Origin of the sequence: Achromobacter anxifer (assembly GCF_903652925.1) — a bacterium.
GTDB lineage: Bacteria > Pseudomonadota > Gammaproteobacteria > Burkholderiales > Burkholderiaceae_B > Achromobacter > Achromobacter anxifer.
The window spans coordinates 398,409-453,705 of record NZ_CAHLAR010000003.1 but is presented as its reverse complement, the minus strand read 5'-3'; the positions used below and the strand labels follow the sequence as shown (position 1 = coordinate 453,705).

The 55,297-nt window shown below is 68.3% G+C and carries 54 protein-coding genes and 1 riboswitch (2 of these 55 only partly in view); of the genes, 19 read left to right on the top strand and 35 right to left on the bottom strand.

The annotated features are described in order from the left end of the window. The 3 genes from HWY37_RS11320 to HWY37_RS11310 all read left to right on the top strand — a co-directional run. Window positions 1-704 carry the 3' portion of a FecR domain-containing protein gene (locus HWY37_RS11320; protein WP_176088649.1) on the top strand. Its footprint begins 280 nt before the window's first position, so 704 of the gene's 984 nt are visible here — the last part of the coding sequence; the start codon falls outside the window, past its left edge; it ends in the stop codon at window positions 702-704. 156 nt (window positions 705-860) lie between these two features. Continuing rightward, window positions 861-3,209: a TonB-dependent siderophore receptor gene (locus tag HWY37_RS11315; RefSeq protein WP_246302261.1), complete on the top strand. Its 2,349-nt coding sequence runs from the start codon at window positions 861-863 to the stop codon at window positions 3,207-3,209. A 125-nt stretch (window positions 3,210-3,334) separates the two neighbouring features. Next, window positions 3,335-3,778, top strand: a complete 444-nt coding sequence (locus tag HWY37_RS11310) for a CopD family copper resistance protein (RefSeq protein ID WP_175209185.1) — start codon at window positions 3,335-3,337, stop codon at window positions 3,776-3,778. Between the two features lie 54 nt (window positions 3,779-3,832). Here HWY37_RS11310 and HWY37_RS11305 read toward each other — a convergent pair whose 3' ends face one another. Next, window positions 3,833-4,282 carry a DUF6389 family protein gene (locus HWY37_RS11305; RefSeq protein WP_176088648.1) on the bottom strand — a complete coding sequence of 150 codons (450 nt, stop codon included), beginning with the start codon at window positions 4,280-4,282 and terminating at the stop codon, window positions 3,833-3,835. Between the two features lie 11 nt (window positions 4,283-4,293). Beyond that, complete coding sequence (locus HWY37_RS11300) at window positions 4,294-5,199, bottom strand: LysR family transcriptional regulator (protein WP_175209183.1); 906 nt, start codon at window positions 5,197-5,199, stop codon at window positions 4,294-4,296. 133 nt (window positions 5,200-5,332) lie between these two features. Here HWY37_RS11300 and HWY37_RS11295 point away from each other — a divergent pair, with 133 nt between their 5' ends. From HWY37_RS11295 to mntP, 3 genes are all read left to right on the top strand, one after another. After that, window positions 5,333-6,916, top strand: a complete 1,584-nt coding sequence (locus HWY37_RS11295; RefSeq protein ID WP_176088647.1) for a sulfatase family protein — start codon at window positions 5,333-5,335, stop codon at window positions 6,914-6,916. 51 nt (window positions 6,917-6,967) lie between these two features. Further along, a complete protein-coding gene (locus HWY37_RS11290) occupies window positions 6,968-7,936 on the top strand; it encodes a Bug family tripartite tricarboxylate transporter substrate binding protein (protein WP_176088646.1) in 969 nt (322 codons plus the stop codon). A 37-nt stretch (window positions 7,937-7,973) separates the two neighbouring features. Further along, a riboswitch (yybP-ykoY riboswitch) is annotated at window positions 7,974-8,162 on the top strand. Between the two features lie 6 nt (window positions 8,163-8,168). Next, window positions 8,169-8,738: a manganese efflux pump MntP gene (gene mntP / locus HWY37_RS11285; RefSeq protein WP_176088645.1), complete on the top strand. Its 570-nt coding sequence runs from the start codon at window positions 8,169-8,171 to the stop codon at window positions 8,736-8,738. An 11-nt stretch (window positions 8,739-8,749) separates the two neighbouring features. Here mntP and HWY37_RS11280 read toward each other — a convergent pair whose 3' ends face one another. After that, window positions 8,750-9,412 carry an SH3 domain-containing protein gene (locus HWY37_RS11280; protein ID WP_176088644.1) on the bottom strand — a complete coding sequence of 221 codons (663 nt, stop codon included), beginning with the start codon at window positions 9,410-9,412 and terminating at the stop codon, window positions 8,750-8,752. Between the two features lie 122 nt (window positions 9,413-9,534). Then, window positions 9,535-10,395 carry a DMT family transporter gene (locus tag HWY37_RS11275; protein WP_176088643.1) on the bottom strand — a complete coding sequence of 287 codons (861 nt, stop codon included), beginning with the start codon at window positions 10,393-10,395 and terminating at the stop codon, window positions 9,535-9,537. A 118-nt stretch (window positions 10,396-10,513) separates the two neighbouring features. On the opposite strand from HWY37_RS11275, the gene HWY37_RS11270 reads away from it, so the two are divergent. Beyond that, the gene (locus HWY37_RS11270) at window positions 10,514-11,899 is read left to right on the top strand and encodes an aminotransferase-like domain-containing protein (protein ID WP_176088642.1); all 1,386 of its coding nucleotides are present in this window, start codon (window positions 10,514-10,516) and stop codon (window positions 11,897-11,899) included. A gap of 96 nt (window positions 11,900-11,995) precedes the next feature. On the opposite strand, the gene HWY37_RS11265 is transcribed toward HWY37_RS11270, so the two are convergent. Both HWY37_RS11265 and HWY37_RS11260 read right to left on the bottom strand, forming a co-directional pair. After that, window positions 11,996-12,319, bottom strand: a complete 324-nt coding sequence (locus HWY37_RS11265) for a fimbrial protein (protein WP_175209176.1) — start codon at window positions 12,317-12,319, stop codon at window positions 11,996-11,998. Window positions 12,320-12,792: 473 nt separating this feature from the next. Then, window positions 12,793-13,173 (bottom strand): hypothetical protein, encoded by a 381-nt coding sequence (locus HWY37_RS11260; protein ID WP_175209175.1) that lies wholly within the window; start codon window positions 13,171-13,173, stop codon window positions 12,793-12,795. Between the two features lie 277 nt (window positions 13,174-13,450). On the opposite strand from HWY37_RS11260, the gene HWY37_RS11255 reads away from it, so the two are divergent. Further along, window positions 13,451-14,506, top strand: coding sequence for a hypothetical protein (locus HWY37_RS11255; protein ID WP_175209174.1), 1,056 nt, complete (start codon window positions 13,451-13,453; stop codon window positions 14,504-14,506). A 7-nt stretch (window positions 14,507-14,513) separates the two neighbouring features. Here HWY37_RS11255 and HWY37_RS11250 read toward each other — a convergent pair whose 3' ends face one another. The 9 genes from HWY37_RS11250 to HWY37_RS11210 form a co-directional block, all read right to left on the bottom strand. Further along, window positions 14,514-15,218 carry an ABC transporter ATP-binding protein gene (locus HWY37_RS11250; protein WP_088138874.1) on the bottom strand — a complete coding sequence of 235 codons (705 nt, stop codon included), beginning with the start codon at window positions 15,216-15,218 and terminating at the stop codon, window positions 14,514-14,516. Continuing rightward, window positions 15,218-15,934 carry an ABC transporter ATP-binding protein gene (locus HWY37_RS11245; protein WP_175209173.1) on the bottom strand — a complete coding sequence of 239 codons (717 nt, stop codon included), beginning with the start codon at window positions 15,932-15,934 and terminating at the stop codon, window positions 15,218-15,220. Before HWY37_RS11245 ends, HWY37_RS11250 begins: the two co-directional genes overlap by 1 nt. Beyond that, window positions 15,931-16,944, bottom strand: coding sequence for a branched-chain amino acid ABC transporter permease (locus HWY37_RS11240; RefSeq protein WP_175209172.1), 1,014 nt, complete (start codon window positions 16,942-16,944; stop codon window positions 15,931-15,933). The genes HWY37_RS11245 and HWY37_RS11240 overlap by 4 nt, the downstream gene beginning before the upstream one ends. Then, window positions 16,944-17,825, bottom strand: coding sequence for a branched-chain amino acid ABC transporter permease (locus tag HWY37_RS11235; RefSeq protein ID WP_176088641.1), 882 nt, complete (start codon window positions 17,823-17,825; stop codon window positions 16,944-16,946). The genes HWY37_RS11240 and HWY37_RS11235 overlap by 1 nt, the downstream gene beginning before the upstream one ends. Window positions 17,826-17,891: 66 nt before the next feature. Beyond that, window positions 17,892-19,151, bottom strand: coding sequence for an ABC transporter substrate-binding protein (locus HWY37_RS11230; RefSeq protein ID WP_176088640.1), 1,260 nt, complete (start codon window positions 19,149-19,151; stop codon window positions 17,892-17,894). A gap of 49 nt (window positions 19,152-19,200) precedes the next feature. Beyond that, on the bottom strand, window positions 19,201-20,430 hold the full coding sequence (locus HWY37_RS11225; protein ID WP_176088639.1) for a serine hydrolase domain-containing protein: 1,230 nt from the start codon (window positions 20,428-20,430) through the stop codon (window positions 19,201-19,203). 2 nt (window positions 20,431-20,432) lie between these two features. Beyond that, window positions 20,433-21,362 (bottom strand): phytanoyl-CoA dioxygenase family protein, encoded by a 930-nt coding sequence (locus HWY37_RS11220; protein ID WP_176088638.1) that lies wholly within the window; start codon window positions 21,360-21,362, stop codon window positions 20,433-20,435. A 35-nt stretch (window positions 21,363-21,397) separates the two neighbouring features. After that, window positions 21,398-22,942 (bottom strand): class I adenylate-forming enzyme family protein, encoded by a 1,545-nt coding sequence (locus HWY37_RS11215; RefSeq protein ID WP_176088637.1) that lies wholly within the window; start codon window positions 22,940-22,942, stop codon window positions 21,398-21,400. Further along, entirely contained in the window at window positions 22,939-23,787 is an 849-nt protein-coding gene (locus HWY37_RS11210; protein WP_175209166.1) for a phytanoyl-CoA dioxygenase family protein, read from the bottom strand. The genes HWY37_RS11215 and HWY37_RS11210 overlap by 4 nt, the downstream gene beginning before the upstream one ends. A 166-nt stretch (window positions 23,788-23,953) precedes the next feature. Between HWY37_RS11210 and HWY37_RS11205 the strand changes: the two genes are divergently transcribed. After that, window positions 23,954-24,919, top strand: a complete 966-nt coding sequence (locus HWY37_RS11205) for an AraC-like ligand-binding domain-containing protein (protein WP_175209165.1) — start codon at window positions 23,954-23,956, stop codon at window positions 24,917-24,919. A gap of 6 nt (window positions 24,920-24,925) precedes the next feature. On the opposite strand, the gene HWY37_RS11200 is transcribed toward HWY37_RS11205, so the two are convergent. From HWY37_RS11200 to HWY37_RS11180, 5 genes are all read right to left on the bottom strand, one after another. Beyond that, window positions 24,926-25,249 (bottom strand): DUF4148 domain-containing protein, encoded by a 324-nt coding sequence (locus HWY37_RS11200; protein WP_176088636.1) that lies wholly within the window; start codon window positions 25,247-25,249, stop codon window positions 24,926-24,928. Between the two features lie 159 nt (window positions 25,250-25,408). Further along, on the bottom strand, window positions 25,409-26,125 hold the full coding sequence (locus HWY37_RS11195; RefSeq protein ID WP_176088635.1) for a helix-turn-helix transcriptional regulator: 717 nt from the start codon (window positions 26,123-26,125) through the stop codon (window positions 25,409-25,411). A gap of 122 nt (window positions 26,126-26,247) precedes the next feature. Then, entirely contained in the window at window positions 26,248-27,444 is a 1,197-nt protein-coding gene (locus HWY37_RS11190) for an ABC transporter substrate-binding protein (protein WP_246302260.1), read from the bottom strand. Next, window positions 27,434-28,894 (bottom strand): sensor histidine kinase, encoded by a 1,461-nt coding sequence (locus HWY37_RS11185; RefSeq protein ID WP_246302259.1) that lies wholly within the window; start codon window positions 28,892-28,894, stop codon window positions 27,434-27,436. Before HWY37_RS11185 ends, HWY37_RS11190 begins: the two co-directional genes overlap by 11 nt. Next, a complete protein-coding gene (locus tag HWY37_RS11180; protein WP_175209161.1) occupies window positions 28,851-29,558 on the bottom strand; it encodes a response regulator transcription factor in 708 nt (235 codons plus the stop codon). Before HWY37_RS11180 ends, HWY37_RS11185 begins: the two co-directional genes overlap by 44 nt. 189 nt (window positions 29,559-29,747) lie before the next feature. Between HWY37_RS11180 and HWY37_RS11175 the strand changes: the two genes are divergently transcribed. Further along, window positions 29,748-31,088, top strand: coding sequence for a CitMHS family transporter (locus HWY37_RS11175; RefSeq protein WP_175209160.1), 1,341 nt, complete (start codon window positions 29,748-29,750; stop codon window positions 31,086-31,088). Between the two features lie 39 nt (window positions 31,089-31,127). Continuing rightward, window positions 31,128-31,868 carry an SDR family oxidoreductase gene (locus HWY37_RS11170; RefSeq protein WP_175209159.1) on the top strand — a complete coding sequence of 247 codons (741 nt, stop codon included), beginning with the start codon at window positions 31,128-31,130 and terminating at the stop codon, window positions 31,866-31,868. A gap of 27 nt (window positions 31,869-31,895) precedes the next feature. Here HWY37_RS11170 and HWY37_RS11165 read toward each other — a convergent pair whose 3' ends face one another. The 3 genes from HWY37_RS11165 to HWY37_RS11155 form a co-directional block, all read right to left on the bottom strand. After that, window positions 31,896-32,177 carry a helix-turn-helix domain-containing protein gene (locus HWY37_RS11165; RefSeq protein ID WP_246302258.1) on the bottom strand — a complete coding sequence of 94 codons (282 nt, stop codon included), beginning with the start codon at window positions 32,175-32,177 and terminating at the stop codon, window positions 31,896-31,898. Window positions 32,178-32,326: 149 nt separating this feature from the next. Next, the gene (locus tag HWY37_RS11160) at window positions 32,327-33,292 is read right to left on the bottom strand and encodes a tripartite tricarboxylate transporter substrate-binding protein (RefSeq protein ID WP_176088634.1); all 966 of its coding nucleotides are present in this window, start codon (window positions 33,290-33,292) and stop codon (window positions 32,327-32,329) included. A 41-nt stretch (window positions 33,293-33,333) separates the two neighbouring features. Then, window positions 33,334-34,665, bottom strand: a complete 1,332-nt coding sequence (locus tag HWY37_RS11155) for an arylsulfatase (RefSeq protein WP_176088633.1) — start codon at window positions 34,663-34,665, stop codon at window positions 33,334-33,336. 94 nt (window positions 34,666-34,759) lie between these two features. On the opposite strand from HWY37_RS11155, the gene HWY37_RS11150 reads away from it, so the two are divergent. Further along, window positions 34,760-35,653, top strand: a complete 894-nt coding sequence (locus tag HWY37_RS11150) for a LysR family transcriptional regulator (protein ID WP_246302257.1) — start codon at window positions 34,760-34,762, stop codon at window positions 35,651-35,653. Here HWY37_RS11150 and HWY37_RS11145 read toward each other — a convergent pair. The 8 genes from HWY37_RS11145 to HWY37_RS11110 all read right to left on the bottom strand — a co-directional run bounded on the left by HWY37_RS11145 (window position 35,650) and on the right by HWY37_RS11110 (window position 44,995). After that, a complete protein-coding gene (locus HWY37_RS11145) occupies window positions 35,650-36,360 on the bottom strand; it encodes an SDR family NAD(P)-dependent oxidoreductase (RefSeq protein WP_175209155.1) in 711 nt (236 codons plus the stop codon). The genes HWY37_RS11150 and HWY37_RS11145 overlap by 4 nt on opposite strands. A gap of 30 nt (window positions 36,361-36,390) precedes the next feature. Next, complete coding sequence (locus tag HWY37_RS11140; protein ID WP_175209154.1) at window positions 36,391-37,431, bottom strand: histone deacetylase family protein; 1,041 nt, start codon at window positions 37,429-37,431, stop codon at window positions 36,391-36,393. Window positions 37,432-37,492: 61 nt separating this feature from the next. After that, window positions 37,493-39,091 (bottom strand): ABC transporter ATP-binding protein, encoded by a 1,599-nt coding sequence (locus HWY37_RS11135; RefSeq protein WP_175209153.1) that lies wholly within the window; start codon window positions 39,089-39,091, stop codon window positions 37,493-37,495. Window positions 39,092-39,093: 2 nt separating this feature from the next. Next, complete coding sequence (locus HWY37_RS11130) at window positions 39,094-39,933, bottom strand: ABC transporter permease (protein WP_175209152.1); 840 nt, start codon at window positions 39,931-39,933, stop codon at window positions 39,094-39,096. Further along, window positions 39,930-40,907 (bottom strand): ABC transporter permease, encoded by a 978-nt coding sequence (locus HWY37_RS11125; protein WP_175209151.1) that lies wholly within the window; start codon window positions 40,905-40,907, stop codon window positions 39,930-39,932. Before HWY37_RS11125 ends, HWY37_RS11130 begins: the two co-directional genes overlap by 4 nt. Window positions 40,908-40,920: 13 nt before the next feature. Next, window positions 40,921-42,516, bottom strand: coding sequence for an ABC transporter substrate-binding protein (locus tag HWY37_RS11120; protein WP_175209150.1), 1,596 nt, complete (start codon window positions 42,514-42,516; stop codon window positions 40,921-40,923). A 53-nt stretch (window positions 42,517-42,569) separates the two neighbouring features. Then, the gene (locus HWY37_RS11115) at window positions 42,570-43,862 is read right to left on the bottom strand and encodes an aspartate aminotransferase family protein (RefSeq protein WP_176088632.1); all 1,293 of its coding nucleotides are present in this window, start codon (window positions 43,860-43,862) and stop codon (window positions 42,570-42,572) included. Window positions 43,863-43,879: 17 nt separating this feature from the next. Continuing rightward, the gene (locus HWY37_RS11110; RefSeq protein WP_175207906.1) at window positions 43,880-44,995 is read right to left on the bottom strand and encodes a phosphotransferase; all 1,116 of its coding nucleotides are present in this window, start codon (window positions 44,993-44,995) and stop codon (window positions 43,880-43,882) included. A 314-nt stretch (window positions 44,996-45,309) separates the two neighbouring features. On the opposite strand from HWY37_RS11110, the gene HWY37_RS11105 reads away from it, so the two are divergent. After that, window positions 45,310-46,029 (top strand): GntR family transcriptional regulator, encoded by a 720-nt coding sequence (locus HWY37_RS11105; RefSeq protein ID WP_175207907.1) that lies wholly within the window; start codon window positions 45,310-45,312, stop codon window positions 46,027-46,029. Window positions 46,030-46,052: 23 nt separating this feature from the next. On the opposite strand, the gene HWY37_RS11100 is transcribed toward HWY37_RS11105, so the two are convergent. The 4 genes from HWY37_RS11100 to HWY37_RS11085 are packed head-to-tail and all read right to left on the bottom strand — an operon-like array spanning window position 46,053 to window position 49,632. Continuing rightward, the gene (locus HWY37_RS11100; RefSeq protein WP_176088631.1) at window positions 46,053-46,847 is read right to left on the bottom strand and encodes an ABC transporter permease; all 795 of its coding nucleotides are present in this window, start codon (window positions 46,845-46,847) and stop codon (window positions 46,053-46,055) included. After that, window positions 46,835-47,644, bottom strand: a complete 810-nt coding sequence (locus HWY37_RS11095; protein ID WP_175207909.1) for an ABC transporter permease — start codon at window positions 47,642-47,644, stop codon at window positions 46,835-46,837. Before HWY37_RS11095 ends, HWY37_RS11100 begins: the two co-directional genes overlap by 13 nt. After that, a complete protein-coding gene (locus tag HWY37_RS11090; RefSeq protein ID WP_176088630.1) occupies window positions 47,637-48,560 on the bottom strand; it encodes an NAD(P)-dependent oxidoreductase in 924 nt (307 codons plus the stop codon). The genes HWY37_RS11095 and HWY37_RS11090 overlap by 8 nt, the downstream gene beginning before the upstream one ends. A 19-nt stretch (window positions 48,561-48,579) precedes the next feature. Then, window positions 48,580-49,632, bottom strand: a complete 1,053-nt coding sequence (locus tag HWY37_RS11085) for a LacI family DNA-binding transcriptional regulator (RefSeq protein WP_175207911.1) — start codon at window positions 49,630-49,632, stop codon at window positions 48,580-48,582. Window positions 49,633-49,853: 221 nt separating this feature from the next. On the opposite strand from HWY37_RS11085, the gene HWY37_RS11080 reads away from it, so the two are divergent. The 6 genes in view from HWY37_RS11080 to HWY37_RS11055 are tightly spaced (at most 28 nt apart) and all read left to right on the top strand, a layout consistent with a single transcriptional unit that may run on beyond the window. Continuing rightward, the gene (locus tag HWY37_RS11080; protein WP_175207912.1) at window positions 49,854-50,906 is read left to right on the top strand and encodes an ABC transporter substrate-binding protein; all 1,053 of its coding nucleotides are present in this window, start codon (window positions 49,854-49,856) and stop codon (window positions 50,904-50,906) included. Window positions 50,907-50,934: 28 nt separating this feature from the next. Next, window positions 50,935-52,248: a sulfopropanediol 3-dehydrogenase gene (gene hpsN / locus HWY37_RS11075; RefSeq protein WP_176088629.1), complete on the top strand. Its 1,314-nt coding sequence runs from the start codon at window positions 50,935-50,937 to the stop codon at window positions 52,246-52,248. A gap of 7 nt (window positions 52,249-52,255) precedes the next feature. Then, a complete protein-coding gene (locus tag HWY37_RS11070; RefSeq protein WP_175207914.1) occupies window positions 52,256-53,029 on the top strand; it encodes an SDR family NAD(P)-dependent oxidoreductase in 774 nt (257 codons plus the stop codon). A gap of 24 nt (window positions 53,030-53,053) precedes the next feature. Continuing rightward, window positions 53,054-54,043 carry an alcohol dehydrogenase catalytic domain-containing protein gene (locus HWY37_RS11065; RefSeq protein WP_176088628.1) on the top strand — a complete coding sequence of 330 codons (990 nt, stop codon included), beginning with the start codon at window positions 53,054-53,056 and terminating at the stop codon, window positions 54,041-54,043. A 1-nt stretch (window position 54,044) separates the two neighbouring features. Beyond that, window positions 54,045-54,935 carry an ABC transporter permease gene (locus HWY37_RS11060; protein WP_246302256.1) on the top strand — a complete coding sequence of 297 codons (891 nt, stop codon included), beginning with the start codon at window positions 54,045-54,047 and terminating at the stop codon, window positions 54,933-54,935. Further along, window positions 54,923-55,297, top strand: the 5' end (the start) of a protein-coding gene (locus HWY37_RS11055) for an ABC transporter permease (protein WP_176088627.1). 444 nt of this gene lie beyond the right edge of the window; the window shows 375 of its 819 coding nt (coding positions 1-375); its start codon is at window positions 54,923-54,925; its stop codon lies off the right edge, out of view. Before HWY37_RS11060 ends, HWY37_RS11055 begins: the two co-directional genes overlap by 13 nt.

The following is a 55,297-nucleotide window of genomic DNA, read 5'->3' as shown; positions in this document are numbered from 1 at the left end:
GGGGGGCCATCGGCTATGCGCAGGTCGACGAAGCCTGGCGCGGCTGGGTGGCACAGTACCGGACGTCGGTCGGCGCGCGACGCGAGGTGATGCTGGCGGACCACAGCCGCGTGGTGCTCAACGCCGCCACGGCCATGGACGTCCTGTTCGATGCCCAGCAGCGGCTGATAGCCCTGCATGGCGGCGAAATCCTGATCGAAACCGCTCCGGACACGGAGCAGGCTTCGCGGCCCTTCATCGTGCGTACCCGCGAAGGCAGCATTACGGCGTTGGGCACGCGCTTCGTGGTCCGGCGCGACGACGGCGTATCGGCGGTACAGGTGCTGGAAGGCGCCGTGCGCGTGGCACTGCGGGGCGCGCCAGCGGACGCGGCACGCATCGTGCCGGCGGGCATGGGTTTGCGATTTACGGGCGGCCACATCGACAGCGCCGAAGCTCTGGCAGGGGATCCCTCCGCTTGGCAGCGCGGCATGCTGCAGGTGGACAGCATGCCTTTGAACGAATTCCTGCGCGAGCTTCAGCGCTACCGCGCCGGCTGGGTCGATTGCGCGGCTGAAGTGGCACACCTGCCCATCTCCGGCGCTTTCCCGCTGGCCGAGCCCGACCGCATTCTGGCGACCGTGGCTGACACGCTGCAGCTCAGCCTGCGCTATCGCACCCGCTACTGGGTGTCGATCGTGCCGCGCAACGGAACGAAGTTGTAACGGCGACTAGTACTTTCCGCGTCTTATCTGGCTACGAGGATAAGACCAATATCTGGAGTGCATGTCATGCCTCGTCAGTTTTCCCCGTTGCGCCCTGGCGTCTCCCTTCCTGCCTTGTGCGCGGCAAGCGCATTCGCGCTGCCGCTGGCGGGGGTGATGGCACCCGCCCATGCGCAGGCGCCCGCCGGACAGGTAAGCGTGGCCATCGCGCCCGGGCCGCTCAGCGCGGCGCTTTCGGCCTATGCCGCCCAGGCCGGAGTCCTGCTGTCGTTCGACCCCGCGCTGACGCGTGACCTGCAATCGCCCGGACTGCGCGGCAGCTTTGGCTTCGAGGAAGGGTTGCGCCATCTGTTGGCCGGCAGCGGCCTGGAACCGGCGCGGCGCGCCGACGGCGGCTATACCCTGCGCAGATTGCCGCAGGGCGAAGTCACGGCCCTGCCTGCCGTGACCGTCACCGGCGCTGGCGACGAAGGCCCCTCCGAAGGCACCGGCTCCTACACCGTGCCGGCTACCAGCGCCGCGACCCGCATGCCGCTGTCGCTGCGCGAAACCCCTCAATCAATCAGTGTAGTCACCCGTCAGCAGATGGACGACCAGAACCTGAACACGCTCGATGAGGTACTGCGCCAGACGCCCGGCATCGCCGTGGACCGGTTGGACGAGCGCGTGCAGTTCACCTCGCGCGGCTTTGCGCTGAACACCATGCTCGATGGCGTTCCCACGCTCTCGTTCAAAACGCCGTCCGCCGAAGCGGGCATGATCAACACCGCCATCTACGACCGGGTGGAAGTCGTGCGTGGCGCTGCCGGCCTGCTCAATGGCGTGGGCGAGCCTGGCGGTTCGGTGAACCTGGTGCGCAAGCGCCCCACGTCGGAGTTCGCGGGGCATGTCACCGCTGGTGCGGGGCGCTGGAATAGCTACAACGCCGAAGCGGACCTGGGCGGCCCGCTGAACAGCGCCGGCACGCTGCGCGGCAGGATCGTCGCAGCCCGCACTGCGGGCGACAGCTTCATCGACTACAAGAAGCGATCCGACGATGTCTTCTACGGCATTCTCGAAGCCGACATCCGGCCCGGCACCACCGTCAGCGTCGGCTACGAACACCAGAAGACCGCCATCGACGGCGCCAACTTCGGCCAGGCGCCGCTGTTCTATAGCGACGGCGCGCGCACGAACTTTCCCAGGTCCTTCAATCCCGTGACGCCCTGGAGCCAATGGGATATGTATACGGACCGGATTTTTGCGACGCTGGACCACCGCTTCGACGGCGGCTGGCACGTCAAGCTGGACGCCAGCCGCTTGAAGAACGAAAGAAAAGCCGCCTGGGGCTACATCCTTGCGTATCAACCCATCGATCCGTCCGGAGCCTCCACCATCGAGCTGCGCGATAACCCGGCGAGCTCCACCAACAAGTCCTTCGACATCTACGCCGAAGGGCCGTTCCAGGCCTTCGGCCAGGAACATCGCGCTGTCCTGGGACTGAGCTACAACCGCTATGTCAGCGAACTCAACCTGAACTCCGCGAACCCCGCCGGCTGGGATCGCCGGTCGGTGAATCTCTATGACCTGCGGGGCGTGCCGCGGCCCGCCATGCCCTACACGTTCTACAACACGTACCTTGACGCGAAGGAAACCGCCATCTACGGTTCGGCGCGCCTGAAGGTGGCCGACCCCGTGTCGCTGGTGCTTGGCGCCCGGACCACCTGGTACGAGGAAAACTCGTCGGCGTACAACGGCCCCGCCAATGCCTGGACCCACAATCCCACCGCAAGGGAAAACGGCGTCTTCACGCCCTATGCCGGCGTGGTCGTGGACCTGAACAGGGACTTTTCGGCCTATGCCAGCTATACCCGGATCTTCATTCCCACGACCTCGCGCGATGCCAGCAACATGGTGCTGCCGCCGCAGACCGGCCAGAACTACGAGATCGGGCTGAAGGGCGAACACCTGGACGGCAGGCTGAATTCGAGCTTTGCGATATTCCGCACCCAGGAGGAAAACGTGGCGGTCGAAGACCCGTCGAGTCCGCCGTTGCCGGACGGAACCACGCCTTATCGCGCGGTCAAGGGCGCGCGCAGCAAGGGTTTCGAGCTCAGCCTGGCCGGCGAGGTGGCGCCTGGCCTGCAGTTGATGGGGGGGTACACCTACTTTGCCAAGCGCGATGCCGAAGGCGCATTGCTGCTGGCGAGCACGCCTCAACGGCTGTTCCGGCTTGCCGCAAGCTACAGACTGCCGGGAGAGTGGAACAAGCTTACGATCGGTGGCAGCGTCAGCTACCAGAGCAGCATCTACTATGACGAAGCGAGTGGCCTGGGCCGTGCCAGCCAGGGCGGCGTCACGTTGTTCGGCCTGATGGCGCGCTATGACTTCAACCGGAACGTGTCCGCTTCCATCAATGTGGAAAACCTGACCGACAAGTACTACTACAGCGGCCTGGGGGGCTACAACGGCTACAACTACGGCACGCCCCGGAACGTCTGGATGAAGGTGAGCTACAAGTTCTGACGGGACAAGCACGGCGGCGATGCACCGGGCTTGCGCCAGGAACGGGCGGGCTTGATGTTTGTCATGCCCGCGCCATCTCTGCGGATGGGACAATCCATCATTGATGGCCATTCCTGTTCGCAGCCATGAATACCTATCCCTTGCTGCTCATCCTGCACCTGCTCGCGGCCTTCCTGTTCGTCGGCACCGTCAGTTTCGAGGTGCTGTTCCTGGAGCCTGTGCACAAGCGCCTGCCGCCGGACGTGCGCCACGCGCTGGGCAGCCAGCTGGCGCCGCGCGTGCGGTCCGTGCTGCCTTGGGCCGTGGTGGTGCTGTACCTGGCCGGCCTGGGGCTGGCCTGGCAACACCGGGGCGCGCTGGCGCATCCGTTCGAATCTTCCTTCGGCATCCTGCTGGCGCTGAAGATCGCGTTGACCCTGAGCGTGCTGGTCCACGTCGCCACCGCCTTGACCCTGGCGCGGCGCAAGCGCCTGACCGGGGCTTTGAGCCGCCGCATGCATGTCAGCGTGTTCTGCCACATGATGCTGATCGTGGTGCTGGCCAAGGCGATGTTCTACCTGACCTGGTAAGCGCGATCGGATGAAGTTCCATCCGGCAGGACCGCAAGGCGGCGGTGCCGCGCGCTAGGACTGCGCAGGCAAGGCCAGCGGTTCGCGCGTGCCGTAGCCTTCTTCGCCATACACAAGCCCGGGCAGCGGAGAGCCGCCGCAGGCTGCCCATAGTTCTTCCACCCACGACATGGCGGTGTCGACGATGACGTCCTGTACGTCGAAGCCGGCTCCGTCCGAGGCGAACAGCGGAACTTCGGGTTCGATGCCGTGTTCCGTGTGGCGGACGTCGAACAGATAGCGATGGCCTTCGATGGCCTTGTTGAGCACGAACAGATCCGGGCCGTCCAGGCTCGCGACCACGGAGAGCGTGCCTTCGCCGTCCTGGTCGGGGAACACCACGAAGTGGATTTCGCGCGCCTTGGGGGGCAGGGCGGCGATCAGGGCCGTGAGCGTGGCGCGGGCCGCGGCGCCGTGGGCGCGCAGGATGCGCAGAAGTTCGGTTTCGTATTCGGATCGGGTCAAGGAAATCTCCGTTATCTGGCCAGCCGTAAGCATTCCATGAAATACGCCGCATGTTCCGATGCCAGCGCCGTGTCGCGCCACACCATGCCCGTGATCCCGCGGCTGCGCATGGGCAGGGGCAGCACCTTGATCATGTGCTGCCGGGCAAAATGCCGCGCCAGCCCCTCCGAGATCGGCAGTATCAGATCCGAGCCGTCCAGCAGCGCCAGGTTGACCAGCACCGACGACGACTCCACCTGTTGCCACGGCGCGGGCTGGTCGGCCAGCGCCAGTTCGTAGTCGATGCGTATCCGCATGGGCGTCGAAGCGCCGGGCGTGATCCAGGGGTAGGCCTGCACGTCCTGCCACGTCACCTTGCGCTTGTTCGCCAGCGGATGCGCCGTGCCCACGGCCAGGCAGATGGGTTCGTCGTACAGCTCTTCGTAGTGCAGGTTGCGCGGCAGCGAGTGCTGCTCCAGGCGTCCGACCAGCACGTCGAAAGAGCCTTCCTGTACCAGCGGCAGCAGATAGTCCAGCGTGTTCTCGGCCAGGCGCAGCAGCACGCGTGGATAGCGTTCGCGGAAGCGCTGGATGCTGGGCGGCAGCAGCACCGGCGCGATGTTGGGCGTGACGCCCACGGCCAGCGTGCCGGTGGCGCCGCGCGCCAGCTGCGCCATGGTGTCCTGGGCCCGGCCCAGCTTGCCCAGGATTTCGCGCGCATGCCTGCGCAGTTCCAGTCCGTAAAGCGTGGGTTCGATGCCGCGCGCGTGGCGGTCGAACAGGGTCAGGCCGATGTCCGCTTCCAGGTCCTTCAGCCACTTCGACAGCGCAGGCTGCGTGATGTTGAGTTCGGACGCGACCTGGCTCAGGTTGCGGGTGTCGCACAGGCGCACCAGGATGGCCAGGTGGCGCAGGCGGATGCGGTGGGTCCAGTCCATGCGGGCGTCCTTAAGGCATAAATACGCGGTTATGGATCGGTAATATTAATTCATTATCAATTTATGTCTCATCTCCACATAATGGCCGGACAACAGAGCCATGCCGGCGCAAAGCCGGCGGCGAGGAGACACGATGCAGCCGAATTTCCTGCTATTCATCACGGATCAGCAGCGCGCGGATCATCTGGGCAGCTATGGCAACGCCATGCTGCGCACGCCGGAGCTAGACGCGCTGGCGGGGCAGGGGTGGTCGGCCGACCGCTTTTATGTCGCGTCGCCGATCTGCATGCCTAACCGGGCCACCCTGATGACTGGCCGCATGCCCTCGGTGCACGGCGCGCGCCACAACGGCATTCCGCTGTCGCAGCGCGCCACCACCTTTGTCGACCGGCTGCGCGGCGCGGGCTACGCCACCGCGCTGATCGGCAAGTCGCATCTGCAGAACATGACCGGCAAGCCCGCCGTCTGGCCGCCGGCCGGCGATCCCGCGCAGGGCGAGGCCTGGACCGCCGAACCCGGCAACTACGACCAGGAATGGGGGCCGCTGTGGCGCACGGATCCGAACCATGACCTGGAAACCCCTTTCTATGGCTTCGAGCGCGTGGCGCTGGCGGTGGATCATGGCGACCAGGTCTGGGGCCATTACGAGCGCTGGCTGGCGCGGGAGCATCCCGAAGTGCGACGGCTGTGGGGCCCCGAGCACGCCTTGCCTGCGCCCGGCTATGTGTTGACGCAGCATCACCAGGCCTGGCGCACGCGGGTGCCCGAGGAATGCTCCACCACCGCCTACATCGGCGACCAGACCATCGCGCAACTGCGCGAGAACGCCGCCAGCGGCAAGCCCTTCTTCATCCAGTGCTCGTTCCCCGACCCGCACCATCCGTTCACGCCTCACGGCAAGTATTGGGACATGTACCGTCCCGAGGATGTGACGCTGCCGGAGTCCTTCCATGCCTGCGCCGCGCCGGGCCGTCAATTGCCGCCGCACGTGGCCTGGCTGCACCAGCAGCGCGACCAGGGCAAGGCCGTCAAGCACACGCCCGCCATCTTCGCTTGCACCGAGCGCGAGGCGCGCGAAGCGATTGCGCTGAACTACGGCTCCATCAGCCATATCGACGCCACCATCGGCCGCGTCATGCAGGCGCTGCGCGAGACCGGCCTGGACGAAAACACCGTCGTCATCTTCACCAGCGACCATGGCGATTACTTCGGCGACCATCAGCTGCTGCTCAAGGGCCCGGTCCATTATCAGAGCCTGATCCGCACGCCGTTCATCTGGCGCGATCCGCAGGCGGCGCCCGCCGCCGCGCGCAGCCAGGCGCTGTGCTCCACCGCCGACATCGCCGCCACCGTGCTGGCGCGCGCCGGCCTGCCGGCCTACAACGGCATGCAGGGCGCGTCCCTGCTGCCGCTCATGTCCGGCGCAGCCGATGGCGTGCGCGACGCCGTGCTGATCGAGGAAGAAGGCCAGCGCACCATGTTCGGCTTTGCCGGCCGCACCCGCATGCGCACCCTGCAGACGCCGCGTCACCGGCTCAGCGTCTATGCCGACGCTGCCTGGGGCGAACTCTATGACTTGCGCGAAGACCCACACGAACTGCGTAACCTGTGGGACGACTCCGCCGCGGCCGCGCTGCGTGGCGAACTGCTGCTGGAACTGTCGCGCAGCATGATCCGCCACGCCGAGACCAGCCCGCACCCCACCGCCATTGCCTGATGTTCCGCCACGACGCCGGCCCCCGCGGCCGGCGCCACCCAGGAGAAAAGCATGATCAAGTCCTTGCTGTTCTGTACGGCGCTGCTTGCGGCCGGAACCTCGGTTGCCGTGGCGTCCGACTATCCGTCGCGTCCTGTCCGCCTCATCGTCAACTTCCCGCCCGCGGGGCCGCTGGATCTTGAGGCCCGGGCTATCGCCCAGCACGCGGGCAAGATCCTCGGCCAGACCATCGTGGTGGAAAACCGCTCCGGCGCATCCGGCAACATCGGCGCCCAGTCGGTGGCCCAGGCCGCGCCCGACGGCTACACGCTGCTGATGACGCTCGACACGCTGATGACCGTCAACCCCTACATCTTCAAGGGGCTGGACAAGGACGTTACCCAGCGGCTGGAGCCGCTCAGCCTGGCCGGTTCCTTCGGCCTGGCCCTGGCCGTGCGGCCCGAATTGGGCGTCGGCACGCTGGACGAATTCCTGCGCTATGCCAAGACCCACCGCATCACCTACGCGTCCGCCGGCTACGGCAGTCCCGGCAACCTCGCCTTTGAAAAGCTGCGCCTTGCCGCCACGATAGACGCCGCGCACGTTCCGTATCGCGGCAACGCGCCGGCGGTCAACGCGCTGCTGGGCGACCAGATCCAGGCCGCGTTCCTGGCCACGCCCGGTGTGCTGCCGCACGTGCGGGCAGGCAAGCTGAAGGCGCTGGCGGTATCCGGCAAGGATCGCGACCCCGATCTGCCCGAGGTTCCCACCGCGGCGCAATCGGGCGTGGCGGGCTTGAAGGGCTATGACGTCTCGTTTGCTTTTCTGGTGATGGCGCCCAAGGGCACGCCGCCTGCGATCGCAAAGGTCTGGGAAGACACGCTGGCCAAGGTGTACGCCATGCCCGAATTCCAGCAGAGCATGGCGTTGCTGGGCATGCACGGACCTTTTGCGGGCAAGGCGCAGGCGCAGGAATGGGTGGACAGGGAGGCGAAGGGCTGGAAGGAAGTGATAGCGAAGGCGGGGATACGGGGGGAGTAGCGCTGTAACACAGCGGTCAGCAGGGTCTGCTAGACTGCCTTTTCTCTTTGGGGAGTAGCCTCCTGCCAGCCCGGCCCGATTCGGCCCGATCCTGCAGGGCTTGCGTCAACATTCTTGGCTCTTCAGCCATGGCGCAAGCGGCATTCAAGCTTGGCGAGACCACGGATATTTCGCGCGACGCTGGGCGGCGCGGAAGTCCGTGCCGTTCTCGCCCAGTGGGATCTCTCCTCGAATGAATGCCATCGCCATCATCGTTCTTGCGTTCGCCATGTCGACGGACGCCTTCGCCGCGGCCATCAGCAAAGGCGCCGCGCTGTACAAACCACGGATTTCTGAAGCCCTGCGCACGGGGCTGATCTTCGGCGTGATCGAAGCCATTACGCCAGTCATCGGTTGGGCGCTGGGCTCCGTCGCGGCCAAGTACGTGGTCGCCTGGGACCACTGGATCGCGTTCACGATGCTCTGTGTGCTCGGCTTGCTGATGATACGCAACGGCTTCAAGGAAGAAGACGAAGACGCTGCACCCGTGACCCGCCATTCATTCTGGCTGCTGGCCGCCACGGGCCTCGCCACCAGCATCGACGCCATGGCGGTGGGCGTGGGTCTGGCCTTCGTCGACGTGAACATCGTGGTGGCGGCCATCGCCATCGGACTGGCTACCACCTTGATGGTGACCATAGGGGTGATGCTGGGGCGGGTGCTGGGCAGCGTCGCGGGCAAGCGGGCGGAGGTCCTGGGCGGACTGGCGCTGATCGGTATCGGCGCGGCGATACTCTACGAGCACCTGAGCGCCACCGCCTGAAAAAAAGAAGGCTACTGATCGACCGATTTCATGTCGCAGCTGGTTTCCTGGCTGGAGCACAGCCCCCGGAACCAGGCGCGCCCGGTCGATCGTTCGTCCTTGGCGAGTTCGGCCAGCTGTTCGTCCGGCAGGCGCTTGCGCTCCACCGTGTAGTCGAGCAGCACCCAGTCCTGGTGGCAGGCCAGTATGCCGTTGATCGTGCCCATTTCGGTCAGCCAGTTGCTGCCCAGGTCGAGCAGCCGCTTGCTCTTGGGGTCGGGCTTCAGATAGCCGCGCCCGGACTGTATGCCTATCCGGGCGTCGCCTGACCTGATCCAGCCTTCGCCCTTATGGAACTTGCGCGGAGCGCGGCTTTCGTCCTCGGCTTCGTTGTAGTCGTCGCTGGCATTGGCGATCTTCAGCCATCCGTTCTGGGCCGCGATCACGTCAAAGGTGATGCTGTAGGCGTACTCGGGCTCTCCGGCGGCTTCCACTGTCGGCAGCTTGCCGACGATCCTGGCGTTCGCCGACGGCGCATCGCGCACCTCGATCGCGGGCTTGCTCAAGTAGTTGGTCCATGCCCCGAAATTGCAGGTCGTCGGCCCCTCGGGAATCGCGGCCTGGGAGCCCGCGGCGACGGCAGCCGCGGCCGGCAGGAGAACGAGCGAGAGCGCGGTGAGTAAAGCTTTCTTCACGAGGGGAGCTCCTAAAGCCGATCAGGAAACGGTTCCCGATGTCACGATGCTTAGGGGCAGAGGCTATCAGAAGTAGGCGCAGTCGCGTAACAGCTCGACCCTGCCAAAGGCCGTGGCGTTCATCAGGCGTACCGCTTCGCGCCCGTCACGCAAATCACCGCCGCCAGCGTCACGACCAGCATGGTCCAGCTGACGTTTTCGTGCAGCAGCAGCGCAGCCAGCCCCAGTCCCATGAAGGGTTGGAACAGCTGCAGCTGGCCGACCGCGGCGATGCCGCCTTGCGCAAGGCCGCGGTACCAGAACACGAAGCCGATGAGCATGCTGAAGAGCGACACGTAGGCGAAGCCGATCCAGGCGGGCGCGGTGACATGCGCGAACGAGGCGGGCAGCGTCAGCAGCGCGACGGGCAGCATGACGGGCAAGGACAGCACCAGCGACCAGCTGATGACCTGCCAGCCGCCCAGCTTGCGGGACAGCTTGGCGCCTTCGGCATAGCCCAGGCCGCAGACGACGATGGCGGCGAGCATGAGCAGGTCGCCGGCGGGCGAGGCCTCCAGGCCGCCCCAGGCGGCATAGCCCGCGACGCAGGCCGCGCCGACGATGGAGAACATCCAGAACGGCGCGCGAGGGCGTTCGCCGCCGCGCAATACCGCGAAGATGGCGGTGCTAAGCGGCAGCAGGCCCACGAAGACGATGGAATGGGCCGAGGTGACGTACTGCAGGGCCAGGGCCGTCAGCAAGGGGAATCCGACGACCACGCCCAACGCGGTCAGCGCCAGCGAGGGGAGATCGGACAGGGCGGGCCGGCGTTGGCGCAGCAGCACCAGGAGCGCCAGGCCCAGCAGGCCGGCGATGGCCGCTCGCGCGCAGGTCAGGAAGATCGGATCCAGCTCCGCCACGGCAACCCGGGTTGCGGGCAGGGAACCCGCGAAGATTGCGACGCCGATAAAACCATTCACCCAGCCGCTAGTGGCCTTTTCCATCTGAAGCTCCTTGATAGCAGGCTTCAGTACAGCACGGCGGCCGTTCCGAGTCCACGCACAATCCAGTACAATTTATAGAAACTGTTATGGAATAAAAACAAGTACAGCGGAGCACTCTATGGCGCGCGGCGGCACCCTCATCAACAAAGTCATGGCGGAGATCCAGGGCCGGATCGCCTCGCGCGCAGCCTTGCCGGGCTCGCGCCTGCCCTCGGTCAGGCTGCAGGCTAAGGCGCTGGAAGTGTCCGTGTCGACGGTGGTGGAGGCCTACGAGCGCCTGGCGGCCGAAGGCGTGCTGGTGTCGCGGCCCGGCTCGGGCTTTTATGTCGCCGGCCATGCGGCGCCGCTGGCGCTGACCGAGATGGGACCGAAGCTGGACCGCGAGGTTGATCCGCTGTGGGTATCGCGCCAGTCGCTGGCGGCGGATGCCGACACCTTGCGGCCTGGTTGCGGATGGCTGCCGATCGACTGGATGTACGAGGAAGGGCTGCGGCGCGCCATGCGCGGCATGGCCAGGGCCGATTGCGGCGAATTGACCGAGTACGGAACGCCTCTGGGGCATGCGCCTTTGCGGCAACTGCTGGCGCGGCGAATGGCGGGCCTGGGGATAGAGGCCGGACCCGAGCAGATCATGCTGACCGATTCGGGGACCCAGTCCATCGACCTGATCCTGCGCTTCCTGCTGGAACCCGGGGACACGGTGCTGGTGGACGATCCCTGCTACTTCAACTTTCACGCGCTGTTGAAGGCCCATCGCGTCAAGGCCGTGGGAATTCCGTACTCGCCCAACGGGCCGGACGTGAAGGCCTTCGAAGCGGCCTTGCGCGAGCATGCTCCGCGTCTCTACATCACCAATTCCGGGATCCACAATCCCACGGGGGCGACGCTCTCGCCCCTGGTTGCGCACCGCCTGCTGAAGCTGGCGGACGATTCCGAGCTGGTGATCGTCGAGGACGACATCTTCGCGGATTTCGAGCACACGCCCGCGCCGCGCCTGGCGGCGTTCGATGGGTTGTCGCGGGTCATACACATCGGCAGTTTCTCGAAGACCGTGTCGGCATCGGTGCGCTGCGGCTACATCGCCTTGCGCGCCGAGTGGATCGACAGCCTGATCGACCTGAAGATTGCCACCACCTTCGGCAGCAGCCGCCTGGCCGCGGAGATCATTTTCAAAACACTGACCGGCAGCGGCTACCGCCGCCACATGGAGTCGACCCGGCTGCGCCTGGCGGAGTTGATGGACAAGACTGCCGCCAAGCTTCAGAAACTGGGCGTCAAGCCCTGGCTGATGCCGCGCGCGGGAATGTTCCTGTGGTGCCGCCTGCCCGAAGGCAAGAATGCCGCCACGGTGGCGCGGCTATGCCTTCAGGAGGGCGTGATCGTGGCGCCCGGCGACGCGTTCAGCCAATCGCTGACGGCGGGGGATTTTCTTCGCTTCAACGTCGCGCAGTCCAAGGACGAGCGGATCTACACGGTGCTGGCAAAAGCGTTGAACGCGGCTTGAGCTGCAGGGCAGCTTCCGCTTCGGGCTGCTTGCCGAGCGTTCACATGCACGCGGAGCCCGGGCAGACCAGGACATCCGCGCGCACGGCGGCAGCGGCTACAGGTAGGCCATGGTCACCACATAACCCAGGGTGTCTTTCTGTCCAGGCTGCCCCGCCTTGAGGGTGATGGGTTGCACCTTGACATTGACTCGGCTGGCGCTCACGCGGTATCGGTCGGCGGGCTTGCCGGCGGCGCGTGCGCGTTCGGCGTCGCACTCCACGCGGACGGCTACTTTCCTGGATTGGACCTGGGGCGTGCATGACGCCGCCTCGACGATGGCTCCCTGGAAGTAGATGGTTCCATCCGCGGCATGAGCTGCGGGAAGGACGCTGGAAGCGCACAGCATGAGCAGGGAAAGGCGGTATTGGAGCTTGGACATGACAGCGACTCCTTGCGACTAGGAACGGAGGGATAGCTAGGTCTGTCTACACTTCATTAACGGCATCCTGCGGCAAAAATTAACCGCGGCGAGCCGTCGGGCCGTGTTCGTCCTTGGTGAGTCCGGGTCTCGCTTGCAGCCGCGACGCAGACGCATCAGCTCGCACGGCAATAGGCCGTCCACGCTGAAAATCAGCAGACGTACTGCGTCTTATGGATGAAGGAGCGGCTCGCTAGGCGAACTGGGGGAGGAGTATGGGCGGCATCGTGGGCTCCTTTGAGCGCGCGGCGGAGGACGCGCGGGGGCGGTTGGGGACCAGGATCGAGCTTCGGCCAATACGTATATATGAATTCTATTGTTGCAGGTCGCCCGGAAAAATCAATATGAAGATGCACGGTATGCGCGAGTCCCGGGTATTGTCGCGTCCCGCGCCGCGACATACCTGGGAATTCCGGCGTTGGCCGCTGCCGCGCTCACTTGTGGCAGGCCTTGCCTTGCGCGGCGTGGTAGCCCTGCTTGATCGCGTCAGTCTCGGACATGTACGAGCCGGCCTTGGTGTTGCCGTAGTACTTGTCGCTGGGGCAGTGATAGACCTTGGAGCTGGAGTTAACCCAGACCTGGCCCGGCGCGCCGCCCATGGCGGGAGGGGTCTTGGCCATGCCCTTGTCGGCCGGCATGGCGGCGGGCGGCGCGGTCTTGGCCGGGGCGGTCATCGGTGGAGGCGTGGCGGCCGGCGGCGCCGTCTTGGGAGCGGGGGTTGCAGTGGGGGGCTGGGAGTAGGGAGTCTGGCCATATGCGCCCATGGCCACAAGCAAGCCCGCGGTCAGCGCGACCGACATGAGTAACGGCTTCATATGATTCTCCTGAAGAGAAGCGCGCGGCGCTCTTGTAAGAGCGCCGTTGGCCGTCCGGGATGGATCTCTGGTGCTCGGTATGAGTTCGGAACCCTTGCGGGACCGCTGTCTCGCCAGCTCGTCCAGGCGGCGCTGCGCATTACCATGCTAGACATTCGGCACGCCGATATCAATGCGCGTCCAGGTGTGCCCGGCAGTCAGGTTTCTGTAAACTCCGGAGCTTGCCGTCGCGGCCTGGATGGGCCGCCCTCAGCCGCTTCCCTGTGTTTCCGTCGCCATGCCTGATTTCGATACAGCGTTCGCCGCTGCGCTGCGCACTCCCGTCACCGTTCTTGCTGACCTGGACCCGCTGGATCAGTTCTTCCAGCGCCCGGAGGTCAGCGCCTTTCTAGACCATGCGAGAGAGCCCGGGCAGGCCGATTCCGCGCTGCGGACCTGCGCCGACTTGCTGCCCGCGCTGCATCCCGGCCGTGCTTCCGCCTTGGCCCTGATGGGCGGATCCCTGGTCGAGGACGGCGCCGATCCGTCGATCCTCTTTCCCGTTCTGCATGGCTTGCTGCGGCAATGGCTGCGCACCCTGGGCCCGTATTGCGCGCAGGAGGTAGAAGAGGAAGACGAGGAGGTGGAAGAGGCCGACCGCCAGGCCTGGGCCGATGCCCTCGCCCGCATGGCCGAGGTGCCCGCGGACCGGCGCTGGGAAGTGGAAGCCCTGCATCAGGCGGCGGACCTGCTGGTGCTGCCCATGATGACCATGCTGCTGCGCGACCGCGGCAATCACGCCGCCTTCGTGTCCGACGCGGAGCTGATGGCGCGGCTGCATCCCATGGCCACCAGCAACGACAGCCTGCCGTTCGAGAGCCTGCACTATCTGTGGCTGGCGTCGCAGCTGGGCTACGAGGACGAACTGGTGGTGGTGCTGCCGACGTCCATGACGGGTTTTATCGCGCGCGCGCATGCCGTCAACAATAATTTCCATGCCTTCACGCTGCTGCAGATCATCATCGGCGAACATGCGCAGGCGCTGGGCGTCAAGCGCGGCATCGCGGCGCGCGAACCGGACCAGGATGGCGACAGCGCCGATTTCCAGTGGCTGCAGGCGGATGCCTATGCCGCCGGTGAATTGGTCGACGCGATGCGCTACGCCTGGGGCGAGGCCGCGCTGCGCCACAACGCCGCCCGCCATGGCCGGCGGGTGCTTGTGGCGCTGGAAACGGACGAGGGCATGAAGCGCAACTGGTCGGGCTTCAACGGCATCATCCACGAGGCGCAACAGCCCTCCATGACCTTCACGCGCTATCTGACGCGCGCGGAGGTCGAGTCGTACCTGGCTTGAACTTGCCTCAAACCCCCAGATAGGCGCGGCGCAGCCCTTCGTCGGCCAGCAGTTCCGCGCCCGGCCCGGACATGACGATCTCGCCGTGCTCCAGCACATAGCCGCGCGCGGCCATGCTGAGCGAGCGGTGCACGTCCTGCTCCACCAGCAGGATGGTGATGCCGCGCGCATTGATCAGCGGCAGCTTGTCGAAGATGTCCTTGACCATGATGGGCGCCAGCCCGATGGACGGCTCGTCCAGCAGCAGGAGCTTGGGCGAGGTCATCAGCGCGCGGCCGATGGCCAGCATCTGCTGTTCGCCGCCGCTGAAGGAGCGGGCAAGCTGCCGGCGCCGTTCGCGCAGCCGCGGGAACAGCTGGTATACCCAGTCCAGGTTGTCGCGGCTGCGGCGCTTGTCGCGCAGCACGTCGGCGCCGACCAGCAGGTTGTCCTCGACGTCCATGTGGCCGAACAGCCGCCGGCCCTCCATGACCTGGGCCATGCCCAGGCGCGCCACGAGGTGCGCGGGCAGGCCGCTGATGCGCTCGCCCAGGAAGCGGACTTCGCCGGCCAGCGCGGGCAGGGAGCCCATGACGGTGCGGATCAGGGTGCTCTTGCCGGCGCCGTTGGCGCCGACCAGGCTGACGATCTCGCCTTCGCCCACGTGCATGTCCACGCCGCGCAGCACCTGCACGTCGCCGTAGCCGGCGTCCAGTTGACGGATTTCCAGCATCAGGCGGCCTCCCCGAGATAGGCGCGCACCACGAGGGGATCATTGGCGACCTGCTGCGGCAGGCCATCGGCGATCTTGCGCCCCTGCTGGATGACGACGATGCGGTCGGATAGCTGCATGATGGCCTTCATATTGTGTTCGATCACCAGGACACTGATGCCGTCGCCGCGCAGCGACAGGATCAGCGCCACCATTTCCTCGGTCTCGACCGGCGTCAGGCCCGCCATCACCTCGTCCAGCAGCAGCAGCCGCGGCTGGGTGGCCAGGGCCTTGGCGACTTCCAGGCGCTTGCGGCCCGACAGGGTGAGGGTGCGCGCGACCTGATGCTCGCGTCCGCCCAGGCCGACGCGGGCCAGCACGCCCTGCGCGATCTCCTCGGCCTGGGCCGGGGCGCGGTGGCGCAGGAAGGCGCCGATCATGGCGTTCTCCAGCACCGTCATGTCGCCGAAGGGCTTGACGATCTGGAAGGTGCGGGCCAGTCCGGCGGCGCAGATCCGGGCCGGATCCTGGCCGTTGATGCGCGCGCCGTTGAAGCGGATCTCGCCGCTGCTGGGCGGCACGAAGCCGGAAGCCATGGCGAACAGCGTGGTCTTGCCGGCGCCGTTGGGGCCGATCAGGCCGACGATCTCGTCGGCGCCGACGGTGAAGCTGACCTCGTCCGAGGCGCGCACGCCGCCGAAGTTGCGGCTGACGCCGTGGAATTCGAGCAGGTTCATCGCGTGCCTCCCATGGCGGGGCCGGCGGCCTTGACGGGCGCGGCCGCGCCGCGGGCGGGGGGCCCGGCACGGCGGGCCAGGATGGCCATCAGCCCGCGCGGCTCCCAGCGGATGACGATCATCAGCAAAAGGCCGTACAGCATCATGTCCGCGCCGACCATGCCGCCGGTCAGGGACCGGGCCAGCTCTTCGCCGGGCAGCAGCAGCAGGGCGCCCAGCACGGGGCCCCACAGCGTGCCGCGTCCGCCGATGATGCAGACCACGGCGATGATGACGCTGAGGTTGGCGCCGAACACCTTGTCCGGGCTGATGTAGAGCACGAACTGGGCGTAGAAGGTGCCGCCCAGCGCGGTCATGGCCGCGCTCAGCATGGCGGCCGTCAGCTTGTAGCGCCGCACCGGCACGCCCAGCGCCATCGCCGCGTCCTGGTCGTTGCGCACCGCCGTCAGGCAGTAGCCGAAGCGGCTGCGCAGCACGTGGCGGTTGATCAGCAGCGCGGCGACGGTGAAGACCAGGGCCACGACGTAGTAGTAGGCCTTGCCCGTATGCTGGAAGTACAACGGCGCGTCGCGCAGCAGCGTGACTTCCATGCCGCGCGGCCCGCCCAGCAGCGAGTCGGCGTTCTCCACCAGGGTCTTGAGCACCATGCACGAGGCGATGGTGGCCAGCGCGAAGTAGGCGCCGCGCAGCTGCAGGCAGGACAGACCCACCACCAGGGCGGCGGCCATGGCCACCACGGCGCCGGCCCACATGCCCAGCCAGGGGCTGATCCCCAGGTGCACGAACAGCCAGGTCGAGGTGTAGGCGCCCAGCCCGAAGTAGGCGGCATGGCCCAGCGAGAGCTGGCCGGCGATGCCGCCCAGGATGTTCCACGACAGCGCCAGGTAGGCGTACAGCAGCGTCATGGCGCCGACCGACAGCAGGTACTGGTTGCCGCTGGCCAGCGGCAGCAGCGCCAGCACGCACAGCGCCGCGATGCCGGCCGCGGAGTTCAGTTTGTTCTTGGCCATTATTCGTTCTCCACGCCGAACAGCCCGCTGGGCCGGAAATACATGGTGGCGAGAAACAGCAGGAAGATGAGCGCCTCGGCATAGGTGATGGGGATCAGCTGGCTGCCGACCGATTCCAGCACGCCGACCAGGATGCCGCCCCAGAACGCGCCCGCCACCGAACCGATGCCGCCCAGCACCACGATGACGAAGGCGCGCAGGCCGAAGATGTCGCCGACGAAGGGGTTGACGGGATACAGCGGCAGCAGCAGCGCGCCGGCCGCGCCCAGCACCATCAGGCCGATGGCGAACGACAGCCGGTAGACGCGCGCGCTGTCGATGCCGAGCACGCTGGCGGCCTCGCGGTCCTGGCCGGTGGCGCGGATGGCGCGGCCGGTGCGGGTATGGCGCAGGAACAGCACCAGGGCAGCGGTGATCAGGCAGGCGAAGACCAGGCCGGCGATCTGCGGATAGGTGAAGATTAGGTCGCCGGGCATCCAGACCTCGTTGGCCCAGGGCGCGTCGATGGTGCGGCTGTCGGGCCCGGCCAGCGCCAGGAAGGCGTTGTCCAGGAAGATCCACAGGCCGGTGGTGAAGATCAGCACGCCGATGGGCTCGCGCGAGGTCTCCTTGCGGTAGATGCCGTCGATCAGCCAGCGCTGGCAGGCATAGCCCGCGGCGAACAGGACCACGGCGGTCAGGGGCATGGCGGCCAGCGGATGCAGGCCGAAATGGCTGGTCAGCGCGAAGCACACGTACATGGACATCATCAGGAAGGCGCCGTGCGCGAAGTTGATGATCTTCATGACGCCGAACTGCAGGCTCAGGCCGAGCGCGATCAGGCCGTAGACGGCGCCGCTGGCGATGCCGCCCAGCAACGCCTGGAGTAGGGTAGTGGTCAAGGAAAGCTCCTAGCGGTAACGGGGCGCCGCGGCCACGCGAAGGGCGTGGCGGCGGCGCCGGGTCGGTCAGGGCTGGGTAGCGGGCCAGACCATCTTGTAGGACTTGGAGGCCAGGTTTTCCGGCCACACGGTGCGGTACTGGCCGTCAGGCGTGATCTGCTGCATGACGTAGCGCTTCTGCGGGTTCTGGCCCTTGGCGTCGATCACGATGTCATAGCCCACCAGCTTGTTCAGGTCGGTGCCTTGCAGCTTGGTCTGGGCCAGGGCGTCGCGGATGGCTTCGGGATCGGCGCGGCCGGCGCGCTCCAGCGCATCCTTGATGACCCAGACCGCGGCATAGGCGCTGACCGACAGCTCGTTGGGATCGACCTTGTAGGCGGCGACGAAATCGTCCCAGAACTTCTTGGCGAACGGCGTGGTGATCGACGACTCGTAGCCGGCCCAGCCGTTGGTGGTGTAGACGTGGCTGGCGATGTCCTTGCTGACCAGCGGAATGAAGGTGCTGTCGATCTGGCCTGCCGCGCTGCCGACGTAGGTCGAACCCACGCGCATCTGCGCCAGCAGCTTGTGCAGCTGCACCGCGTCGGCGCCGTAGGAGGTCACGGTGACGACGTCGGGCTTCTTGCCCTTGATCTTCAGCACCAGCGGACGCAGGTCGGGCGAGTTGGGCGGATAGCCTTCATCCAGCACCAGGTCGATGCCGGCGGCCTTGAACTTGGCGCGCAGGGTGTTGGCCATGTCCTGGCCCCAGTCGGTGTTCTCGTAGACCATGGCCACGGTCTTGGCGGGCTTGCCGGTGGTCTTGCCCGCGTATTGGATGAAGTCGGCCATGCTCTCGGCATTGCCCGAGGCCGGAATCTGCGTGGGACGGAACACGTACTTGAAGCCGCGCTCGGTGATGTCGGCCTTGGCGGCCAGGTCGACCACCCATGGCACGCGGTTCTTCTCCGCGACGGCGGTGGCAGGGAAGGTGACACCGCTCTGGAAGGCGCCCAGCAGCACCGGGGTCTTCTCGCGGGTGATCAGGCGTTCGACCTCGGTCATGGCGACCTTGGCGTCGCCGCGCGTGTCGACCTCGACCAGTTCCAGCTGCGCGCCGCCCAGCGCCTTGATGCCGCCGGCGTCGTTGATGTGCTTGACGGCAAGGTGGGTCGCGCGCGACATGTCCTTGCCGATGGAGGCGGTGGCGCTGCCGGACAGCGGAATCAGGTAGCCGATCTTGACGGGCTCGGCGGCCAGGGCGGCGCCCTGGACCAGCAGGGCGGCGCCGGCGGCGGCGAACAGGCGCCGCAGCGCGGCGGGGCGATGGGGGATGCGAGTGCTCATGAGGTTTTGTCTCCAGTGTTTTTGTGGTTTGTGCGTGCGTGCGCCGCCGTCAGCACGGCGGCGGCGCGTCCAGCGCGGCATGGGCGGCGCGCACCAGCCGGTGCGCGCGGTCGTCCAGCAGCACCGTGCGGCCCATGCGGTTCATGGTGTAGGCAAAGGAAAGCCGGCGTTGCGGCCAGGCGTAGGCCAGCGAGCCGCCGGCGCCGGTATGGCCAAAGGCCTCGTCGCCGAAGCAGGCGCTGTCCAGGCCGCGCGCACGGTTGTCCATCTGGCGCATGAAGCCGCTGGCGTAGCGCGAAGGCACGCGCAGGCAGGCGTCGTCGTCCGTGTGCGCGGACAGGGCCGTGGCCGCGGCCAGGGTGTCTTCATGCAGCAGGCGCACGCCGTCGCGCGCGCCGCCCAGCGCCAAGGTTCCGTACAGCCGCGCCAGGCTGCGCGCGTTGCCGATGCCGCCGGCCGCGCACAGCCCGGCCGCGTGGCCGGCGCGGCTGTTGAAGCCGGAAGGCCGCCAGCCGCCGGTGTTCTTGGCGTACAGCGCCGTCGGGCTGGCGGGCTCGTCCTTCAATGACAGCTCGAAGGGGCTGAATGGCGCCTGCGGCGCCGGCGGCGGCACGATGGGCGCGACGCGCCCTTCTTCGCTGGCGGGCAGGCCGATCCAGAAATCGAGCGCCAGCGGCTCGGCGATATGACGGCGGAAGAACTCGCCGGGCATGCAGCCGCCCAGCCTGCGCACCAGCTCGCCCACCAGCCAGCCGTAGGTCAGGCCGTGATAGGCCACGCGCTCGCCCGGCGTCCAGAAGGGCGCGGCGGCGGCCAGCCGGCCGGTCATGCCTTCCCAGTCGAAGGCGGCGTCCTGCGGCAGCGGCTCGCGCAGCGCGGGCAGGCCCGCGCTGTGGTTGAGCAGCATGCGCGGCGTGGTGCCGCCCTTGCCGGCCGCGGCGTATTCGGGCCAGTAGCGCGCGACCGGCGCGTCCAGGTCCAGCTCGCCCGCTTCGGCCAGCATATGGGCGCACAGCGCCGTGGCCGGCTTGGTGTTGGAGAACACGATACAGACCGTGTCGCGCTGCCAGGGCTGGCTGCGGTCTGCGTCGGCCCAGCCAGCCCACAGGTCGACCACCGGCCGGCCGTCGACCTCGATGGCGACGGATGCGCCCAGTTCGCCGCCCTCCGCGAAGTTGCGCGCGAAGGCGTCGCGCACCGGCTCGAACGCGGGATCGCAGTGACCGTGGATGGGCGGGGCCGCGGCTTCGGGCGCCTGGGGCAGGGTTGCGGCGGCCATGGTCAGCGCGTCAACGGCGCGCGCGCGCCGTAGCCCAGCAGGTAACGCGCGTCGTTGGACAGCCCGGCCGCGACGCCCTCGGCCAGCGTGCTGGTGAAGTCGGCGAAGCCGCGCAGCCAGGACACGTTGTAGTTGCAGAGGATGGCGCGGCGCTCGCGCTCGGTGTGGTTCGGGCCGGAGCGGTGCCAGGTGTTGGACAGCCAGATCGCCACGGAGCCGGCGGGCGCGGTCAGCGTGACCTCGCCGTCCAGCGGGCCGCTGCCCCAGGGCGGCGACTTGCGCAGCTTGTGGCTGCGCGGCATGACGCGGGTGGCACCGTTGTCGGCGGTGAAGTCGTCCAGCATCCAGACGTTCTGTAGCGTCAGCGGGAATTCTGGCAGCGGCTCGGCGATCTGGCCCAGCGGCGCGTCCACGTGCCAGGCGCCGCCGCCCGTGCCCGGGCCGATGCTGGTGGCCTGGAAGTCGTGCAGGTTGCAGTCCTGGCCCATCACGCTGCGCACCATGGGCAGCACCACCGGATGTTCGATCAGCGGGATCATTTCCGGCGCCTTGTTCAGCAGGTTCCAGACGCGTTGCGACTTGTCGTCGTCGAACAGGGTGGGCAAGTGCAGGAAGTTCTTCGACACTTTGTTGATGGGCACTGGCCAGCGCGTGTTCTCGTTGTCGCGGCGGTACTGGTGCACGCGCGCCACCATGCGCCGGGCCTCCAGGTCGCTGACCGTGTAGTGGCGCTTATAGTAGGCCAGGATGTCCTCGTCGTCCTCGTGCCGTTCGTCGTCCAGCGGGAACGGATCGGCGCGTTCGGCGGCCATCAGCGCGGCCACGCGTTCGCGCGCCTGCTCCAGCTGCCTGGCGTCCAGCACATTTTCGATGACGGCGTATCCCTCTTCGGCGAGCTGGTGTTGCAGCGCCTGCAGATCGAGTTGCTTCATGTTCCTCCCCTTGTATTGAATGTCACTGCGGAATGTCACTGCGAAATCGGGCCGGACCCGGCGACCGGCTGCAGCGCGCCGCGCGCGAGCTTGCCTATGCTGGTGCGCGGCAGGGCATCGGCCGCGCCGATGCGGCGCGGCACCTTGTAGCCGGCCAGGTGCGCGGCGCAATGGGCTTGCAGCGCGGCCGGGTCCAGGCGCTGGCCGGGCGCGGGCGTGACCCAGGCATGGACCACCTGGCCCAGCCGCTCGTCGGCCACGCCGAAAGCGGCGGCCTCGCCGACCTCCGGGCGCGCCAACAGCACCTGTTCCACTTCCAGCGGATAGACCTTGAAGCCGCCCACGTTGATGCAGTCGTGGCGGCGGCCCCGCAGATGCAGATAGCCCTCATCGTCGAAGACGGCGACGTCGCCGGTGTAGAACCAGCCTTCGCGCAGCGCCTGTGCGGCGTCCGCGGCCGGCTGGCGGTAGCCGGCCATCACATGCGGTCCGCGCACGCGGATCTCGCCGGGCTGGCCGGGCGGCATGATGCGGCTGCCGCCGTCCAGGTCCACCACCTGCAGCTCGCCGCCCGGCACCGGCAGGCCCACCGAGCCGGGCTTGCGCGGACGGTGCATGGGATTGAAGGCCAGGCAGGGGCCGGCTTCGCTCATGCCATAGCCTTCATGGATGGGGCAGCCGGCGCGCTGTTCGAAGCGCGCCAGGGTCTCGCGCGGCAGCGGCGCCGCGCCGGAGAAACAGGCGCGCAGGCTGCCAAGCTTTTCGGGTTGGAAGGCCGGGCTCAGCAGCAGGTCGTGGAAGATCGCGGGCGCGCCGGGCAGCAGGGTCACGCCATGGGCGGCGATGGCCTCGACGCTGCGGGCGGCGTCGAAGCGCCGCATCACCACCAGCTCGCCGCGCGCATGCAGGCTCAGGTACAGCGACATGGAGACCGCGGAAACATGGAACAGCGGCATCACGCAGAGCACTACCTCGGCGTCGCGCCGCGTCGGCAGCCAGGCTTCGCGCTGCGCGATGTTGTAGGCGATCTGGCGGTGCAGGATGTTCACGCCCTTGGGGCGGCCGGTGGTGCCGCCGGTGTATTGCAGCGTGGCCAGGTCTTCGTGCCGCGGCAGGTCGGCGGGCAGCGCGCAGGCCTGCGGCAGCATGTCCAGCAGGCCCGCGCCGTTGCCGGTGCGCAAGATGGCGCCGGCATCCAGGCCGGGGCACAGGGCGTGCAGGTCCAGTTTCACGCTGTCGTCGTGCAGCAGCATGCGAGGCGCGGCGTCTTCCAGCATGAACGCCAGTTCGCGCTCGCGGTAGCCGGGGTTCAGCGGCACGGCCTGGGCGCGCAGCGCATGCACGGCGAAGGTGGCGACGGCCAGGTCCAGCGAGTTCTGCATCAGCAGCGCGACGCGGTCGCCGGGCCGCACGCGCTCGCCCAGGCGGCGCGCCAGCGCCCCGGCCAGGCCGGCGTATTGCGCATAGCTCAGGCGCGCGCCTTCAAAGAACAGCGCGGGCCGGTCGGGCGTTTCGCGGGCGGCGTCGCGCAGCAGATGGACCACCGAATCCGGCACCGCGGGCAGGGCGGGAGCGTTCATGCCTTGGGCTCTGCGGCCTTGCGGGCAGCCTTGGCGTCGCTGGCCTGCCACACCGTGGGCCGGCCCGCGCCGCCCAGCAGGGTGATGGGGTCGGCGTTGTCGATGTGCCCGTACTGGCCCTTGTAGATGCTGTAGCCGCACAGTTCCTGCAGGCGGCGCGGAAAGCGCCGCGCCACGTCGGCGGGGATGCCGAGCTGCAGGTTTTCCTGCTGGCGCATCCAGCCGGCGCAGTAGTAGCACGACAGCGCGTAGCGGCGCGCATTGCTGTTGTTGGCGCCGCCCTTGTGCCACAGCGCGCTGTCGAACAGCATGACGCTGCCGGCCTTCATGGTGGCCTGCACGGTTTCTATGTCCTGCGCGCCGTAGGGCGGCGAGGAATCGTAGCGGTGGCTGCCGGGCACGATGTGGGTGGCGCCGTTCTCGGGCGTGAAATCGCTAAGCGCCCAGATGGCGTTGATCGCCAGCGGCGGGCGCGGCCGCGGCAGGGCCAGCTGCTGGGTGTCTTCGTGCAGGGGCTGCGCGCCTTGGCCCGGCGCCAGCGTCAGCGAGCACAGCGAGGACAGCAGCAGTTCGCGGTCCAGCAGGCGCTCGGCCACGGCCAGCACCTCGGGCTGCAGCGGCACGTCCCAGAAGCGCGCATCGTAGACCAGCAGGTTGTTGATGCGCACGGTCTTGTGGCCTTCGAACGAGGTCTTGGCGTAGCCCAGGTTGTGCTCGGCCTCGATGCGGATCAGGGCCTCCTGCAACTGGCTGACCTGTTCGGGCGGGATGATCCCGGGCAGCACGACGAAGCCGTCGCGTTCAAAGGCGGCGATCCGCTCGTCGAGCGGTTCGGGCGTGGACATCTTTTGTCTCCTGATGGGGGCCTGGATCACGGTCCGGCGATATAGGTCTGTGCGTATAATCGGCCGGTAGTCTTCGCCCTGCCAGCGCGTAGCGTCCACGGCAGTGGCGCAAAGCGTCCATCCCCTAGAAGATGGCGGCCCCCATCGGCATGATCCGGTACTCAAGATGAGCGCGCAGGCCTACCACCACACCACCGATGTCATCGCGCCGCAGGACCAGTTCGCGTACTGGCGCGACGCGATCTGCGACGCCTACGTGCCGCTCGAACCCGAGCGCGACGCAGCCCGCAGCTTCCGTGGCCAGATCGACGGCCTGCTGCTGCCGGACCTGCACGGCTCCACCATCACCGCCCAGTCCCATGTGGTCAGGCTGTCCGCCGCGGGTCTGGCGGCGCGCACGCAATCGCCCTTTTTCGCCAACCTGCTGTGCGTGGGCGAGGCCGTCATCTCGCAGGGCGGCAGCGCCATGCGCGCGCGCGCCGGCGACGTCTACGTGGTGGATTGCGCCTCGCCCTGGGAAGTCGATTTCCGCACCGATTTCCGCATGTTCTGCATAGAGATTCCGGAAGGCCTGCTGCGGCCGCAGCTGGGCCGGCGCGGCAAGCTCGCCACGCCGGTGCTGGACGGCGCTGCGGGCGCGGGGCGGGTGCTGGCCAGCTACATGCGCCTGGTCAGCGAATTGCCGGCCAACGAACTGCAGCATGTGCAGGCGCTGATGGTCAGGCATTGCAGCGAGCTGCTGTCCCGGACCCAGCTCGAAAGCGCGGAAGCCGGCGCGCACGGCGCCGAGCGGGTGCGCCACGAAGTGCTGGACCGCATCCTGGCGCTGGTGCAGCGCCGCCTGGCCGACCGCGACCTGACGCCGGCCTCGGCCAGCGAAGAACTCGGCATGTCGCGCAGCTACCTGTTCAAGATCCTGGCCGAGCACGGCCTGAGCTTCAGCGCCCATGTGCGCCTATGCCGGCTGGAGCAATGCCGCCAGGCGATCGAAACCCAGCCGGGCCGGTCCATCGCGGACATCGCGGCCAGCTGGGGCTTCGAGGAAGTATCGACCTTCAACCGGGCGTACCGCGCCCAATATGGCCGCTCGCCGGGCAGCGAGCGCGGCGGCGCGCCGTCGCGGACCGGGTAGCGTCCGCTACCACTTGCCCTGGCCTTGCGATTGCTGCTGCATCTGCGGCGCGTTGGCCGGCCGCACCGTGTCCACGTACTTCTTGTAGCTGGCGACGTACTCGGGGCTGTTGATGTCCGGAGTATTGTCGCTATCCCAATTTCTTTCCACGCCGGACTGCTTCCAGGCAGCCAGGTCGCGCTCGACCTGATCGCGGGTGAGCTGGACGTCGGACGGCGGCGCCGCGGTGGCGGGAGCGGGGGCGGTCTGCGCGGCGGCGGGCCCGGACAGCAGGGCGCAGGCCGCCAGGCAGAAAGGAAGGGCGGCACGAACGATTAGGGCAGTTTTCATGAAATGCTCCTGATGACGTGAGTGATCGCAGCATCGGATAGTGGTGTCCCTGGGGGCGTGCGGCAATGCAGCTTGGGCAAGGACAGCTGCGCCACGCGCCCATCGTAGGACGCGGGAAACAGGTGCCACATACTCAAAATTGGGTATGGCGGCGTGCGCCTATAGCAGCGAGGCCAGCCTGACCAGCTCGGCCTGGCGGCTGCACTGCATCTTGCTGAGCAGGGACGCGACCTGCTTGCGCACCGTCAGCACCGAGGCGTGGCGCAGGGTGGCGACTTCCTCGACGCTATGGCCCATGGCCAGTCCCGCCAGGACCGCGGCTTCCGCATGGGTGATGGCGAACACGGCTTCCAACCTCCCGATGTCGGGCTGGGCGAACGCACTCTTGCGCCGCATGCACACAAGCAGCATGCGCGCGCCGATCAGGCTCAACGCGCGAGGCGCGGCGCTGATGTCGACCCAGGACAGCTCGCCCCAGCCGGCGGCCGCGGCCAGGGACCGCGCCTGCCCGTCGCGCGCGACGGACAGACAATGGGCATCGAACAGCGCCTGTATCTTGCCGTCCGGATGGCGCAGCCTGCCGTCGCGCACCTGCCAGCCGCGTCCGTCGTCCAGATAGCGCGCGGCCAAGGCCGACATCCTGTCCACCACGGCATTGCGGCTGATGAGGAGCACGGCCTCGCCGACGGCCGAGAAGGCGCTGTCCACCGTGCTCCAGTCGCGGGCGAGCATCTTTTCGCGCTGCGGCAGCTGGGCCAGCGGCAGGCGGAAGTAACGGCTCAGATCGTGGGACGGGAGGCGGTCGCGGGGGGAGGAATCAGTCAGCGGGCCCGGCGCCTGGATCACGGGTCCGACGGCAATCTGGTGTTCAGCCATTTCGTGTCTCCAGTTTTGGTACAGACGCAAACGCTGTCACGCATTGCAGATCGCTGTAGAGGCGGAGCGGCAGCGGTGCCTGCCGGAAGCCAGCAACCTGAAAGGAAATTATCCTCGCAAATTCACGGGCCGGATGAAAATCCCCGCTCCAGCGGGGATGGCGCGCGCCGCGCCTTCAGCGAGGGTGCGCGCGCACCGGGGCATTTCCACCAGTGCGCGGCAAATCGGGGGCAGGGTTGGCCCGGCGCGCCGGGAGGATGGATCGCCGCGCGCCACAGGTCCAGGAAGTGCCGCTTCTTCAGCGGATCCAGATACACCAGCAAGCCCACGCCCAGTCCCACGGGCCGCACGCCCGCTTCCGGGGTGACCGAGGCGGCCACCGGCCGCATGCCCGATTGCCGCGCGACCATTTCCTGGCCTCGGGGCGACAGCAGGTAGTCGAGGAACTGCGCGCCCAGGTCGGCCCGCGGCGCCAGCCTGGGAATGATGGCCGAGCGCGACAGCATCAGCGTGTAGTCCTGCGGATAGACCACGGCCAGCGGCGCGCCCTGGGCGATGCGATGGCGGGCATAGGATTCCAGCAGGTTGTAGGCCAGCGCGGTCTCGCCGCGTTCGAGCTTGTCGAGCGCGTCCTCGGTGGAGGCGTGGACGGTGACGCGGTTGCGGCCCAGTTCGGCCAGCAGCGCGCCGGCCATGCTGTCCAGGCGCGTGTCCTGGGTGGCCGCCAGGTAGCCGATGCCGCTGCCTTCGACGTCGTAGGTGGAGATGGCCCCCGCCAGCGGCTGGTCGGGCGCCTGCAGCAGCGACAGCAGCTCGCGCCGGGTGCGCGGCGCGCGCTGCGCGGCGAGCTTGCCGGTGTTGTAGACCATGACGATGGGATCGGTGCCGATGCTGAAGACCTCGTCGCGCCAGTTGGCCCAGGAGGGCAGGGCGCGGGTCTCGGGCGAGACGTGCGCCTGCGCGTACCCGTCATTGACCAGCTTGGTCTGCAGGTCCATGGCGCTGCTGATGATGAGGTCGGGGCCGCCCTTGGGCGCGTCCGCCTGCGCGGCCCGCGCGACGGTGCCGCTGTACAGCTCCTGCGTCGACAGTTCGGTGTATTCCAGGCGCAGGCCGGGGTTGAGCCTGCTGAAATCTTCCAGCACGCCGCGGAACACCTGCACATTGTTGGAGGCGTGCACCACCAGCACGTTCCTGCTGTCGGCCGGGCCCAGCGCCAGGCCGTCGGCGCTGGTTTCCGCGGCCAGGCCCGCCGCGGCTGGCAGCAGGGCGGCCAGCGCGGCCAGCAGGCGCAGGGGTTTCAGGAGATCACGCTTCATGGGGGCGGGCCGGCAGCGTGATGACGGCGTCCAGGCCGCCGCCCACGCGGTTGCTCAGGGTCAGCTTGCCCTGGTGGATGTCGACCACGCGCTTGATGATGGACAGGCCCAGGCCGGCGCCGGGCGCGCGCGCGTCGGGGCCGCGCACGAAGCGCTCGAAGGCCGCGTTGGCCAGCGCCGGTGGAATGCCGGGCCCCTGGTCGGAAACCGAGATCCGCCAGCCCCGGTCCTGCGCTTCCAGCCGCACGGCGATATGGCCGTCCTCGGCCGCGCCGTGGCGCAGCGCGTTGTCGATGAGGTTCTTGAAGGCTTCGCGCAGCATCAGGCTGTCGCCGGCCACGATGGCGGGACGGCCGGACGCGGGCAGGTGCAAGCGTACGTCGGGCTGCGGATCGGCTTGCGGGACCGTGTCGTGTACCGCCTGGCGCAGCAGCTCGGCCAGGTCCACGGGCTGAAACTGCCGCACGTTGCTGCGGTGGATGACGCTGGCGTCGCTCAGCAACTGATTGACCAGGCGCGAGAGCTTTTCGGCGTTGCGCAGCACGGCCAGCAGGCTGCGGCGCTGTTCGGCGGGATCGTCCTCGTCCAGCGCCACTTCCATCTGCGCGTGCAGCGCGGCCAGCGGCGTGCGCAGCTGATGGGCGGCCTCCGCAATGAAGAGGCGCAAGGTGTCCAGGTTTTCCGACAGGCGCGCCATGAAGCCGTCCAGCGCATGCACCAGCGTGTCGAGCTCTTCGGGCACGGGCGCGGCGATGGGGTGCAGGTCGGAGGCGCTGCGCGCCGCAAGCTCGCGTTCGATGCGCCGGATCGGCGACAGCGAACGCAGCAGGCCCCAATAGGCCAGCGCCAGCGCGGCGGCGGTGAAGCCGATCAGCGCCAGCGTGCCTTGCCAGAGGATGCCCTGGGCCAGCGCGTCGCGCGCCTCGCGGGTCTGCGCGACCTGGATCAGCGCGGTCTCGGTATTGCGCGGACCGGCGATCTTGCGTTCCATCCAGGCGATGCGCACCGGCACGCCCTGGTAGCTGGCGTCGTACAGGCGCGGCGAGTCGGCCGGGTCCGCGTCGTTGCGGGCGGGCGGGGCGGGCAGGTCGGCGTAGCCGGAGATCAGCGCGGCGCCGTCGCCGACGCGGTAGAACACGCGGTCGCGCGGCGCCTGTTCCAGCAGCGCCAGCGAGGCATAGGGCATGTCCATGCGCCATTCGTCCTGCACCAGCTGCAGGCTGTCGGCAATGGATAGCGCCGAGGACCGCAGCAACTGGTCGTAGGTGGTGTCGGCGGTCTGCTGCGCATAGCCGCGCACCAGCAGATAGAGCGCGCCCAGCGCGGCGACGAACAGCGCCAGCAGCATGGCCAGCAGCCGGCGCTTGATCGAGATGCGGCGCTGGCCGTGGCCGGGCCGGGCGGGCTCAGTCCCGGCCGGAACCGGGCGCGGCGGAACGGTCGTGGTCATCGGTGGCGGTCAGGAGGTAGCCGGTGCCGCGCTGCGTTTCGATGCGCAGGGGCGAGCCTTCGAGCTTGCGGCGCAGACGGGCGATGTAGACCTCGATGGCATTGGGCGCGGCGTCGTCGTCGAAGGCGAACAGCTTGTGGGCGATCTCGGCCTTGCTGACGGCGCGGTTCATGCCGGCCAGCAGGATCTCCAGCAGGCTGTATTCGCGCTTGGGCAGGTCGATGCGCTGGCCCGCCAGCGTGACCTGGCGCGCGGCGCTGTCGATCTGCAGTTCGCCAAAGCGCAGCACGCCGGCGTTCTGCGCGCTGGGCCGGCGCAGCAGCGCGCGGCAGCGGGCTTCCAGTTCGCGGAAATCGAAAGGCTTGGCGAGGTAGTCGTCGGCGCCGGTATCCAGGGCATGGACGCGGTCCTCGATGTCGATGCGCGCGGTCAGCGCCAGCACCGGCGTCTTGCTGCCGCGGTCGCGCAGGCGATGCAGGATGTCGAAGCCCGACATGCGCGGCAGGCCGATGTCCAGGATGACGAGGTCGAAGGTTTCGTATTGCAGCACCCCGTCGGCGCTGAGGCCATCGTTCTGGCAGTCCACGGCATGGCCGAGACGGCGCAGCCGGCGCACGAGTGCGTCGGCAAGGTCCGCGTCGTCTTCGATCACCAGTATGCGCATGCGGGAGATTGTCGCACGGGAGGGGGGGCCCCACGCCGCGCTCGCTGCGTTCGCTTGCTGCCCCCCCGAGGGGGGCGCCCATTCAAAAACGACAGGTTCCAGACAGCTTTTATTTCTAGTCTTGCGGTCCCGCTGCCCCAGCCGGTGGCGGGATCGACACATAACAACGACTAGCCGGAGATAACCCTCATGCTTCTGACCCTGCTTGGCTTCGGCATGGTGATCACGTTCATGACGCTGATCATGACCAAGCGCCTGTCGCCGCTGGTGGCGCTCATCCTTGTCCCCATTATTTTCGCCCTGCTGGGCGGGTTCGGCTCGGGCATCGACAAGATGATGCTGGACGGCATCCGCAAGATCGCGCCCACGGGCGTGATGCTGATGTTCGCCATCCTGTACTTCGGCGTCATGATCGACGCCGGCCTGTTCGATCCCATCGTCGGCCGCATCCTGCGCGCGGTGAAGGGCGATCCGCTGAAGATCGTGGTCGGCACCACCGTGCTGGCGCTGGTGATCTCGCTGGACGGCGACGGCTCCACCACCTACATGATCGTGGTGGCGTCGATGCTGCCGCTGTACCGCCGCCTGAAGATGAACGCGCTGTCCATGACCTGCCTGGCGATGCTGGCCAGCGGCGTCATGAACCTGACGCCCTGGGGCGGCCCGACGGCGCGCGCCGCCAGCGCCCTGCACGTGGACGCGGGCGACATCTTCGTGCCGCTGGTGCCGGTGATGGGCGTGGCCATCGTCGCCATCCTGATCCTGGCGTTCTGCCTGGGCCTGCGCGAACGCCGCCGCCTGGGCGTGCTGTCGCTGCCGGACGGCGCCTCGCTGCACGCGGGCTACGACGAGGACGGCCCCAAGAACCTGCCCGAGATCGAGGTCGATCAGGACCTGCGCCGCCCCAGGCTGCTGTGGGTGAACGCCGGCCTGACGCTGGCGCTGATGGTGAGCCTGGTGATGGGCGTGCTGCCCCTGCCGGTGCTGTTCATGATCGCCTTTGCGATCGCGCTGGTCATCAACTACCCCGATCTGGCCGAGCAGCGCCGCCGCGTTACGCAGCACGCGGGCAATGTGCTGTCGGTGGTGTCGCTGATTTTCGCGGCGGGGATCTTCACCGGCATCCTGTCGGGCACGGGCATGGTCGAGGCCATGTCGCGCAGCCTGCTGGCCGTGATTCCCGACGCCATGGGTCCGTACCTGGCCGGCATCACCGCGCTGGTCAGCCTGCCGTTCACCTTCTTCATGTCCAACGACGCCTTCTACTTCGGCGTGCTGCCCATCCTGAGCGAAGCGGCCCAGGGCTACGGCATTTCGCCGGTCGAGATGGCGCGCGCCTCGCTGATCGGCCAGCCCGTGCACCTGCTGAGCCCGCTGGTGCCGTCGACCTATCTGCTGGTCGGCCTGGCCGGCGTGGACTTCGGCGACCACCAGCGCTATTCGCTCAAGTGGGCCACGATGGTCTGCATGGTGATGCTGGCGGCGGCGTTGGCGTTCGGCCTGTTCCCGCTGGTCGGCCAGGTGGCCTGATCCGCGGCGCGATACCGTCTTTTTCAAAAGGGGAAGTACATGGCTTTGCGCATTGCTTACGTCACCAGCGGAATGGGCCACACGGGCACCGCGATCTGCCAGGCGCTGCAACTCTCGGGACACCGCGTGGTGGCGGGCTGCGGGCCGCGCTCCTCGCGCAAGGACCACTGGCTGAAGGAACAGAAGTCCCTGGGCTACGACTTCATCGCCTCCGAGGGCGACGCCACCGACTGGGCCTCGACCGAGGCGGCCTTCGCCAAGGTGCGGCGCGAGGTCGGCGAGATCGACGTGCTGGTCAACAATGCCGGCGCGATGCTGGACATGCGCTTTCGCCAGATGAGCCACGCGGATTGGTCCGCGGTGCTGCGCAGCAACCTGGACACGCTGTTCAACACCACCAAGCAGGTCGTGGACAGCATGGCCGACCGCGGCTGGGGACGCATCATCAACATCGGCTCCGTGGCCGCGGAAAAAGGCCAGATCGGCCAGATCAACTACGCCACGGCCAAGGGCGCGGTCATCGGCTTCACGCGCTCGCTGGCCCAGGAAGTCGCGGCGCGCGGCGTGACCGTCAACCTGGCGTCGCCGGGCTTCATCGCCGACGACACCGTGAAGGCGTTTCCGCCTGCCTTGCTGGACCGCATCGTCGAAAGCGTGCCGGTGGGCCGGCTGGGCACGGCCAAGGACCTGGCCGGCCTGTGCGCCTGGCTGGCCTCGGACGAGGCGGCTTTCGTGACGGGCGCGAACTACGCCATCAATGGCGGCGTGTATATGAGTTGAGGGCAGGGCGGCGAGGCTGCCTTGCGCTTACACGTCGATCTGGTCGAAGTGCACGCCCAAGGCGGCCGCAAGACGCTCGCGGGTGCTTTTCCTGGGGTTCGCATCAGCGGATTCCATTGCGGCGTAGCTGGGCTGGCGTATGCCCAGGCGCGCCGCCATGTCGACCTGGGTGATCCCCAGGTACTCGCGCCAGGCGCGCACGATGCTCCACCCGTTGCTGGCCATCAGCGTGACGACTTCATGCGGAATCGTGCCGTCCGAGGGAATGCGCGGCTGTCGCCGGGCAATGGCTGCCGGTGCTCCAGTCAAGGCGAGACACTCCGAATAGCTTTTCAAGCCTCCTCATCGCTTCCCAAGAAAGCATGAGCAGGCGTCCTCCATCTTCTAAGGTTTTTCAGGAGGGCCGAACAAGCTGTTTGCCGCTATTCCAGGACGAACGCCCGATTTTTTCCGATCGCTCAATTCGCCAGCTTCACCGCCCCGCTATCGATCAGCTTCTGCCATTTGGCGCTATCGGCCTGGATGAACGACTGCAATTCATCCCGCGAGCCGCCACCGGCGATCATGCCGGCGTTTTCCAGGGCGGCCTTGAACTCCGGCGTGGCCACGGCGGCGCGTAGCGCGGCGTTGACCTGCTCCAGCTGCGCCGTCGGGATTTCCATGCTGGCCGCGACCGAGAACCACTGGGTGGCGGCGTAGCCCTTGAAGCCGGACTCTTCCACCGTGGGCACGCCGGGCAGGCTGTCCAGGCGGTAGGGCGTGGTGACGGCGTAGGCCTTCAGCACGCCGGCCTTGATCTGCGGCATGACCGGGGCCGAGCCCAGGATGGCCAGGGGAATCTGGCCGCCGGCCACGTCGGCCACCGCCTGGCCGCCGCCCTTGTAAGGGACGTGCACGATGCGGGTGCCGGCGTACTGGTTGAGCAGTTCGCCCGCCAGGTTCTGCGAGGTGCCGTTGCCGGAACTGCCGTAGCTCCAGGCCTCGGGCCGCTGCCGCGCGTCGGCCAGCACGTCCTGCAGCGACGCCTTGGCGTCCTTGGCCGGGCCGACGACGACCATCGGGCCCTGGGCCATCAGGATGACGGGCGCCAGTTCGCGGCCGATCTCGGGTTGGGGCGTGGGGTAGATCAGCGGGCCCGGCACGGTCAGCAGATAGCCGTCGCTGGCCTTGCTGCGCGCCACCAGTTGCAGGGCAATGGCGCCCGCGGCGCCGGGACGGTTTTCGACGATGACGTTCAGGCCGCTGCGCCGCGCCAGTTCCTGCGCGGCGATGCGGGTCAGCACGTCGGCGGTGCCGCCCGGCACGAAGCCGACCACCCAGGTGATCTGCTTGCCGGGCCAGTCCAGCTTGTGGTCCGCCGCGCCGGCGGTGGCGGTCAGCGCCGCGCCCAGCAGCAGCGCGCAGCATCGGATGGCGAGTTTCATGTTTTCCCCTTTGTGTTTTTTTGCCCAGGCCGCCGAGTGGCTCAGCTGGGATCCGGCTTGCCCGGCGGCGTGTTCGGATGCGCGGCGCAGGACTGGTTGAAGGCCTGCACCATTTTCAGGATGGGGCCGAGCACCCAGGTGTTGAAGATGAGGATGTCGCTTTCTTCCTTGGGGTCCTGCTTCAGGTTGAACAGGTACGGCGACTCCAGCTTGCCCTTGCCCTCGTTGACTTCGGGCTCCCAGTAGAAGTGCAGCTTCCAGTCGCGCCACTTGACCGCGCGCAGCTCGTTCTTGATGTAGAACAGAAAGCCCTCGCGTTGCGAGGCCGGACTGGCGCCGGTGAAAAAGTCGGTCTGGTCGATGCCGTCGATGGGCCGGTCCTGCGGAATGGCGGCGCCGGCGATGCTGGACAGCGTGGTGTACAGATCGGTGACGTGGACGATGTCGTTGGACACCTGGCCGGGCTTGACCTTGCCGGGCCAGCGGATCATGAAGGGCACGCGCAGGCTGCCTTCCATGGCGGTGTGGTAGGTGCCGGTCCAGGGGCCGGCGGTGCCGCGGTAGGGCTTGCGGAATTCAGGGCCGTTGTCGCTGCAGAAGATGAACACGGTGTCGTCGCGCAGCTTCAGCTCGTCCACCGCCTGCACGATCTGCCCCACGCGGTGGTCCATTTCCACCATGGAATCGGCGAAGTCGCCGGCGCCGGTGCGGCCCGCGAAGTCCGGGTGCGGCAGGGTGGGGAAGTGCAGGTGCACCAGAGGCAGGTACAGGAAGAAGGGGCGGCCGGCCTCGGCGTGCTTGCGCATGAAGCCGACGGAGCGGTCGACCAGCTCGGCGTCGATGCCGCGGCGCGTCTCCAGGTCGTAGACCTTGACGTTTTCCGAGGGCGAGCCGGCCTGGCCCTGCATGATGTGCGGGATGTCGGCGACCGTGGGATCGAAGCCGATGGACGAGGTGAACTGGCTTTCGTCGGTGGTGCGCGGAATGCCGTACCACTCGTCGAAGCCGCGGTCGGACGGATAGCGGCCGGGGATGTCGCCCAGATGCCATTTGCCGTAGTGCGCCGTGGCGTAGCCCTGGCCGGACAGCTGCTGGGCCAGGGTGATCTCGTCGCGCGCCAGCCCTTGCGGCAGGCCCGGAGGCACGGATTGCAGGCAGCCGGTGCGGATGGGATGGCGGCCGCTCATCAGCGCGGAGCGCGTCGGCACGCAGTCGCTTTCCACGTTGAAGTTCTGCAGCAGCAGCCCTTCGGAGGCCAGCCGGTCGATGTTCGGGGTGGGCGCGCCGCGCAGGGCGCCGCCGCCGTAGCAGCCGAGTTCGCCCCATCCCAGGTTGTCGGCCACGATCAATACGATGTTGGGCTTTTTATCCATGCGCTGCGCCTTCTGTCGGTCCTCGGGTTTATCCAGGGATTCTAGGGGCGTGGACTCGGCTTAATATTCCTGAAGCTGAGTCTATGCATAACCAATGATTATGAATCTGTCGCTGCGTGACATCGAATATTTCCTGGCCGTGGTGGAACACGGCAACCTGGACCGCGCCGCGGCGGCCTGCGGCGTCAGCCAGCCGGCGCTGTCGAAGTCCCTGCAGCGGCTGGAGGCCGACACGGGGCTGGCGCTGCTGGACCGCGGCGGGCGCGGGCTGCGCCTGACCTCGGCGGGCCTGGCGTTCCGCGAACACGCGCAGCGGCTATGGGCGGAGTACCGCGACGCGGTGCGCAACGCCATGGAACTGCGCCTGGGCGAAGCCGGCCTGCTGCGCGTCGGCGCCACCGGCGCCACGGTGGACAGCGTGGTGATGCCGGCCCTGCGCCGCCTGCTGCCGCGCCGGCCCGCGCTGCGGGTGCAGCTCACGCAAGGCCAGTCGGACGACTTGAACGAGCAGGTCGCGGGTGGCAAGCTGGACCTGGCTGTGACGCCGATCTATGCCGACGTGCCGGGTTCGCTGCACCAGGAATCGATACGCGAGGACGGCCTGTGCGTGGCCGCCAGCCGCAAGCATCCCCTGGCGTCGCGGCGCAAGCTGGCCTTGCGCGACCTGGACGGCCAGCGCTGGATCCTGCCCATGCAGGGATCGGTGGCGCGCCACGCGCTGGAAGCCCGCTATGCCGAGGCGGGCCTGGCGCTGCCGTCGGCGGCGCTGGAGGTACAGCATTTCTCGGGGGGCGCGCTGGCCTTGCTGGCGGCCTCGGACCTGCTGGCGCTGATGCCGCAAAGTGCGTTGGGCCCGGACATCGCCGAGCTGCCGGTGACGCTGGGCCGGCCCCTGCGGCGTAGCATGGCGCTGGTCACGCGCCATGGCGCGACGTGGTCGCCGCTGATGCAGGAGTTCCGCGCGGCGGTGCTGGAAGCCGCCGGCTAGTACTCCGATTCCACCTGCCAGCTGACGGGGATTTCCGCCACGCTGGCGCTGGGCGGCAGCTCCAGCACCAGCCGCGCCATGCGGGCGATGTCCTCGGGCTGGGTCAGGCGGGTCTTGATTTCCGCGGGCACGCCGTCGGCCATGTCGGTGGCCACGAAGCCCGGGCAGATGGCGGTGCAGCGGATCTGGTGGGGATCGCCGCAGTGGCGGATGCCGTGGGCCAGCGCCAGCGCCGCGAACTTGCTCATGGCGTAGAGCGTGCCCTCGGGCGCGCGGACCCGCTTGCCGGCCAGCGAGGCCATGACCAGGACCTTGCCCGCGCCCGCCGCGATCAGGTGCGGCCAGGCCTTGCGCGTCAGGCGCATGGGCGATTTGACGTTGACGGCGAACAGCCGGTCGAACTCGTCGTCGGTGGCCTCGACCACCGAGCTCTTGCTGAGGATGCCGGCGTTGTGGATCAGCGCGTCGATGCGGCCGTAGCGCGCCATGGCGTCCGCTATCCACGCGTCCTCGCTGGCGGCGTCCTCGGCGTCGAAGCGGGCGCGGTGCACCCGTTCGGCCGGAAAGCCGTCGAAGGCGTCGGTGGGACTGCGGGTGCCGGCGCTGATGCTCCAGCCGTTGGCAAGCAGTTCGCGGGCGATGGCCAGGCCGATGCCGCGGCTGGCGCCGCTGATCAGCGCGACGCGGGGAGTGGAGGGGGATTGCATCGTGTTCCTGGTCTGTGGCGGACGGTGGACTCAGCGCCGGGCGTGGCCCAGATAGCCTTCCAGCATCGAACGGGTATTGGCGCGCAAGGCGTCGATGGCGTAGCCGCCTTCCTGCACGAACAGCGTGGGCAGGCCGAGCTGCGCGATGCGCTTGCCCAGTTGCGCATAGTCCGGCGTGTCCAGGCTGAGATTGCCGAAGGCGTCGCCGCGGAAGGTGTCGTAGCCGGTGGCGACCACCAGCGCGCGCGGCTTGAACTGCTCGACGCGCTCCAGCGCGGGCTCGAAGGCCTTGAGATAGCCGGAGAGCTCGGTGCCGGCCGCCAGCGGCAGGTTCAGGTTGTAGCCCTCGCCCGCGCCCGTGCCGGTTTCGTCGCCGTAGCCGCTGCAGAAGGGGTAGATGCTGGCGGGGTCGCCATGGATGGAGACGGTCAGCACGTCGTCGCGGCCATAGAAGATCTGCTGCGTGCCGTTGCCGTGGTGCACGTCGATGTCCAGGATCGCGACGCGGCCCCATTGTCCGGCCAGGCGTTGCGCGGCCAGCGCGGTATTGGCCAGCAGGCAGCCGCCCATGCCCATGTCCGTCATGGCGTGATGGCCGCTGGGCCGCACCAGCGCATACACGCTGGACGATCCGTCCAGCACGGCCTGCGCGGCGGCGACCGCGGTCTCGGCGCTGGCGTAGACGTTGCGCCAGGTGTCCTCGACGATGGGCGTGGCGCCGTCGGCCAGGTAGCGGCCGGCCATGGCCACGGGCGTGGTGGCGCGCATCTCGGTGTAGTGGCGGTTGGGCCAGATGTTGGGCCGCACCTCGAACGAGGCGTCGGGCGCCTTGCGCCATTCGGCCCAGGCGCTTTGCAGGTAGGCCAGGTAGTCGGGCGTGTGGATCTGCGTGAGCTCGGGGATGCCCTGGGCCAGCGGGCCCACGGTCTGGCAGTCCAGCCCGACGTCGCGCAGCGCCGCCTCGATCTCGCGGCCGCGGCCGCGCGCGTCGTGGTGCGGTTTGAGGATGCCGCGGACCAGGGCGTTGCCGGTCCATTCGGCGTCGTGCAGGGGGGAAAGCAGGGCTTTCATCGTGGGGATTCCTGGATAGCCGGGGGGATGATCGGTAAGAGGGCAGGCATGGGCAGCGGGCCTATTTCCACTGGCGGCCCGGCACCGCGTCGATCAGCTGCCGCGTGTAGGGGTGCGACGGCGCCTGCAGCACCTGCGCCGCGGGGCCTTGCTCGACGATGGCGCCTTGCTGCAGCACCACGATGCGGTCGCACAGCTGGGCCGCCACGCGCAGGTCGTGGGTGATGAACAGCATCGACAGGTGCAGCTTGTCCTTCAGTTCCTTCAGCAGCGTCAGCACCTGGTCCTGCACCGACACGTCCAGCGCCGACACCGGTTCGTCGGCGATGATGAGTTCGGGCTGGGCCGCGATGGCGCGGGCCAGGCCCAGCCGCTGGCGCTGGCCGCCCGAGAATTCGTGCGGATAGCGGTCCAGCGCCGAGGCGTCCAGCCGCACCAGTTCCATCAGCTCGCGCGCGCGGCGCAACGCCTGTTCGCGCGGCACGCCCTGGGCCACCAGGCCGCTGGTCAGGATGGTGGCGACGCGGTGGCGCGGGTTGAGCGAACCGTAGGGATCCTGGAACACCATCTGCACCGAGCGCCGCACGGCGACGTCGTCGAAGGCGCCGCGCGCCGTCAGCTCGGCGCCCTTCAGGCGCACCGAACCGCCATCGGCGGCGATCAGGCCGGCGACGATGCGGCCTATGGTCGATTTGCCCGAGCCGGATTCGCCGACCAGGCCCACGGTCTCGCCGCGGGCGATCTCGAAGCTGACGTCGCGCACCGCCGGGAATTGGCGCGCCGGCTTGAACAGTCCGCCCTTGCGCACGTAGGTCTTGCGCAGCCCGCTCACCGACAGCAGCGCCTGCGCCGCCACCGGAGTCGGGGCGGGCGGCACGGAAGAGGGCACCGCCGCCAGCAGGCGCCGGGTGTAGTCGGCCTGGGGCTGGTTGAGCACCTGCGCGGCGGCACCGGTCTCGACCACGCGGCCGTCCTTCATGACCACGATGCGGTCGGCGATCTCGGACACCACGCCGAAGTCGTGGGTGATGAACAGCACGCCCAGGTTCTTGCGCTTCTGGATGTCCAGCAGCACCGCCAGGATCTGGGCCTGGGTGGTCACGTCCAGCGCCGTGGTCGGCTCGTCGGCGATAAGGATCTCGGGTTCCAGCGCCAGCGCCATGGCGATCATGACGCGCTGGCGCTGGCCGCCGGACAGCTGGAAGGGATAGGAGTCCGCGATGCGGCGGTGGTCTTCCAGCCCCACCGACACCAGCAGCGCGGCCAGGCGCTCGGCGTTCTGCGCGGCGTCGGCCGCGCCATGCTCGCGCAGCATTTCGACGATCTGGTCGCCGCAGCGCATCAGCGGGTTCAGGGCGCTGAGCGGCTCCTGGAACACCATGGCGATGCGCTTGCCGCGGATCTTGCGCAGGGCGTTCAGGCCCAGGCCGGTCAGGGCCTGGCCGTCCAGCCGTATCGCGCCGCCGCTGACGCTCACGCCGCGCGGCAGCAGGCTCAGCACGGCATGGGCCAGGGTGGATTTGCCCGAGCCGGATTCGCCCACCACGCAGACGATTTCGCCGGGCGCGATGTCCAGGCTGACGCCTTCGACGGCATAGGGCCGGTCGGCGCCGGCGGGCAGCTTGATGGACAGGTCTTCGATCTGGAGCAGGCCGTTCACGGTTATTGTCCCTTGCGGTGCAGACGCGGATTGAGCGCGTCGTTGAGGCCTTCGCCCACCAGGTTGATCGCCAGCACGGTCAGGAAGATGGCCAGCCCGGGGAACAGGCACATCCACCACGCCAGGCGCAGCAGCGAGCGCGACGCGCCCACCATGTAGCCCCAGCTCATCAGGTTGGGATCGCCCAGGCCCAGGAAGCTGATGGCGCTTTCCAGCAGGATGGCGTTGGCCACCATGAGCGAGGCCATTACGATCAGCGGCGACAGGCAGTTGGGCAGGATCTCGGCCATGACGATGCGCAGGTTCGACAGGCCCTGCACGCGCGCGGCCTCGACGAATTCGCTGGACTTCACGCGCATGAATTCGGCCCGCACCAGCCGCGCCACCGGCGGCCAGCTCACCAGCCCCACCGCCGCGATCACCGAGGCGAACGAAGGCTGGAAGATGGCCACCAGCACGATGGCGAAGAAGAAACTGGGGATGGTCTGGAAGATCTCGGTCAGGCGCATCAGGATCTCGTCGCTGCGCCCGCCCAGGAATCCTGCGGGGATGCCCACGGCCAGCCCGATCACCAGCGCCACGGCGGTGGCGACGCAGCCCACCAGCAGCGAGGCGCGCGCGCCGTGCACGATGCCGGACGCGATGTCGCGTCCCAGCGAGTCCGATCCCAGCCACACGCCGCCTTCCTGCAGGGGCTTGAGGAAGGGCGCGACCGAGGGATCCCACGGATTTTCCGGATACAGGCCGTTGGCGCCCAGCGCCATCAGCACGATCAGGCACAGCACCAGCAAGCCCGCGACGGCGCCGATGTTCTTGGCAAAACGTTTGGACAGGCCTTTCATGCAGCGCTCCGCATACGGGGATCGATCAGCAGGTACATCAGGTCGGTGATGAGGTTGAACGCGACCACCATCAGCGAAGTGCAGAAGAACACGCCCAGCAGCACCTGGTAGTCGCGCTGCATCAGCGCGTCGAACGCCAGGCGGCCGATGCCGGGCCAGGCGAACACCGTCTCCACCAGCACCGAGCCGCCGATCAGCTGCCCGGCCTGGATGCCGGCCAGGGTGATGACCGGCAGCACGGCGTTGCGCAGCTGGTGCACCCAGACCACGCGCGACGGCGACAGGCCCTTGGCCCAGGCGGTCTTGACGAAGTCGGCGGTCTGCACCTCGTTCATCGAGGCCCGCGTCATGCGGGCATACAGCGCAAGATTGAACGCCGCCAGCGTCAGCACCGGCAGCACGGCGTGGTGGGCGATGTCCAGCGCGCGCGCCAGGCCGCTCTTGCCGGAACCCATGGCTTCCAGGCCGAAGGGCGGAAACCAGCCCAGCTGCACCGAGAACAGCAGCACCAGCATCAGCCCCACCCAGAAGATGGGCGTGGCATAGAAGGCCAGCGATCCCGCCGTGATGGCGGAATCCTTCCAGGTGCCCCGGTACTTGCTGGCCAGCACCCCCAAGAGCACGCCGCCCAGCAGCGACAGCAGGAACGCGGGGATGGCCAGCACCAGCGTGGCGGGCAGGCGGTCCGCGATCAGGTCCCACACCGGCTGCTGCTGGCGGTAGCTGAAGCCCAGGTTCAGGGTCGCCATGGAGCCCAGGTAGCCGGCCAGCTGCACCGGCAGCGGCTTGTCCAGCTTGAACTCCTTGCGCAGCTGGTCGATGTAGTGCTGGTCGGAGGCGCCCGCCTCGCCGGCGAGGACGCTGACGGGATCGCCCGGCGCCATCCGCACCAGCATGAAGTTGATGACCGCCACGGCCAGCAGCACCGTGATGGACTTGATCAGGACGGACGCGACCGCCAGCAGGGACTTCATGGCCTGCCTCCCCTTACTTCTGGATGTAGGTCGTGGCGAAGGTCTCGGCGACGCCGATGGCCGAAGTCGTCACGTTCTTGACGGACTTGCTGGTGATGGTCGGGAACGACAGCTCCACCAGCCAGGCCGACGGCGCATCTTCCGCCAGCGTGGTGGCGGCCTGGGTGTAGAGCTGCTGGCGCTTCTGCTTGTCGGTTTCGAGCGAGGCGGCGCTGAACACCTTGTCCAGCTCGGGGTTGGTGTAGCCCGAGATGTTGGTGCCGTAGACGCCCTGGCGGATGTTGTCCGACCGGTAGCTGCGGTCCACGCCCAGGGCGGGGTCCGAGTACTGATACAGGTAGGTGACCGTCATGTCGAAGTCCCAGTTGGCGTAGCGGCGCGCCCAGTTGCCGGCGTCCGTGCTTTCCAGCACCACGTCGATGCCGACCTTGGCCAGCGAGTTCTTGACGTATTCGGACACCTTGTTCCAGGTGTCGCCGTAGGGCAGGCCCAGCAGCCGCAGCGAAACGCGCTTGCCGTTGGCGTCGGGCTTGAGGCCCATCTCGTCGAGCAGGGCGATGGCCTTCTTCGGGTCGTACTTGTATTGCGGGATGTTGGGATCGTAGAAGCTCGTCACCGACGAGATCGGGCCGGTGGCGGGCTTGGCGGCGCCGAAGAAAATGCGCTTGGCGATGAAGTCGCGGTCGATGGCGTACTGGATCGCCTGGCGGAAGCGCTTGTCGTCCAGTGGCTTGACGCGATGGTTCAGTTCGATCCATGACAACGGGCCGGCGAATTCATAGCCCTTGGTGGTGACTTCCAGCGCCGGGTTGGCCTTGATCTGCGGCAGGAAGGCGAAGTCGATGTCGCCGAAGCTGGCGACCTGCACCGAGCCGTTCTCCAGCGCCAGCAGGCGCGAGGCGGAGTCAGGGATGACCTGGAAATAGACGTTGTCCAGGTAGGGCAGGCCGGCCTGCCAATAGGCTTCGTTGCGCACCAGCTGCACGTACTGCCCGCGCTTCCATTCCTTGAACTTGAAGGGGCCCGTGCCGATCGGCGTCTGGTTGGCGGGGTTGTTGCGGAAGTCCGTGCCCTTGTAGAGGTGGGCCGGCATGATGGGCGCGCTCGACACCTCGAAGGCGTTGAGGAAGGGCGCGTAGGGCTCCTTCAGCGTGATCTTGACCGTGTTGGCGTCGGGCGTTTCGATGCTGGCCACGTGCGACAGATTGCCGCGGGCGCGCGGGTGGGTCTGCGGCAGGTAGTCCTGCAACGAGAAGCGCACGTCTTCGGACGTGAAAGGCTTGCCGTCGTGCCAGGTCACGCCTTGCTGCAGATGGAAGGTGTAGACCAGGCCGTCGGGCGAGATCTCCCAGGACTTCGCCAGCGACGGCTTGGCCGTCAGGTCGAAGTCATAGGTCAGCAGGCCTTCATAGATCTTGCCCGCGGCGATCTGCGTGGGCGTCTGCTGGTTCAGGCCGTAGATCAGCGTGGGCGGTTCGGGGTTGAGGATGACGTTCAGGGTGCCGCCGCGCGTCTGCGCGTGCACGCCGGACGCGGCCGAGGCCATGAGCGCGGCGCCCAGGGCGAGTTGGCCGAGGATCGATTTCATCTTGGGTGGAAGCTGCTTCATTTTCTTTTTTCCTTTCTGTAGCGTGGAGTCTGCGAGACGGCGGTCCCGATGCCTCAGGGCCGCGCGGCGGCGCATTGCTGTTCCAGGGCTTGCAACAGCAGGTCCGCGTGGGCCTTCTGGAAAGTGAGCGGAGGGCGGATCTTCAATACGTTGGCCTGGGGGCCGCTGGCGCCGATCAGCACGCCGGCGTGGCGCAGGCCGTTGACCAGGGCCGCCGCGACGGCGGGCGCGGGCTCGGCGGGACGGCGCGCGTCCACCAGTTCCACGCCCCAGTACAGGCCGCGGCCGCGCACGTCGCCGATGATGGGATGGGCCGCGGCGAGGCGGCGCAGGCCGGCCTCCAGGTGCGCGCCCACGTCCGCCACGCGCTTGGGCGCGTCCATGGCCTGCAGCGCGTCCAGCACCGCCAGCCCCACGGCGGCCGAGACCGTGTTGCCGCCGAAGGTATTGAAGTAGCGGCACTTGCGGCCGAATTCTTCTACCAGGTCCGAGCGCAGCACCAGCGCGCCTATCGGATGGCCGTTGCCCATGGGCTTGCCCAGCGACACCATGTCGGGCAGCACGTCGTCGCGTTCGAAGGCCCACCAGGATTGTCCGGTGCGGGCCAGGCCGCCCTGGACTTCGTCGGCGATGAACAGGCCGCCGCGCCGCCGGATGGCGGCCGCGGCCAGCGCCAGCGCCTGGTTCGATTCAGTGTGGATGCCGTCGCTGGCGAACACGGTGTCGACCATCAGCGCGGCCGCGGGCGTGCCGGCCTGGGCCAGTTCGTCGGCGGCGGCCTCGACGGCCTCGGCGAAGCGCAAGGCGGCCAGCGCCGGGTCGCCGCGGTAGCTGTCGGGCGGCGGCACCGTGCGCACATGGCTGGCCACGGGGCGCAGCGACGGTGACATGTCCGCCAGCGAGCGCGTCACGCCGTGATAGGCGTTGCGGGTGACGATGAAGCCCGTGCGGCCGGTGGCCTCGATCGCGACGCGCAGCGCCAGGTCGTTGGCCTCGCTGCCGGTGCAGGTGAACATGGCGTTGTCCAGGCCCGCGGGGAACAAGGCCAGCAGCCGCTCCGCGTACTCGACCACGCCTTCGTGCAGATAGCGGGTGTGGGTGTTCAGCACCGCCGCCTGCCGCGCCAGCGCCTCGACCACACCGGGATGCGCATGGCCGACCACGGGCACGTTGTTGTAGGCGTCCAGATAGCGTTTGCCTTGCGCGTCTTCCAGCCAGACATCCTCGCCGCGCACCGGATGCACGGGCTCGTCGTAGAACAGCCGGTAGGCCGCGCCCAGCGCGCGGCGGCGGCGCGCCAGCAGTTCGCCGGACGTGGAGGTGGGGGCGGAGAGATCCTGGGACATGGCGGTATCCGTGGCGGTCAGAAGGAAGCGGAAGCGGACGCGCGCGCATCGCGCCCGTCTTTCCAGGGGCCTATCAGGGCGTCGAACAAGCGGGTGGCGGCGGCGTGGCTGCGCAGGATGTAGTCGCGGTTGCCGGGGAATTGGCGCGCGCGCCAGGCGGTGATGACCATGCGCTGCGCCAGCCGCGCCAGCACCAGGTCCAGCGTCAGCTCGCGCTCTTGCGCGCTCAGCGCCAGCACTGAGGCGTAGCCGTCCAGCATGCAGTCCAGCACGCGCATCGGCGCGTCGGTCTGGGTCATCTGGTAGGAGGCGGCGATGGCGATTTCAGCGATGCGCGGCGCCTGCACCATGTCGCCGAAGTCGAGCACGCCGGCCACGGCCAGGCCGCCCGCATCGGTCAGCAGATTGCTGGCCGACAGGTCGTTGTGGATGATCTGCTGCGGCAGCCCTTGCAGCCGCGGCGCGGTATGGATGGCGTACAGGCCCAGGAATTCGCCAAGGGCGTGGCGATGGTCGCGGTCTTCGACCGCGTCGAGCAGCGGGCGCATGGAGGGCGCCTCGCACACGTTCCAGAGGAAGCGGCGTCCCGCGGCCGGGTGCGAAAAATCAGCTAACGCCGCGTCCAGTTCGCCGGCGGCGCGGCCCAGGGCGGTCCAGGCAACGGGTTCGGCGCGCAAGGCCGAGCCGGGCTCGCCCTCCAGGAAGCTGTAGGCGCGTACCCGCACGGCGGACTCGCCCGCGCCGGGCGGCTGGTGCGACAGCCAGTCGGCGTCCAGGCCCTGGGGGGCGTGGTGCGCCGGCACCGGCACGGCGCAGCGGCCGGCCAGGTGGCGCAGCACGGCGATCTGCATTTCCGTTTCGGCCACGGTTTCGGCCGCGTTGATGAACTTCAGCGTCAGCGACGAGCCATCGGCGCGGCGCACGCGGAAATTGCGGTCGCGTTCGCCTGCCAGCAACTGGCAGCCGGCGCCGGCGCCATAGCGGACCCGCGCCACGGCGGCGGCTTCCTCCACGGTCACGGCGGGCGGTGAAGTGGTCAGCAGGGCTTCGGTGAGCGCGGCGGATTCGACGGTAGGCAGGGGGTGTGCCGGCACGGTGTTGGGCGGGATCGTTGGTTCAGGATGATGCATCATGCATCAAGTGCTGAATGTGCCGAATCAGTGATTACCCGAGCAGGAAGTCGGGCCTGTTCTTTCGAAATTTTGGAAAATTAAAGAATAATCAAGGAGTTATTGATTTATTTATGGCGCCAGGCTGCCATGAGGATTGGCCTGAAAAGCAATCGCCAGTCTGAAATTCGAGCCTGAACAGCGCCGGCCCAGGATTTTTTACGATTTATGATGCATCATGTTGAAAATATCCTGAACCGGCGGCTACCGCCTTAGGCGGCCGCCGGAGCTTTGTCGTATCGTCTTCATCCCTGCCACGCGCCCATCCTCCAATAACAATGACGCAAACCCCCGACTCGCAGACCGCCGCCGCCTTTTCCCAGCTGGAATACGGGAGCCTGGGCGCGCTCGTCTATCAGAGGCTGGCGCAGGCGCTGATGGAGGGCAGGCTGCGCCCGGGAGACCGGTTGCGCATCCGGGAACTGGCCGAAACCATGGGCGTCAGCGTCACGCCGGTGCGCGACGCGATCCTGCGCCTGGTGCAGGACGGGGCGCTGGTCATGCGCAGCGCGCGCGACATCCGGGTCTACGAGGTCAGTACGGCGGAGTACCTGGAGATCCGCGACATCCGCCTGGAACTGGAAGGCATGGCCGCCGCCCGCGCCGCGCAGAACGCCACGCCCGAGGACATCGCGCGGCTGGAAGCCATGGTGCAGGCCAACGAGGACGCGCTCAAGACCCAGGACATCCGCACCGCGGTGGGCCTGAATCAGCGCTTCCATTTCGAGTACTGCAAGATCGCCCGCATGCCGACCATGCTGGAAATCCTGCAGCGGCTGTGGCTGAAGATGGGGCCGCTGATCGCGCAGATCTATGCCGAAGGCGGGCGCGACATGATCGACGGCCACTACCCGCTGATGGCGGCGATCCGCAACAAGGATCCGCAGGCCGCGCGCATCGCCATGCAGACCGACATCCTGTCGGGCGGCCAGCCCATCCTGGACTACAAACTGCGGCAGGCTGAAACGCCGCCCGCCGCAACGCCGCCTGCCGCCTGACCACGCCCGCCGCCACGGCGCGTTCAGCGTCCCCAGCGCGCCTTCAGCCGCTGCTCGAACATGCGCAGGGCCAGGTCGATGCAGATGCCGACGATGCCGATGGCGATCATGCCGGCCATGACGATGTTGGTGGCGACGTTGAGCTGGCCCTGCACCATCATGTAGCCGATGCCGTTGCCCACCACGATCAGTTCCGCGCCCACCAGCGATTGCCAGCCTATGCCGGCGCTGACGCGCAGGCCCGCCAGGATGGAAGGCAGCGAGGCCGGCAGCAGCACTTCGGCCACGATGCGCGGGCCGCTCGCGCCCAGGGTGCGCGAGGCTTCGAGCAGGCGCGTGTCGACGAACTTGGCGCCGCGGTAGGCGCTGATCAGGCAGGGCGGGAAGGCGCCGGCGAAGATGATCAGGGTGGGGCCGCCGATGCCGGTGCCGAACCACAGGCCGGCGAACGGCACCCAGGCGATGGGCGCGACGAAGCGCAGCGCGTCGAAGAAGGGGCTGACCACGTCGTCCAGCCAGCGGTACCAGCCCATCAGCAGTCCCAGCGGTATGCCGATGGCCGCCGCCAGCAGGAAGCCGCAGGCGAAGCGGTAGAGGCTGGCGCCCAGGTGCGTCCAGAGCGTGGCGCCGGAATAGGGCTCGCTGCTGTATTGCGCGATGGTGCGCAGCACGGCCAGGGGGCCGGGCAGGTAGTTGGGCGGGAACACGCCGCTCATGCTCAGCAGGTGCCAGGCCAGGAGGAATCCGGCCAACCCCAGGCAGGACAGGCCGAAGGTGAAGGCGGGCGAGTCGCCCGAGGTGCGTGTCAGCGTAGCCATGGCAATGCCCTCTTTTCGATCCATTCCAGTGCGCGCGTCATCACCGCGCCCAATAGGCCCACCCACACCATGGCGTAGAGGATCATGCCGGGCCGGATGTCCAGCGCGGCGGTGTCCAGCACCTTGCCCAGGCCGATGAAGGCGCCGATCAGCTCCGCCGCCACCAGCGTCATCCAGGCGGTCTGCAGCGACAGGCGCAGGCCGGTGAATATCATCGGCATGGAGCCCGGAACCAGCACCTCGCGCAGCATGCGCAGCGGACCGCCCGCGCCGTGCACGCGCGCGGCCTCGATCAGCGTGGGATCGATATTGCGCACGCCCGCATAGGTGTTGATGACGGCGGGCGTGAACGAAGACACCCAGATCAGGAAGATCTTCGCCGAGTCGCCCAGCCCCAGCCACAGGATGGCCAGCGGAATCCAGGCCAGCGGCGGAATCGGCCGCAGCAGCGAGAACACCGGCCCGACCAAGGCGTCGATGCGCTTGCTGAATCCCATCAGCAGGCCCAGCGGCACGCCGGTGCCGATGGCGACCAGAAAGCCCAGGAACACCAGGCGCAGGCTGTGGCCGATGTGCTGGAACAGCGTGCCGCCGGCGTAGCCGGAGTCGCGCGACAGCTGCACGGCGGCCTGCCAGGTGGTGAGCGGCGTGGGAAAGCGCGCGCCGTTGACCAGGCCCAGCGCAGACACGATCCACCAGGCGGCGAAGACGATGGCGACGGCGGCCACGCCCACGGTGACGCGGCGGCGCGAGGCGCGCGGCCGGCGCGCGGGCAGGGTTGCGATGTGCTCACCCATGGCCGGGCTCCGCGCAGTCGCGATCCAGGTGGGCCACGTCTTCGAGCAGCAGCAGCATGGCGGTGCAGTCCTGTTCCTGCCGGCCCCAGGACTTGGCCAGCGCGAACATCTCGCGGGCGTAGCCGCCCAGCCCCAGCGGCGCGCCCACCGAGGCCGCCAGGCTCATGGCCAGGTTGATGTCCTTGTAGCCCATGCGCATGGGGAAGTCGGGGCTGATGTCGCCCGCCAGCACCTTGCCCGGAAAATTCGTCAGCAGCTGGCCGCGCCCGGCGGTGGTGTTGGACAGCACCTTGACGACGGTGGCGCGGTCCAGTCCGAGCTTGGCCGCGAACATCAGCGCTTCGCCCGTCAGCACCATGCCGACCATGGACATGTAGTTGTTGACCAGCTTGAGCCGGATGCCCGAGCCGAAGGCGCCCACGTGCACGATCTCGTCGGCCATGGCGGCGAAGATCGGCGTCGCCTGGTCGAAGTCCGCCTGCGCCCCGCCGGCCATGATCAGCGCCTTGCCCAGCGCGGCCTCGCGCGGGGTGCGTCCCACCGGCGCGTCGATGCAGCGCAGGCCCAGCGCGGCGAGGTCGGCGGCGATGCGGTCGGTCTCGACGGCGTCGCCGGTGCTCATCTCGATCACCAGCGCGCCCGGGTTCAGGCCCGCCGCCGCGCCCTCGGCGCCGAACAGGGCCTCGCGCACATGGGCCGAGGTCGGCAGCATGGTGATCGCCACGTCGCAGCCGCGCGCGGCGTCCAGCGGCGAAGCCGCCCGCCGGTAGCCGGTATCGGCCAGGCGGTCCATGGCCGCGGGAACAACGTCGTAGCCTGCTACGGCATACCCCTGCGCGGCCAGGTTGCGCAGCATTGCGCTCCCCATGACGCCCAGGCCCAGGAATGCGATGCGGGGTGATTCGGTGTGTTCCATGGGGCTTGCTCCAGTGTGGTCAGCTGCCGTGGCGCGCGCTGGTGCTGCTGCTTGGCGGCGCGGTGGTGTCGCGGACGATCAGTTCCAGTTCGATGCAGACGTTCTCGGGCGGCGTGTCGGCGTCGGCCGCCAGCAGGATGTTGGCGGCGCGCTGGCCCAGGTCGAAGGCCGGCACGTTCAGGGTGGTGATGCCGGGCCGGCAATGGGCCGCCATTTCGATGTTGTCGAAACCCGTGATCGAGATCTGCTCGGGCACGCGCAGGTTCTGCCACAGGCATTCCTGCAGCGCGCCGTAGGCCAGGATGTCGTTGCCGCACATGACCGCGGTGGGCGGTTCGGGCAGGCGCAGCAGGGCGGCCATGGCGCGGCGGGCTTCCGGCACGGTGTAGGGCTTTTCGATGACGTATTGCGGCGGCAGTTCGACGCCGCGGCGCTTGAGCGCGCGCGTGAAGCCGGCCACGCGGTCGGCGGCGCGGTCGTTGTCCTTGGAGATGCCGGCGATCACGCCGAGGCGGCGGTGGCCGATGTCCAGCAGGTAGTCGGCGATGCGTTGCGCCGCCGCGGCGTTGTCCCAGCCCACCATGGGCCAGGGATCGGCCGCGTCGTAGTGGCAGGTGGTGACGAAGGGGATGCCCTTGGAATGCAGCAGTTCGTAAAGCTCCGGGTCGCGGCTGCGCCCGACCAGCATCATGGCGTCCACGCCGCGCTCGATCAGCGCGCGCACTTCGCCCGCTTCGCGCGCAGGGCTGTAGTTGGTGCTGGCCAGCAGCAGCTGGTAGCCGTGTTCATGGATCGTCTGCTGCATGCCGTCGACCAGCTTGGCGAACAGGGCGCTGTCCACGGTGGGGATGATGGCGCCCATGGTGCGGGTCTTGCGCGAAGCCAGCGAACGCGCGGCGCCGTGCGGCACATAGCCCGCTTCCGCCAGCAGCGCCATGGCGCGGGCGCGCAGGTCCGGCCGCACTTTTTCAGGGTGGTTCAACACCCGCGACAAGGTGGCCGAGGAGATGCCGCCGCTGGCGGCAATCGACTTCAGGGTGTCCCCGGGTAGGGGAGCGGACTTTCGCTTCATTTTTGAAAGCGCTTTCAGAAATTTGATGGTGTGAATATACAGTTATTGAAACGCCGTGGTCTATCTCTAGGGTTTTCTCGGGGTTGAATGGGATTCTTGCGCGCTTATTCTTTGTATGCGCTTTCAAAACTTGAGTCCGGACACAGATCCGGGCCTGCTATCCGGGGAATGCCGCGGCAGCTCGCGCATGCAGACCGGAGTCCACTATCTGGAGACTAAGCATGTCGAGAATCCCCCGCATCCTGGGTCTGTGCCTGGCGCCGCTGGGCGCCTTGCTGTTGAGCCCCTCCGTGTCGGCCCAGGCGCCGACGCCCATCAAGGTCAGCTACCAGATCGCCTATTGGGCGCTGCCGATCTACATCGCCACGGAAAAGAACTGGTGGGCCGAAGCGGGCCTGAAGCCGGAGTTCGTGGTGTACCCGGCGGGCGCGCAGCAGATCGCGGGCGCCGCGTCCAAGTCCTGGGACGTGGGCGGCACGGGCTCGCCGCCCGCGGTGCTGGGCGCGCAGCGCTACGGCATCGTGACGCTGGGCGTCACCAACGACGAATCGACCGCCAACGGCGTGATGGCGCGCAAGGAAAACGCCGCGGCCGTGCGCAGCAACGCCGCCAAGGAAGTGAAGGGCAAGCAGATCCTGCTCAGCCCGAATTCCACCGGCGAATACGCCACCATGGCCTGCCTGAAGAAATGGGGCATGCAGCGCAGCGACGTCAGCGTGGTGACCTTGGCGCCGGCGCAGCTGGTGTCGGCCTATACCGGCGGCAACGGCCTGCTGGCCGGCACCTGGGCGCCGAACTTCTACACCCTGAACGAGCAGATCGGCGCGGAAGTCGTGTGCAACGGTAAGGACGCGGGCGTGATGATTCCCGGCGCGCTGGTGGCGCGCGGCGAATTCGCGCAGCAGAACCCGGACGCGGTGGCCAAGTTCCTGGCCGTGTACCTGCGGGCCGTGAGCTTCGAGAAAAGCCACAAGGCCGAGGCCATGGGCTATCTGCGCAAGCTGTTCGAGGCCAACGGCATCAAGCTGAACGACGGCTACCTGGGCCAGGAGCTGGAGCGGCCCATCTTCACGCTGGACGAACAGCTCAAGCTGATGGCGCGCAATGGCGGCAAGTCCACGCTGGACAACGCCTACGAGGCCCTGTCCGGCTACCTGAAGAGCGTGGGCACGCTGGCCGAGGTACCGGACCCCAAGACCTATATCTCGGACGACTACATGAAGCGCGTCGACCAGACCCCCGCGCTCAAGACCTTCGCCAACAACGCCAACTGAGCCGCATCCAACCATCCGGGAGACTCCCATGGCAGTAAGCAAGCTCAAGTCCGCGTCGAAGCAGCCCCAGGGCAACGAGGCCGCCGCGCGCGAGGTCGCCGCCGAGATGCTGGCGAACATCAAGTCCGGCGGCGAGGCCGCGGTGCGCGACTACGCCCGGCGGCTGGACAAATGGGAAGGCGACATCCTGGTCGGCGCCGCCGAGATCGAACGGCGCACCGCCGCCATCCCTGAGGGCATCAAGCGCGACATCGAGTTCGCCGCCGGCCAGGTACGCAAGTTCGCGCAGGCGCAGATGGCCTCGGTGCGCGAGTTCGAGCTGGAGCTGGCGCCGGGCCTGACCGCCGGGCAGCGGCTGATTCCGGTCAACGTGGCCGGCTGCTACGTGCCGACCGGGCGCTATGCGCACATCGCCTCGGCCTACATGAGCATCGCCACCGCCAAGGCGGCGGGCGTGCCCACGGTGATCGCCTGCTCCACTCCCTATCGCGGCGAGGGCATCCATCCGCAGGTGCTGTATGCCATGAAGGTGGCGGGCGTGGACGCGGTCATGACGCTGGGGGGCGTGCAGGCAATCGCCGCCATGGCCTACGGCCTGTTCACGGGCAAGCCGGCCGACATCATCGTCGGACCGGGCAACAAGTTCGTGGCCGAGGCCAAGCGCATGTTGTTCGGCAGCGTGGGCATCGACGTCTTCGCCGGCCCGTCCGAGGTCTGCATCATCGCCGACGCCTCGGCGGATCCGGCCATCGTGGCCTCGGACCTGGTGGGGCAGGCCGAGCACGGCCATGAGTCGCCCGCCTGGCTCATCGCCACCGACCGCAAGCTGGCCGAGGCCGTGCTGCGGCGCGTGCCGGAGCTGATCGAGGCCTTGCCGCCGACCGCCCGCGACGCGGCCGGCGCCGCCTGGCGCGATTATGGCGAGGTGGTGCTGTGCGACACGCGGGAAGAGGCGGTGGAGGTCTCCGACCGCTACGCCAGCGAGCACCTGGAGGTGCATTGCGAGGACCTGGATTGGTGGTTCAGGAACCTGACTTGCTATGGCTCGCTGTTCCTGGGCGAGGAAACCACGGTGGCCTTCGGCGACAAGGCCAGTGGCACCAACCACATCCTGCCCACCAAGGGCGCGGCGCGCTATTCGGGCGGCCTGTCCGTGCACAAGTTCATCAAGACCGTGACCTGGCAGCGCATGACGCGCCAGGCCAGCCGCGACACCGCCCAGGTGACCGCCCGGATCTCGCGCCTGGAAGGCATGGAGGCGCATGCGCGCACCGCGGACGACCGCCTGGCCAAGTACTTCCCCAAAGAATCGTTCGAACTGGGCGAACCCGTGCGGGAGTGACACCATCATGCACAACGACATGACCCGCCTGTTCAATCTGGACGGCCGCGTCGCGCTGGTGAGCGGCGGCAGCTCCGGCATAGGCAAGGCCATCGGCCTGGCGCTGGCGCGCGCCGGCGCCAGCGTGGTGCTGGTGGCGCGGCGCGAGCAGGAGCTGGCCGCCGCGGCGGGCGAGTTCGAGGCCGAAGGCCTGCGCGCCAGCGCCTTGCCCTGCGACCTGGCCGATCGCGAGGCGCTGCGCGGCTTCGCGGCCCGCGCCGGCGAGGCCTATGGCGCGCCCGACATCCTGGTCAACGCCTCGGGCATCAATGTGCGCAAGCCCTTCGAGGACACGGCCGACGAAGACTGGGACCGCTCGCTGGCGATCAACCTGACCGCGCCGTTCCTGCTGACCCGCGCGCTGGCGCCGGCCATGCGCGAGCGCGGCTGGGGCCGCATCATCAACATCACCTCGCTGCAGTGCGTGCGCGCCTTCCCCGACAGCGCGCCCTATGGCGCCTCCAAGGGCGGCCTGATGCAGCTGACCCGCGCCATCGCCGAGTACTGGTCGCGCCACGGCGTCACCTGCAACGCGATCGCGCCGGGCTTTTTCGAGACGCCGCTGACCGCGCCCGTGATGAGCGACCCCGCCCGGGTGCAGGCGTTGGCCGCCAGCACCATGATCGGCCGCAACGGCAGGCTGGACGACCTGCACGGCGCCGCCGTGTTCCTGGCGAGCGAGGCCTCGGCCTACATCACCGGGCAGACCCTGTTCATCGACGGCGGCTTTTCGGCCCGCTGACCGGCATCTCCACGGAGTCCCGCCATGAAAGCCCTTGTCTATACCGCGCCCAGCCAGCTCATGTACCGCGATGAACCCGAGCCCGCGCAGGGCGACGGCGACGCGCTGCTGCGCATCGAGGCCGTGGGCATCTGCGGCTCGGACATGCATGCCTTTCACGGGCATGATCCGCGCCGCAATCCGCCGCTGATCCTGGGGCATGAGTTCGTCGGCACGCTGGTGGGCGGTCGCCTCGCGGGCCAGCGCGTGACGGGCAATCCGCTGATCCATTGCGGCCATTGCGATTTTTGCGTGCAGGGGCGCAACAACCTGTGCCGCAACCGCGGCATGGTGGGCATGACGCGCCCGGGCGCGTTCGCCGAGTTCATGGCCATCCCCGAGCGCTGCCTGATCCCGGTGCCGCAGGACATGCCGGCCGCCGCGGCCGCCCTGACCGAACCGGCGGCGACGGCCCTGCACGGCGTGGCGCTGGCGCAGCGCGCCTTGTTCCGCCCGCTGGCCGAAGCCCGCGCGCTGGTGGTGGGCGGCGGCGCCATCGGCCTGCTGACGGCGCTGCTGCTGCGCGCCCAAGGGTGCCGCGTCAGCCTGGCCGAGACCAATCCGCTGCGGCGCGAGTCGGCGCGCAAGCATGCGGGCTGCATCGTCTTCGACCCGCGCGAGACGGCGCCCGCTCCCGGCGCCTACGAACTGGTGGTGGACGCGGTGGGCGGCAAGCTCACGCGCCCGGCCGCGCTGGCCGCGGTGCAGCCGGGTGGCGTCATGCTGCACATCGGCCTGCAGGACTGGGCCAGCGAGATCGACATGCGGCGCCTGACGCTGGACGAGATCACGCTGATCGGGGCCTACACCTACACCACCGCCGACCTGAGCGCCACGGTGGACGCGCTGCACCGCGGCGTCTTCGGCGACCTGGCCTGGGTCGAGGAGCGTCCGCTGGGGGCGGGCGCGCAGGCCTTTTCCGACCTGGACGGCGGACGCGCGGCGTCGGCCAAGATCGTGCTGAGGACGCATTGACATGGCCCGGCACCCGCTTGCTCCCCGCGCCGTCGCCGGCGTCCCGGCCGTCCTGGCCCTGCTCGACCGGAGCGCCGCCATGACCGTCGCCAGGCCCCCCGTGAATCCGCCCGCGCCGGCGCGGCGGCGCTTGTCCCTGCGCTGGCTGGTCAGCGGCGCGTCGATCGCGGCGCTGCTGCTGGCCTGGTATCTGGCCACGGGACCGCTGGAACTGCTGAGCGCGGTGCAGCTGCCGTCGCCCGCCGACGCCTGGGACGCCTTGCGGGAGATCGCGGGAGATGGCTATGCCGACGGCACGCTGCTGCAGCACATCGCCGCCAGCACCGGGTTGGTGCTGTACGGCTTCGCGGCGGCGGCGCTGACGGGCGTGCCGCTGGGCATCCTGATGGGGCAGAGCCGGCTGGTCGAGGCCTACGTCAATCCGGTGTTCCAGATCGTCCGGCCCATCGCGCCCATCGCCTGGATTCCGCTGACCATCCTGTGGTTCGGGCTGGGCACCAGCGCCAAGGTCTTCGTCATCTGGCTGGCGGCCTTCGCGCCCACAGTGATCAATACCCATACCGGCGTGCGCAATATCGACAGCACGCTGCTGCAGGCGGCGCGCGTCAACGGCGCGGCCGGCCGCCTGATGCTGCTGGACGTCATCGTGCCCGGCGCGCTGCCCGCCATCTTCACCGGCCTGCGGACCTCGCTGCAGGCCTGCTGGATGGTGCTGGTGGCGGCGGAGCTGGTCGGCTCCTTCGTCGGGCTGGGCCATGTGCTGATCATCGCCACCCGCGACCTGAACTCGGGAATGATCGTGGTGGCCATGGCCGCCGTGGCCGTCATGGGCATGCTGATGTCGGTGCTGCTTGCGCAAGTCGAACGCAAGGTGATGCCATGGAAAGCCTGAACCCGGCTCGCCGCGGCGGCGCGCGCGAGGCGCTTTTGCGCCGCGTGGCGGAGCGCTGGCTGATGCCGGCGCTGGGCATCGCCACGCTGTTCGGCGGCTGGGCGCTGCTGTCGGGTCTGGGCCTGGTGTCGCCGGCCTTCCTGCCGGGCCCGCTGACCGTGCTGCGCAGCATGGCCGAGCACACGCGCGAGCCCTATGCGGGTTCGGTGCTGCAGGTGCACTTGCTGGCCAGCCTGGAGAAGTTCCTGATCAGCTTTTCCATCGCCGTCCTGCTGGGCGTGCCGCTGGGCCTGTTCATGGGCCGCTTCAAGACCCTGCATTGGGCGGTGGGGCCGGTATTCGAGGCGTTCCGCTTCATTCCG

Coding starts and splice junctions, on each gene's coding strand:
- HWY37_RS11315 (WP_246302261.1), top strand. CDS start 861: ATGGCACCCGCCCATGCGCAGGCGCCCGCCGGACAGGTAAGCGTGGCC.
- HWY37_RS11310 (WP_175209185.1), top strand. CDS start 3,335: ATGAATACCTATCCCTTGCTGCTCATCCTGCACCTGCTCGCGGCCTTC.
- HWY37_RS11300 (WP_175209183.1), bottom strand. CDS start 5,199: ATGGACTGGACCCACCGCATCCGCCTGCGCCACCTGGCCATCCTGGTG.
- HWY37_RS11295 (WP_176088647.1), top strand. CDS start 5,333: ATGCAGCCGAATTTCCTGCTATTCATCACGGATCAGCAGCGCGCGGAT.
- HWY37_RS11290 (WP_176088646.1), top strand. CDS start 6,968: ATGATCAAGTCCTTGCTGTTCTGTACGGCGCTGCTTGCGGCCGGAACC.
- mntP (WP_176088645.1), top strand. CDS start 8,169: ATGAATGCCATCGCCATCATCGTTCTTGCGTTCGCCATGTCGACGGAC.
- HWY37_RS11275 (WP_176088643.1), bottom strand. CDS start 10,395: ATGGAAAAGGCCACTAGCGGCTGGGTGAATGGTTTTATCGGCGTCGCA.
- HWY37_RS11270 (WP_176088642.1), top strand. CDS start 10,514: ATGGCGCGCGGCGGCACCCTCATCAACAAAGTCATGGCGGAGATCCAG.
- HWY37_RS11265 (WP_175209176.1), bottom strand. CDS start 12,319: ATGTCCAAGCTCCAATACCGCCTTTCCCTGCTCATGCTGTGCGCTTCC.
- HWY37_RS11260 (WP_175209175.1), bottom strand. CDS start 13,173: ATGAAGCCGTTACTCATGTCGGTCGCGCTGACCGCGGGCTTGCTTGTG.
- HWY37_RS11255 (WP_175209174.1), top strand. CDS start 13,451: ATGCCTGATTTCGATACAGCGTTCGCCGCTGCGCTGCGCACTCCCGTC.
- HWY37_RS11250 (WP_088138874.1), bottom strand. CDS start 15,218: ATGCTGGAAATCCGTCAACTGGACGCCGGCTACGGCGACGTGCAGGTG.
- HWY37_RS11245 (WP_175209173.1), bottom strand. CDS start 15,934: ATGAACCTGCTCGAATTCCACGGCGTCAGCCGCAACTTCGGCGGCGTG.
- HWY37_RS11240 (WP_175209172.1), bottom strand. CDS start 16,944: ATGGCCAAGAACAAACTGAACTCCGCGGCCGGCATCGCGGCGCTGTGC.
- HWY37_RS11230 (WP_176088640.1), bottom strand. CDS start 19,151: ATGAGCACTCGCATCCCCCATCGCCCCGCCGCGCTGCGGCGCCTGTTC.
- HWY37_RS11225 (WP_176088639.1), bottom strand. CDS start 20,430: ATGGCCGCCGCAACCCTGCCCCAGGCGCCCGAAGCCGCGGCCCCGCCC.
- HWY37_RS11220 (WP_176088638.1), bottom strand. CDS start 21,362: ATGAAGCAACTCGATCTGCAGGCGCTGCAACACCAGCTCGCCGAAGAG.
- HWY37_RS11215 (WP_176088637.1), bottom strand. CDS start 22,942: ATGAACGCTCCCGCCCTGCCCGCGGTGCCGGATTCGGTGGTCCATCTG.
- HWY37_RS11210 (WP_175209166.1), bottom strand. CDS start 23,787: ATGTCCACGCCCGAACCGCTCGACGAGCGGATCGCCGCCTTTGAACGC.
- HWY37_RS11205 (WP_175209165.1), top strand. CDS start 23,954: ATGAGCGCGCAGGCCTACCACCACACCACCGATGTCATCGCGCCGCAG.
- HWY37_RS11200 (WP_176088636.1), bottom strand. CDS start 25,249: ATGAAAACTGCCCTAATCGTTCGTGCCGCCCTTCCTTTCTGCCTGGCG.
- HWY37_RS11195 (WP_176088635.1), bottom strand. CDS start 26,125: ATGGCTGAACACCAGATTGCCGTCGGACCCGTGATCCAGGCGCCGGGC.
- HWY37_RS11190 (WP_246302260.1), bottom strand. CDS start 27,444: ATGAAGCGTGATCTCCTGAAACCCCTGCGCCTGCTGGCCGCGCTGGCC.
- HWY37_RS11185 (WP_246302259.1), bottom strand. CDS start 28,894: ATGACCACGACCGTTCCGCCGCGCCCGGTTCCGGCCGGGACTGAGCCC.
- HWY37_RS11180 (WP_175209161.1), bottom strand. CDS start 29,558: ATGCGCATACTGGTGATCGAAGACGACGCGGACCTTGCCGACGCACTC.
- HWY37_RS11175 (WP_175209160.1), top strand. CDS start 29,748: ATGCTTCTGACCCTGCTTGGCTTCGGCATGGTGATCACGTTCATGACG.
- HWY37_RS11170 (WP_175209159.1), top strand. CDS start 31,128: ATGGCTTTGCGCATTGCTTACGTCACCAGCGGAATGGGCCACACGGGC.
- HWY37_RS11160 (WP_176088634.1), bottom strand. CDS start 33,292: ATGAAACTCGCCATCCGATGCTGCGCGCTGCTGCTGGGCGCGGCGCTG.
- HWY37_RS11155 (WP_176088633.1), bottom strand. CDS start 34,665: ATGGATAAAAAGCCCAACATCGTATTGATCGTGGCCGACAACCTGGGA.
- HWY37_RS11150 (WP_246302257.1), top strand. CDS start 34,760: ATGATTATGAATCTGTCGCTGCGTGACATCGAATATTTCCTGGCCGTG.
- HWY37_RS11145 (WP_175209155.1), bottom strand. CDS start 36,360: ATGCAATCCCCCTCCACTCCCCGCGTCGCGCTGATCAGCGGCGCCAGC.
- HWY37_RS11140 (WP_175209154.1), bottom strand. CDS start 37,431: ATGAAAGCCCTGCTTTCCCCCCTGCACGACGCCGAATGGACCGGCAAC.
- HWY37_RS11130 (WP_175209152.1), bottom strand. CDS start 39,933: ATGAAAGGCCTGTCCAAACGTTTTGCCAAGAACATCGGCGCCGTCGCG.
- HWY37_RS11125 (WP_175209151.1), bottom strand. CDS start 40,907: ATGAAGTCCCTGCTGGCGGTCGCGTCCGTCCTGATCAAGTCCATCACG.
- HWY37_RS11120 (WP_175209150.1), bottom strand. CDS start 42,516: ATGAAGCAGCTTCCACCCAAGATGAAATCGATCCTCGGCCAACTCGCC.
- HWY37_RS11115 (WP_176088632.1), bottom strand. CDS start 43,862: ATGTCCCAGGATCTCTCCGCCCCCACCTCCACGTCCGGCGAACTGCTG.
- HWY37_RS11110 (WP_175207906.1), bottom strand. CDS start 44,995: ATGATGCATCATCCTGAACCAACGATCCCGCCCAACACCGTGCCGGCA.
- HWY37_RS11105 (WP_175207907.1), top strand. CDS start 45,310: ATGACGCAAACCCCCGACTCGCAGACCGCCGCCGCCTTTTCCCAGCTG.
- HWY37_RS11100 (WP_176088631.1), bottom strand. CDS start 46,847: ATGGCTACGCTGACACGCACCTCGGGCGACTCGCCCGCCTTCACCTTC.
- HWY37_RS11095 (WP_175207909.1), bottom strand. CDS start 47,644: ATGGGTGAGCACATCGCAACCCTGCCCGCGCGCCGGCCGCGCGCCTCG.
- HWY37_RS11090 (WP_176088630.1), bottom strand. CDS start 48,560: ATGGAACACACCGAATCACCCCGCATCGCATTCCTGGGCCTGGGCGTC.
- HWY37_RS11085 (WP_175207911.1), bottom strand. CDS start 49,632: ATGAAGCGAAAGTCCGCTCCCCTACCCGGGGACACCCTGAAGTCGATT.
- HWY37_RS11080 (WP_175207912.1), top strand. CDS start 49,854: ATGTCGAGAATCCCCCGCATCCTGGGTCTGTGCCTGGCGCCGCTGGGC.
- hpsN (WP_176088629.1), top strand. CDS start 50,935: ATGGCAGTAAGCAAGCTCAAGTCCGCGTCGAAGCAGCCCCAGGGCAAC.
- HWY37_RS11070 (WP_175207914.1), top strand. CDS start 52,256: ATGCACAACGACATGACCCGCCTGTTCAATCTGGACGGCCGCGTCGCG.
- HWY37_RS11065 (WP_176088628.1), top strand. CDS start 53,054: ATGAAAGCCCTTGTCTATACCGCGCCCAGCCAGCTCATGTACCGCGAT.
- HWY37_RS11060 (WP_246302256.1), top strand. CDS start 54,045: ATGGCCCGGCACCCGCTTGCTCCCCGCGCCGTCGCCGGCGTCCCGGCC.